The following is a 56,785-nucleotide window of genomic DNA, read 5'->3' as shown; positions in this document are numbered from 1 at the left end:
GACGGACCCGTGCCTGACCCACGTCGACCCCGTATCTTGCGCCAGAGCGCTCCCGCCTTGCGGCTCCAGACCGACGGGGCTGCCAGGGCGACAGGCACCACCACCAGGGTGAGGAGGGTGGAGAAGCCCAGGCCGAAGATGATCGCGGTGGACAGCTGGATCCACCAGATCGACGTGATCCCGCCGACCGCAACGGTCCGGTTGAAGAAGTCCAGGTTGACCTCGGTCGCCATCGGAATGAGGCCGGCGATCGTCGTGATCGTCGTCAGCAGGATGGGGCGCAGCCGCTGGGCGGCCGTCTTCAGAACCGCGATCAGCGGATCGCTCACGTCCTCCCGCATCCGGTTGTAGGTGTCGATCAGGACGATGGCATTGTTCACGACGATGCCGGCGAGCGCCACCACGCCGGTCCCGGTCATGATGATGGAGAACTTCTGCCCGGTGATCGTCATGCCGATCAGCACCCCGAGCACCGACAGGATGACCGTCGAGAGCGTGATGGCGGTCTGGTAGAACGAGTTGTACTGGGTGACCAGGATGATGAACATCAGGAACAGGGAGCCCAGCATCGCCTTCATCAGGAAGGCGCCGGATTCCTGCTGGTCCTCGTCGGCGCCCCGGAACTTGAAGGAGATGCCGGACGGCCAGTCCTGGGTCGAGAGCCACTCCTGCAGCTCCGCGATCTTGGCGTTCGGATCGTAGCCTTCGCTCTGGATGACGTCGGCCTTCACCGACATGGCGTAGGACCCGTCCTTGCGCGTGATCGAGGACACCCGCTGCGACGGTGTGACGTCCACGAAGTTGGCGATCGGAACCTGGCCGTTGGGCGTTTTCAGCCGCAGGCTTTCGAACTGGTCGAGCGTCCGCTGGTCCTCGGGGAAGCGGACCCGGATGTCGATCTCGTCGTCGGAATCGTCCGGCCGGTAGGTGCCGATCAGAACGCCGGTGGTCACGAGCTGGATCATCGAGCCGACGGGGGCGATCGAGGCGTTGTAGCGGCCGGCCTCCTCGCGATCGATGTCGAGCTGCCATTCGATGCCGGGGAGGGGACGTCCGTCCTCGATGTCGCGCAGGCCGGGAACCGTGTCGAAGTGCTCCCGCAGGCGGCCGGTGACGGTCTCCACCTGGTCGTAGTTGTTGCCCTTGACCTCGAGCTGGATGTCCTTGCCGGTCGGCGGCCCGCCTTCGATCTTGCGGACTTCCGTCTTGATGCCGGGGATCGGAGCGGTGCGCTCCCGGATTTCCGCGAAGATCTCGGCCGCCGTGCGCCGGCAGCAGAAGTCGTCCAGTTCGAGCTGCAGTTCGCCGATCACGTCTGCCGGCTTGTCGTTGACGCCGGCGACCTGGAATCCTTCGCCGGATGAGCCGCCGCTCGGGTAGGCGTTCATGACGACGTTGTCGACCCCTTCGATCGCCAGAACTTCATTCTCGACCTGGCCGACTAGGGCCCTGGCTTCCGTGGCCGACATGTTGCCACGCGCGGAGACCAGCACGACCGCCACGTCCGGCTCTTCGTCGACGAAGAACTCGACGCCCTGGGCGTTTTGCGCGAAGGCCCCGATAATGACCACGGAGACGCCGACCACAGCAGCCAGCGTCACCAGATTCCCGGTGACGGTCCCGGCAAGCCAGTGCAGGGCGCGTACGTAGACGCCCGTCAGGCCGGGAATGGAATCCGGATTGAGATCCTCCGATGCGCTCAGGCGCTTGGCTGCGGCCTGCTCTTCCGCCGAGGCCGGTCCGCGCCCGAAGATGCCGCCGGCCACGGGAAGGAAAATCATGGCGGTGACCAGAGCGGCGGTCAGCACGATGATCACCATGATCGGCAGATAGCTCATGAACTCGCCGGCGACGCCGGGCCAAAGCAGCATCGGCAGGAAGGCGGCCAGCGTCGTCGCCGTGGACGAGGTGATCGGCCAGAACATGAGCCGGGCCGCACGGATATAGGCTTCGCGGCGCGGCATGCCTTCTACGATCTTCCGGTCGGCGTACTCTACGATCACGATCGCCCCGTCGACCAGCATGCCGACGGTGAGCACCAGACCGAACATGACCATCATGTTCACGGTCATGCCGAGCGCGGTGAGGATCAGGAAGCCGAGCAGGAAAGAGGTCGGAATCGCCAGGCCGACCAGGAGAGCCGACCTCAGGCCGAGTGCCGCGACCACGATGATCATCACCAGGCAGATTGCCGTGATGATCGAGGATTCCAGCGAGCCGAGCACCTCGTAGATGAAGCCGGACTGGTCGAGCAGATAATCGACCCGGATCGATTCGGGCCAGTCGGCCGTCGTTGCGGCGACCACGTCGCGCACCGACTGATTGTTCTCGATGATGTTGGTGCCGAGCCGCTTCACCACGTCGATGGCGATCGCCGGCTTGCCGTTCACGTAGGTGAAGGCGGACGGATCCTTGAACGTCCGGCGGACGTCGGCGATGTCGTCGAGGGTGACCACGCCTTCCGCGTTCTGCTTGATGGGCAGCGAGAACACGTCCTCGCGGTTTTCCACCAGCCCTGGGACCTTGACCTGAAAGCGGCCCTGGCCGGTGTCCAGAAAGCCTGCCGGCACCAACTGGTTGTTGTTGGTCAGAGCCCGGATCAGTTCGTCCTGGGTGACGTCGTAGGATTCCAGGGCCGTCCGGTCGATGACGACTTCCAGAAGCTCCTCGCGGTGGCCCTTGAGATTGGCCTCGCGCACCGTCTCGATCGCCTCGATCTCGTCCTTGAGCTGGCGCGCATGGCGGTAGAGCGTGCGCTCCGGCACGTCGCCGGACAGGGCGACCGTGATCGTCGGCACGAGCGAGAAGTTGGTCTCGTTGATCGTCGGCTCGTCGGCCTCGTCGGGGAGTTCGGCCTTCGCCTGATCGACCTTGTCGCGGACGTCCGCGAGAGCGGTGTCCTTGTCGAAGTCGGCCTCGAACTCCAGGATGATGCCGGCATGGCCTTCCGAGGCGATCGCGGTCAGTTCCTTGAGGCCGTCGAGGCTCCTGAGGTCCGTTTCCATCGGACGGACGAGCAGGCGCTCGGCGTCTTCGGGCGAGACACCCTGCTGGGTGATGGACACATAGAAGACCGGGACGTCGATGTCCGGGTTCGCCTCCTTCGGGATCGCCAGATAGGCGAAGATGCCGGCGGCGATGCTGACGACCATGATCGTCAGCACCGTCCGGCGGTGCCGGATGATCTGCTCGAGGGCGTCGATCACGAGCGGGTCCCCCGGGCCAGCGCGCCGGAGTTCACGGGCTCGACCGTTTCGCCTTCAACCACGTAATCCTGGCCGACCGAGATCACCGTCACGGCGTCGGGGAGGCCTTCGACCCAGATCCCGTCCTTGCCATGGCCCAGGATCGAGACCGGGTGGAAGACAACCTTGTCGTCCGACGTGACGGCGCGTACGCCGACGTCGCCGGCATCCGAGAGCGTGAGAATTCCGGGCGACAGGCGGTGGGCCCTCACCGGGGGAAGCGGAATGGTGGCCAGCGCGGTCACACCGTCGCGCAGCTCGCCATCGGGGTTGGGAACCTCGATCTCGACGGTGAACGTCCGGGTGGCTGGATCGGCGGTCTTGGAGATGAAGCTGATCTTGCCGGTGACTGTCTCGCCGGTGACCAGCGAGACGTCCGCCTCCATGCCCGATTTCAGCTTGCCGATATCGCGCTCGGAAATCTGGCCGGTGATCTTCATCGGGTCGGTGTCGACCAGGGTTGCGCACACGTCGCCGATCGACAGCATCTCGCCGGTTTCGGTCATCGGCTGTTCGACGGTCCCGGCGACCGGCGCCTTGATCGTGGTCCGGTCCAGCTCGAGCTGCGCTTCCGCCACGGTCGCCCGGGCGGCATCCAGAGCCGCCTTCGTCGCGGCGACGCGCGTGTCGGATTCGAACTGGCGTTCGCGGAGTTTGCTCGCGGCGTCATAGTCGAGCTCGGCCTTGGCGGCCTCGGCCTTCGCCCGCAGGAGCTGGGCCTCGCGCACGCCCTTGTCGAGCTGGCACAGCACGTCGCCCTCGGCCACTTCGTCACCGGCAGAGATCCTCCGCTCCGCGACCCGGCCGCGCGTCTCCGCGCGCACCGGCACTGTCGCATCCGCCTCGGTGCGGCCGCGCATCTGAAGGGTCGTGCGCCGGTCCTCCGCCTGAATGGTCGTCACTTCGACGCGAAACGGTGCGGCATCGCCTTCGGCCGTGCGTTCGGCCGGGGGCGGCACCGCGTTCGGTGAATCGGCCTGTCCGCCGATGACGACGTCGCCGGTGCTCATCCAGCCGGCGATGGCCGCAGTGATGACGACAGCGGCGGCAATCGAGCCTCTGATCCTGAAGCGCATGATCGATCCCCCTATCGAACCGCCGCGCGTGCGGCAGGCTGCGCTGTGTCTTCGGCTTCCCCGCTGGCCATGGCTTCAAGCTCGGCGCGGTTGGCCTCGAGAAAATCCAGTGACGCTTTCATGCAGTTCTGGCCGTACCGGCAGATCCAGTGGGCGCCGGCATGATCCGTCCCTGCGGCGATCGAAGCGAGATGATCGAGTTCCCCGCGGATTTCCGCGATCCGGGCCTCGATCACCCTCACGAGTTGCCCGCGCGACAAAAGCTCTGCGTTCATCGCGACGAGCAGGAACGGCGATCGGAACACGTCGGGCTCCGGATCGTCGGTCAATTCCCTGATGAGCGCTTCCCGCCCGGCGTCAGTGATCGAATAGACCTTCCTGGCCGGTTTTCCCGATTGGGCCTCTTCCCGGACCGTGACGAGGCCGTCAGCCTCGAGCCGGGCGAGCGCCGGATAGATCGAGCCGAAACTCGCATCCACGAAATAGCTGTATTTCCCTTCCACAGACATCTTTTTGATGTCGTAGCCGGTGGTGTCGCCAGCCTGAAGAATGGCGAGACAGAGTGTTCTGACGTTCATGTGGTGCTCGCATAACCGCTCCGGACGGCGCCGGGGCGGACCCTTGCATATATAGGCTCGATATATCTACGTCCTTTATATGACGACGAGATATACGCGCGACAACCCCTCGTGGATCGATGATCCCGAAAAGAATGCGTGGTTGGTGATTTCGCGTGGGCCCGGGATGCGACGGCGCGCCGCGAATTCGGGTCTACTCCCGGGGGCCCGGGTGCCCTACTTTCACGGCGTCCAACATTGATGGGAGCCGGTCATGAACCGCGACCGCGAGCTTGTTCTTTTTCTGGTCCGTCATTGGCTCGTCGGGGCCGCGGCGACCGTGGTGGTGGTCGCCGCGCTGTTTGCCACCGATCTCGCCGGCATCCGGGGCCTCGTCATGGAGTCCCCGAACCCGGTCCTTCCGACCGTGATGCTTCTGTTCGGGTTCCTTGTAACGCTGACCAGCGCCTCGATGGGAGCGGCGATTATGAGCCTTGGCGACACCGATCGCCATCCGCCGCAGCGGCCGCACCGGGCCCCGAGCGGGGCGATCCCGGCGCTTGTACCCGTCGTCGTCAGGCCGCGTCGCTGAAGTTCTTCCGGCTGAACTCGATATCGGCGACGGTCGGCAGGCTGTCCTCGTTGCCGAGATGCTGGACCGCGTGGGCGGAAGCGGCGCGCGCGAACGCGAAGTGCTCTTCCCAGGATTCCTCCGGGCGCGCCATGGCGGAATACATGTAGGCGCCATGGAACACGTCGCCGGCGCCGTTGGTGTCGATCACCTTGTCCGACGGCACCGACAGGGCGGGCATCCAGCGCGGGGCCTCGTCGCCCTCGTACCAGACCAGGCCCCGTTCGCCGAGCGTCACGCCGCCGACCTTGCAGCCCTTGGCCCTCAGCAGTTCCAGCATTCCGGTCTGCGACACGCGCATCTGCTCGCACATGCGTTCCGACACCACGGCAACGTCGATGAATTCCAGAAGCTCGTCGGTGTTGGAGCGGACCGCGCCACCATCCAGCGACGTCAGAATTCCGGATTCCCGGCAGATCTTCGCGTAGTGAAGGGCCGCATCGGCCATGTGGCCGTCGAGATGCAGACCGCGGCAGCCGTCCAGGTTCAGGTTCGGGAAGGGGTGGAGGTAGTCGTCGTCGCGGCAGCGGACGATCGCGCGCTTGCCGTCGTTCGGCATGATGAAGGAGAGGGACGCCTCCTTTACCTTCCGGCTGTGGATCGTGATGCCGTAGCGATAGGCCATTTCTCGCAGCATCCGGGACAGCCAGTCGTCGGCCATCTGGCAGATGATGTCCGGCGACAGACCGAGCTTGCTGCAGGCGAAGGCGGCCGTGACCGCGTTGCCGCCGAAGGAGACGGAATAGTCGTCGGCGATCGTCTTTTCGTCACCCATCGGGATCCGATCGGTGAGAAAGGTGATGTCGATATAGGCCTGCCCGATGAAGAGGGCCTCCATGCGTCAATCTCCATGACTTGGGTGCGGTTCGGGACGCGGCCGGCAAGGGACGCATCCGGCCATCATTCGGCTTGAATTTGTCCCGCTAAAAATTGGCGTTTACCGTATCGAGGGAAAGTCGTATCTCGTCAACGCAGAGAACGAAAGCAGAGGAGCGGTCATGCGGATTCTCATTGTTCCAGTCATTCTCGGACTGATGGTTGGTGCCTGCACGGAAACTCAGACTCAGCGCGGCGCGACCGGTGCGCTCATCGGTGGCGGTCTCGGCGCCGCGACGGGCGCGATCATCGGCGGCGGCGATGTCGGCTCCGCGGTTGCCGGCGGTCTGATCGGCGCGGCTGCCGGCGGTGCGGCCGGCGTGGCGACGGCGCCGAAGGAAGATTGCTACGTCCGCAATCAGTACGGTGAGCTCGTCCGCGTCTCCTGCTGATCGGCAAGGAGAGAAGACGGCCTTGAGGGCGCCCACGGGCGCCCTTTTTCTTGCAGCCGTCCGCGATGGAGACGGCGACATCGGCCGGTAACCGCTCTGCCATAGGATTGGTTCGTGTCCCGGCCGCGTTGGCCGGTCATCGTTGAGGAAGTCCCATGACCCGTATTTCACTTGCGATCCTTGGCGCCGCAACGGCGCTCGTTCTGTCCGGTCCGGCCGGGGCCCAGAGCTTTGACTGCGCCAATGCCTCGAAGCCGGACGAAAAAGCGATCTGCGACAGCCGCCAACTCGCGAACCTCGACGTGAAGAACGCGACCCTCTACGAGGTCGCCCGCAATCTCGTCGCCATGGGTCAGCGAGGCGACCTGCAGGACGGCGAACAGGCCTTCCTGAAGAAGCGCGCCGCGTGCGGGTCGAGCGTCTCCTGCATTGCCTCCGCCTATCAAGCCAACATCGCCTCGATCCAGTCGGTCCTCGACCGCATCTACAAGAACGGGCCGTACTGACAGTTTCGGGACAGCCAGCAAACGAAAACGGGTGGAATCCGGTTCCGCCCATGCGTCTTCTGCGGACCGGGACAGCGGACGAGGGGTAAGATGGCAAGGCACGAGACGGGATCCATACGCGTCGGGATCGGCGGCTGGACCTACGAGCCCTGGCGGGAGACCTTCTATCCCCCAAAGCTTCCCAAGGCGCGCGAACTGGAGCATGCCAGCCGGCATCTGACCTCGATCGAGGTCAACGGCACCTTCTACCGCAGCCAGAAGCCGGAGACCTTCGCCAAGTGGCGCGACGAGACACCGGACGATTTCGTCTTCGCGCTGAAGGCCCCGCGCTTCGCAACGAACCGGCGCGTGCTGGCCGAGGCGGGCGATTCCGTTGCCCGCTTCTTCGACAGCGGCGTCGGCGAGCTGGGCCCCAAGCTCGGCCCGATCAACTGGCAGTTCGCGGCGACGAAAGCCTTTGATGCCAATGACTTCGAGGCGTTTCTGAATCTTCTTCCGAAAGAGGTGGACGGGCGGCCGCTCCGTCACGTCGTCGAGGTTCGGCACGACAGCTTCCGTGTGCCGGCGTTCGTCGATCTTCTCCGGCGCTACGGCGTGGCCGTCGTGATCGCCTGCGACAGCGCCTATCCGCAGATTGCCGACGTCACCGCGTCGTTCGTCTATGTCCGGGCGATGGGAACGGTGGAGACCGAGCCGGCAGGCTATGCGGCTGACGATCTCGATCGCTGGGCGCAGCGGGCGAGGGCGTGGGCGGCGGGCGGCGCGCCGGACGATCTGGAGACGGTCGCGGACGCCGCCGGGAAAACGCCGCGCGATGTGTTCGTCTATTTCATCTCCGGCCACAAGGCGTTGAACCCGGCGGCTGCGATGGCGATGATCGAACGGCTCGGCTGAGCCCCGCCACAGGCGCGGTCACTTGATCCCGACGCGCAGGAACGCCTGGACGAACTGGCGCTGGAAGATCAGGAAGGCCAGCAGCAGCGGCAGGATCGACATGATCGTGCCGGCGCTGATCACGGAGATGTCGACCCCGCTCTCCGGTGCCCCAAACAGGGAGAGCCCGACTGTGAGCGGTCGCGTGTCGACCGAGTTGGTGACCACCAGCGGCCACAGGAAGTTGTTCCAGTGGGTGGCGACCGAGACCAGGGCGTAAGCGAGGTAGGTCGGCCGCGCGGCCGGAATGTAGACCCGCCACAGCACGCCCGCCCAGGAGCAGCCCTCGACCCGGGCGGCTTCCTCCAGTTCCTTCGGAACCTGCTTGAAGGCCTGGCGCAGCAGGAAGATGCCGAACGCGCTCGCCATGTAGGGAAGGCCGACGCCGACGATGGTGTCGAACAGGCCGAGCCGGGCGATCATGGCGTAGTTCTCCACGATCAGCACTTCCGGCAGAATGAACAGCTGCAGCAGCACCAGCACGAACACCACGTCGCGCCCGGGAAACGGGAAGCGGGCGAAGGCGAAGCCGGCGAGCGTGCAGAGAACGAGCTGCCCGGCCAGCGTGATCGTCACCAGGATGGTCGTGTTCAGGAAGTAGCGCGGCCAGGGCGCGGCCGCCCAGGCGGTGCGGAAACTGTCGAGGGTCCACGGCGCGGACAGGTCGAACGAGATCGCGCCTGACGCGTCATGGAAGGCGGCCCAGACGGCAAACAGCAGCGGCGAGATCCAGACCACGGCGAGCACGATGGCGCCGACGGCGTCGAGATCGAGGCGGGGCAGGGCGCGCGGGGTGGCAGGGCTGGTGACTTCGGTCATCGGTAGTGGGCTCGCCGGTCGATGAGGCGGAACTGCACGGCCGCGACGATGCCGAGGACGGCCAGCACGAAGACGGTCATGGCGGCCGCATGAGGCCTGTCGAAATAGGCGAACGCCATCTCCCAGATCCAGTAGAGGATCAGCTTGGAGGCGTTGTTCGGTCCGCCCTTGGTCAGGATGAAGAGGTGGTCGATCAGCTTGACGGAGTTAATCAGGGCGTTGATCAGCACGAACAGGGTGGTCGGCATCAGGAGCGGCAGCAGGACGCGCCGCGTGTAGGTCCAGCGCGACGCGCCCTCTATGGTCGCGGCCTCGCGCAGTTCCGGCGGGATCGTCTGCAATGCGGCCAGATAGAAGATCATGAAGAAGCCGGCTTCCTTCCAGACCGTGACCGCGATCACGGCCCAGAGCGCGGTGTCCGGTTGGCCGAGCCAGTTGACCGGGCCGAAGCCGAACAGGCCGGTGATCTGGTCAATGACGCCGATGCCGGGCGTGTAGAAGAACAGCCAGAGGTTCGCCGCTGCAATCATCGGCAGCATGGTCGGCGTGAAATAGGCGGTGCGCACGAAGCCGCGGGCCGGGATGCGCGCGTTGGCCCACAGCGCCATCCCGAGGGCGATGCCGATCGACAGCGGGATGGAGACGCCGGCATAGAGCAGGTTGTTGGTCACCACCTTCCAGAACACCGGATCGCTGGTGAGGTGGGCGTAGGTGTCGAGCCCGGCGAATTCCGACGGCCGGCGTGAGGTGCCTCGGGTGAACAGGCTCGCCCAGACCGTCGCCCCGGTCGGGATGAAGGCGAACAGGGACAGAAGCACCAGCGACGGAAACAGCAGCATCCAGCCGTAGAGGGCGTGCCGCCGCTGCGTGATGGTGGCGCTCGTGCTCATCGGGGTCGGACTGTCCTGCGCGCGGAGAGGAGCCGGGGACGGCTCTGCCGCCCCCGGTTGGGTCACTCGGTCAGCGATAGGGCTGAAGCAGCCGGTCGGCCTGGGACTGGGCATCCGCCAGTGCGTCGGCCGGGCTCTGGGAGCCGGTGAGCGCCGCCTGGATGGCGTTGTTGAGCGCTTCGCGGACCCGGGCGGTCTCGTAGGTCGAGAACTCCGGAATGGCCACTTCGAGCTGGTCGCGGGCGACCAGGGCCGGCGGGAACTCCTCGGTGTAGGTTTCGAGCGCCTCGGTCTCGTAGGCTTCCGGGCTGATGCCGACATAACCGGTGGCGATCGACCATTCGGCGGCCTGCTCAGGGGCGGTCATGAAGCGGATGAGCTTCACGGCGGCGTCCTGCTGCTCGTCGCTGGAGCCCTTGAACAGGTAGAAGTTGCCGCCGCCGGTGGGCGAACCCGGGCGCTCGTGCTTCGGCAGCATGGCCACGCCGAAGTCGAAGTCCGCAGCGTCTTTCACGGCCGTCAGGTTACCGGTGGAGTGCCACATCATGCCGGTCTGGCCTTCGAGGAAAGCCTGCCGCAGCGTGCCCCACTCGATCGTGCCTTCCGGCATGATCTTCGAGTCCGTCGCCATCGAGCGCCAGAATTCCAGCGCCTCGACCACCTTCGGATCGGTGAAGTAGGTCTCGGTGCCGTCGGAGCTCATCAGCTCCTTGCCGTTCTGGATCGCGAAGCACTGGAACATCCAGTACGGGTAGCCGGTCGACGGGACCATCAGACCCCAGCGGCCGTCACCGGCGAGCGCCTTGCCGGCTTCGACCATCTCGTCCCAGGTCTGAGGCGGAGACTCCGGATCAAGGCCCGCTTCGCGGAACATGTCCTTGTTGTAGTACATGACGATGGTGGAGCGCTGGAACGGGATGCCCCAGGTCTTGCCGTCGATCTGGCCGTTTTTCATCAGCGCCGGGTAGAAGCTGTCGAGCCAGGCCTTGCCGTCCTCGCCCTTCACCACGTCGTCGAACGGGACGATCAGGTCCTGCTCGATCAGGTCGTAGGCATCGATGGAGAACAGCACGGAGAGCTGCGCCGGTTCGCCGCTGCGGATCGCCGACAGCGCCCGCACGCGGGTGTCGTCGTAGTTGCCGGCATAGATCGCCTCGACGCTGATGTCCGGATTGTCGGCTTCGAACCGGTCGATCATGCCGTCGATCACCTCGGTCAGCGGTCCGCCGACGGCGATCGGGTAGTACATGGTCAGATTGACGTCGGCGAAGGCGGGCGTGGCCATCACCGACATCCCGACCGCGGCGAGCGCCGCGCGCGAGAAGAAGTTCGTCATGGAGTGGATCCTTGCTGCTTCGGGAGAGGGGTCCCCGTGACGGGGGGCAGATCGCCGGCGGGGCACTTGGCCCGGCGCGCGGCGAAGGCGGAGGGACCTGGAAGGCGTGTGCCGTCCGGGCCGCTGAAGAGGTGCAGATCCGCCCAGTCCCAGGAGAGGCCGAGCGATGCGCCTTCCGTGAGGTGCAGGTCGCCGGGCACCCGGGCGGTGAGGGCATTGCCGTCGGCGAGCGCGGCGGTGACGAAAGTCTCCGCGCCCAGGAACTCCGCCTCGCGCACGACGCCGTCGACGATGCCGGAGCCCGACCGGACGGCCGCCACGCTTTCCGCCCGCAGGCCGACGGTGGCGACACCCGTTGCGGTCAGCTCGGCCGGCAGCGGCAGCGCGGTCGCCGGGATCAGCGCCATCGGCGGACTGCCGATGAAGCTCGCCGCGAACGCCGTCGCCGGCTGGCGGTAGAGCTCGGCCGGTGGGCCCTGCTGTTCGATCCGGCCATCCTTCAGGAGCACGACCCGGTCGGCCATGCTCATGGCCTCGGTCTGGTCGTGGGTGACGTAGACGACCGTCATGCCCAGGCGGCGTTGCAGGGCGCGGATCTCCTGGCGCACCGAATGGCGGAGCTTGGCGTCCAGGTTCGAGAGCGGCTCGTCCATCAGGCAGAGCGGATGGTCGGCGACCACGGCGCGGGCGAGCGCCACGCGCTGGCGCTGGCCGCCGGACAGCTCGCCCGGCTTGCGCCGCTCCTGGCCGGAAAGCCCGGTGAGCGAGAGCGCGCGCGCGAGCCGCTCACTGCGCTCGTTGCGCGAAACACCGCGCACCTTGAGCCCGAAGGTCACGTTCTCCGCGACGCTCAGATGCGGAAAGAGGGCGTAGGACTGGAACACCATCGACAGGGAGCGCTCGGCCGGCGTCGCGCCGGTCACGTCGCACCCACCGATCAGGACACTGCCGGAATCCGGGCCTTCCAATCCGGCGATCAGCCGCAGTGTGGTGGACTTTCCGCAGCCGGAGGGACCGAGCAGCACCGTGAAGGTGCCTTCGGGAATGGCGAGCGAGAGATCGCGCACCCCGACGCTGTCGCCCCAGCTTTTGCTGACGGCTTCCAGCCGGACGAAATCGGTCGCGCTCATGGCCGGTCCCGCCCCGGATAGCCGAACGCAACGTCCGCCTCGGTCAGGAGCGTCGCGAAGGCGCCCTGGGGTTCGGCGTCGGTGACGAGAAGGTCGGCGTCACCCACCCGTCCGCCGCGGGCGGCGGCCCTTCGGCCGAACTTGGTGAGGTCGGCGACCAGGATCGATGTGTGGCTGCTTTCGCGGATCGCCTCGCGGGCCTGGATCTCGGCATGGTCGAAGTCGAGCAGGCTGCCATCCGGGTCGATCCCGCCGACGCCGAAGATGCCGAAGTCGGCCCGGTAGGAGCGGAAGAACGCCTCCACCTCGCCGCCGAGAAAGTCGCGGTCGGGCAGGCGCAGCATGCCGCCGGGCACGAAGATCCGGTTGGAGCGGGTGCCGGCCAGCGCCATGGCGACGTTGAGATTGTTCGTCACCACCGTCAGGTCTTCGTGGTCCCGCAGCGCCTGGGCGACGATTTCCGGCGTGGTGCCGATCCCGATCATGACCGAGGCGTGGTTCGGAATGCGCCGTGCGACCTCGGCGGCGATCCGCCGTTTCGCCTCGGCCCGCGTGACCCGGCGGGACTCGTAGGAGGCGTTGACGGACGGATCGAGGAGTTCCGCGCCGCCATGGCGCCGGCGCAGAAGGTTCGCGTCGCAGAGCGTGTTGATGTCGCGGCGGATCGTCTGCGGAGTGACGCCGAACAGCTCCGCCAGCGTCTCGACGGTAACGAAGCCGGCGTCGCGGACGTGGCCGACGATCTCTTCCTGCCGCAGGGAAATGTTCATATGCGCCCGTCTGCCCGTTCATTCGAAATCGAACGGACGCTTAGAGGCGCGAGATTGCAGTTCCGAAACGGTTTCGTGACGTTCGGATGAACTTTTGGGGGTGGGCGGTAGCGGGCGGGGCCGTTAGTCGCGCAAGGCGTCGATCAGGAGCCGGCGGAGCGCGAGCTGACGTCGGTTCTGGTCGAGCCGGTCGCCGAGGGCGCGTGGACGATCGGCGGCGCGCCGCAATCCGTTGCAGCCCATGTCGAGGCGACGGCGGGCGGACCTCCTCGGCCGCGCCGGTCTTAGGCGTCGTCGAGGCCACTCCGGAGCCGCGATTGGCGGCTCCGTCTCCTAGCCATAGCACACCCGATCCGGATCGCCAGAGGGGGTTCCGCCGTCGCCGGGCGCACCTGCGGTCTCCCAGCCGCCTTCAGGATCGACGTCGAAGGGGTTTCGAAGGGGGCAGGACGCGCGAGAAGCGCCGACCGGCGTGATTGCCTGTTCAATAGCGGCGTCGGCCATTGTCGGGCTTCTGTGTCGGTCGGTACCATCGTACATCGAGACCTGGGAGATGAAGCATGCCAGAAAAGCAGGATCCACTCGCCAGCCCGATTGAAGCAGCGGTCGAAGCGACTCCGACCGGTGTTAAAGCAATAGTCCGGAGCCGGATTGTCTCTGCCCTTGATTTTCTTGGAGCTGGCAAGCTCCAGCGGCGAGCTCTGTCGGATGTTGAGGCGATTGCAGAATTCGAGCGCGAGCAAGAAAGAGAAGAGGTCCTTTCGCAGGCCTACACAAACGCACTTGCAAAACAGGTTGAATCTTCCCCGCAGCTCGTCGGTCGCATGCTTGCCAGGCGATATCAGAAGGAGGTTCGACAGCAAGAAAACCTGGAGGCGGTGCTGTTCGAGGCCATCGAGGACCTCCGAAGCCGCCCACCAACGGAAGAACAGGTCTCAGCCGGAAACGATAGTCCGGACCCGAATTTTCTCGGGCGTATCGAGACACATGCCGAACGGGCCTCTACCGATGAACTCCGAAAGAAGTGGGCCGCCGTGCTGGCTGCCGAGATTCGGGAACCGGGCACCTTTAGCCCTGCCGCTTTGCGGATCGTCGACGAAATTGATCCGGATATTGCCCGTGAGTTCAATATGTTTGCGAGCAATCGCATACGAAACGGAGTTCCCTACTGCCTTGTCGAAAATAACCAACAGTTGTTGGCCGATTTTGGCGCAGCGGGCCTCATTCAATCAACGGGATTTGCTCAGACGGCCCTGTTCCTAAATACGAAGGATTCCACGGGGACCAGTGTTGTTGTTTTCGGATGCGCCGAAGGGTTTTTCGGAGTTCAGTTGGAGGCACTCCGAATGATCAAACCGGAAGACAGGAGGAGCCTTGGCCTCCATGTTGATGAAGAAGGTCAACGTGACCAGGTGTCGTTTTCAGTCCATCTGTTCACCCGGCCGGGCGAGGCAATATCTAAGCTCGTTGGCGACGTCGACCTGAGCAACACTGCCGTTTTTGCTCAAATGCTGAGGGACGTAATTGGGCACGACCAGGTCCAGACATACCGGTTGATTCCTGGAACCGTTGAACTGGCTCCTGCCGACCTGACCCCTGAGGTTCGCAAGCTCGATGTGTGGCCGCCGAAGGATAGCTGACCACACGCCCGTTCCTCACGGCTCGATGTGCTGGAGATCCATCACTAGCTGTTCGTGCGTTTCTGGCGCTTGGGTGACGTTCCGGTGCGCCCGCTGCATTAGGCCGTGAGCTGCCGGATGATCGCTGGCGTGGATCATATGGAACATGACCCTGCCCTTTCCTTTGTCGCGCTCCCAGATCGGATAGGGCTTGACGAACCGGTAGCCGAGTTCGTCGCGGAATCGCTGGCACATCCTGATCGCAACTTTGTCGCCATTGACCCCGATCAGGTTCTGCCACCCTTCGTCGCCCCACCAGAGCGCCGGGCGATCCAAGTTCCGTTTTTGCGCATCCAGTGTTCGTCCTAGCCAGCCCGTCGCGAGAAAGTAGAACAGCTCGATCTTGCGTTCGCCGGCTGGCTTATAGTCGGCGAGGGCCTGGAGCGTGCTCCAGTGGCACTCGATCGAAAACTGGTCGATCAGGCAGAACGTTGCCGTCTTCGGCCGTATCAGACCGGATCCAAGTATGTCGTGGACGCGGACGTTGAAGTCGCCCTGCAGCACCTCATAGTGCCGTTTCTCCCGGTCGGGCTGCTCGGCGATCATTTCATCAATCAGGGCCGCGCGCTTCGGCTTGAGCTCGCAGAAGAACAGCTCGCGCAAACGCCGAGGCTCGGTCTCGGCAACAGCCTTCGCCGCCCAACTTCCCGCCGAAAGGTCCTCCTTCGGCGCCGCGAAACCGTCGATGTAAGCGCCGTGCCGGGTGATTATCGTGAAAAGGTAGATGTACTTCGCGATAAGGACCGCCTTGTGTTGTGTCCATACGCGGCCGAGCCCGTATTCCAGGATGGGTTGCGGGGTGAGCTGGACCGGCAGCTCACCAAACAGGTTCTCGTCGTCAGCCATAGGGAAATAGTACGGCCCGGCCGCAACCGCAGGTCAAGCGGCCGATGTCTTCGGCTGCACAGGAAATTGACGAACGATGGTGCCGTCGACGAGCCCGCCGCCTTTTCCATAAGGATCCAGGCGCTGCAATTCGGACTTTGGAAGGTTACAGGTTCCGGTCAGCGGATTGTTCTCGAACTGGCCCCACTGCTTGAAGAAGGGAGCAATGCCGCGCCGGCGGCAGTCTTCCAGGGCGTTCTCGACCCATTCGGCCTTCATCGGCCGGGCGTTGGCGCCACTCTCGCCTCCGATGATGAGCCAATCGGGTGCGGGGTCGTCATCGGCGATCCGGAGCGCGCCGATCGCCGGCTCGTAGGATACGAACCATACGGCGGTTGGGATCGAGGCGATGAACCGCTTCCGCTGATCGAACCGCATCTGGTCCTCTGCCGTGAATCCCAGCCAAACGTTCGGCCAACCACGCGCCCCCCAGTCCGACGGCAGCATCTTCGCAATGTTCTGCGGCCGCTTCGTGAGAAGCTGCCAGTCCAGATCCGGCGTGTTCCGGATCAGTTCGAAGAGATCGAGGCGCCACGCCGGATTGACCTGGTTGTCGAACACGTCCGCAAGCGAGGCGCAGAACACGCGTGGCCGCCGGCCGTGGGTCGAGATGAACTCCGGCGCGGCCTTCTGCCAGGCCAGCGGGGCCCGCCAGTAAGCCTCTGTTGTCCGCTTCCTTGGGTGGTTGCCCCAGCGCACATGGCCAGACCGTTTCGACCAAGCTTCCGCATAGCAATTGTCGCAGCCGGGGCTGATCTTGGTGCAGCCGGTCCACGGATTAAACGTCCGATCCGTCCATTCGATTTTGGTCTGGTCCGCCATCGTTGATCTCCCTCGTTGGGAGGATTCTCCTAAATCAAAGAGGTGACCACAACGTTGAATTCCAGACCGATCGCCGGATCTTCGGGGTCGGCATCGTGTGGGAGTGTGTGCACCGAAGCTATGCGTTGCAGGTCGCAGGTTCGAATCCTGCCCGAAACGCAGAACGGCCGGGCGTTTCCGCCCGGCCGTTCGTTTTCAGTCTCGAAAGCCCCTGATCAGCTGCAGCCGCTCGTCGAGCCGCAGGTGTCGCACTTCAGGCAGGTGCCGTTGCGCACCATGGTGAAGTTGCCGCACTCGCCGCAGGCCTCGCCCTCGTAGCCCTGGAGACGGGCGAGGGCGACCTTGCTGGCCTCCGCCGCCTTCTTCTCCTTGGCGGTCTGGCCGGCGGTGATGCCTTCGGCTGCAGCCGGGGTGAGGGCGGTCTCGTCGTCCTCGACGATCTCCTCTTCGACATCCCGGCTGAAGGCGGTGTGCACGTCGGCACGGAGCGCGGTCACCGTCGCCGTGGCGTGGGCCGTCGATCCGCCGGAGGCGGAGCCGCGCGGCTCGCCCTTGACCACCTGGAAGCGCTGGGTCTGGCCGCGGACGAGGCCGTGGGAGACCGGCGCCAGGTTGTGCGGCTTGTCGCCCTCCACGCCGCGCCCGATCGTGGTCGAGCCGCCGTCGTCCGGCTGGACGTGGGCGAGGTCGTGGCGGCTCAGATAGGAGACCGCCAGCTCGCGGAACACGTAGTCGAGGATCGAGGTCGCGTTCTTGATCGCCTCGTTGCCCTGGACCATGCCGGCCGGCTCGAACCGGGTGAAGGTGAACGCGTCGACGAACTCCTCCAGCGGCACGCCGTACTGCAGGCCGAGCGAGATGGCGATGGCGAAGTTGTTCATCATCGCCCGGAAGGCGGCGCCTTCCTTGTGCATGTCGATGAAGATCTCGCCGAGGCGGCCGTCATCGTATTCGCCGGTGCGCAGATAGACCTTGTGGCCGCCGACGATGGCCTTCTGGGTGTAGCCTTTGCGCCGGTTCGGCATCGGATCGCGCTCGCGCACGGCCCGTTCCACGATGCGCTCGACGATCCGCTCCGCCGCGACCTGGGCACGGGCCTGGGCCGGCTGGGTGGCGGCCATCGCCTCGGCCTCTTCCTCCGCCTCGTCCTCGTCGTCGGAGAGAAGCTGCGAGTTCAGCGGCTGCGACAGCTTGGAGCCGTCCCGGTAGAGCGCGTTGGCCTTCAGCGCCAGCCGCCAGGAGGTCATGTAGGCCTCCTTGCAGTCGTCGACGGAGGCGTCGTTCGGCATGTTGATCGTCTTGGAGATCGCGCCGGAGATGAAGGGCTGCGCCGCCGCCATCATGTGGATGTGGCTCCCGACCGACAGGTAGCGCTTGCCGATCCGGCCGCACGGGTTGGCGCAGTCGAACACGGCCAGGTGCTCGTCCTTCAGGTGCGGGGCGCCTTCCACCGTCATGGCGCCGCAGACAAAAAGGTTCGCCGCCTCGATCTCGGCCTTGGAGAAGCCGAGCTCACCGAGAAGGTCGAACTCCGGATCGTCCAGCTTGTCGGCCGCGATCCCCAGCGTCCCGGTCAGGAACTCCTCGCCGAGCGACCACTTGGTGAAGGCGAAGCGGATGTCGAAGGCCGCCTTCAGGCCGCCCTCCAGGATGGCGATCTTCTCGTCGGTAAAGCCCTTCGCCTTGAGGGCGTCGTGGCCGAGCGCCGGGGAGCCGGCCAGCGTGCCGTTGCCGACGGCGTAGGTGGTGATGTGGGCGATCTCGCTCTCGGAATAGCCGAGCGCCGTCAGCGCCTGGGGCACGGCCTGGTTGATGATCTTGAAGTAGCCGCCGCCGGCCAGCTTCTTGAACTTCACCAGCGCGAAGTCGGGCTCGATGCCGGTGGTGTCGCAGTCCATGACCAGACCGATCGTGCCGGTCGGCGCGATCACGGTCGACTGGGCGTTGCGGTAGCCGTAGCGCTCGCCGAGGTCGAGCGCCCGGTCCCAGGCGGCGCGGGCGTGCGCCACCAGTTTCTCGTCCGGGCACGAGGCGTGGTCGAGCGGCACCGGATTGGTGCGCAGGAGCTCGTAGCCGTCGCTCTCGCCATGGGCGGCGCGGCGGTGGTTGCGGATGACGCGGAGCATCGCGGCCCGGTTCTTGGCGTATTCCGGGAACGGTCCGAGATCGCGGGCGATCTCCGCCGACGTCGCGTAGGACGTGCCGGTCATCACCGCGGTGATGGCGCCGCAGATCGCGCGGCCCTCATCGGAATCGTAGGGGATGCCCGAGGTCATCAAGAGGCCGCCGATGTTGGCGTAGCCGAGGCCCAGCGTGCGGTAGTCGTAGGAGAGCCGGGCGATCTCGGGCGAGGGGAACTGCGCCATCATCACCGAGACTTCCAGCACGACCGTCCACAGCCGCACCGCGTGCTCGAAGGCTTCGACGTCGAAGCTGCCGTCCTCGGCCCGGAACTGCAGCAGGTTCGCCGAGGCGAGATTGCAGGCCGTGTCGTCCAGGAACATGTACTCCGAGCACGGATTGGAGGCGCGGATGTCGCCGCCGGCCGGGCAGGTGTGCCAGTCGTTGATGGTGGTGTGGAACTGGATGCCGGGATCGGCCGAGGCCCACGCGGCGTGGCCGATCTTCTCCCACAGATCCTTCGCCTTGACGGTCCGGGCGACCTTGCCGTCGGTGCGGCGGATCAGGTTCCAGTCGCCGTCGGCCTCGACCGCGTTCAGGAAGTCGTCGGTGACGCGGACGGAGTTGTTGGAGTTCTGGCCGGCGACCGTCAGATAGGCTTCGGAATCCCAGTCGGTGTCGAAGGTCGGGAACTCGATCTCGGTGTAGCCCTGGCGCGCGAACTGGATGACGCGGCGGATGTAGTTCTCCGACACCATCGCCTTCTTGGCGGCACGGACTTCGCGCTTCAGGGCCGGGTTCTTCTCCGGCAGATAGCAGTCCTCGCCGGGGCCCTCGCAGTTCACGCAGGCCTTCATGATCGCCTGGAGGTGCTTCTTGACCGTCTTGGAGCCGGTCACAAGGGCGGCGACCTTCTGCTCCTCGCGCACCTTCCAGTCCACATAGGCTTCGATGTCGGGATGGTCGGCGTCGACCACGACCATCTTGGCGGCGCGGCGGGTGGTGCCGCCGGACTTGATGGCGCCGGCGGCGCGGTCGCCGATCCGGAGGAAGCTCATCAGGCCCGACGAGCGGCCGCCGCCCGACAGCGGCTCGCCTTCACCGCGCAGCTCGGAGAAGTTGGAGCCGGTGCCCGAGCCGTACTTGAACAGGCGGGCCTCGCGGACCCAGAGGTCCATGATGCCGGAATCGTTCACCAGATCGTCGTGGACGGACTGGATGAAGCAGGCGTGCGGCTGCGGGTGCTCGTAGGCGGTCTTGGAGCGGGTCAGTTCGCCGGTTTCATGGTCGACATAGAAGTGACCCTGGCTCGGTCCGTCGATGCCGTAGGCCCAGTGCAGGCCGGTGTTGAACCACTGCGGCGAGTTCGGCGCGACCTTCTGGGTGGCGAGCATGTAGGCCAGCTCGTCGAAGAAGGCGCGTGCGTCGTCCTCTCCGTCGAAATAGCCGCCCTTCCAGCCCCAGTAGGTCCAGGTGCCGGCGAGCCGGTCGAAGACCTGGCGGGCGTCCATCTCCGGACCGGTGCGCTCGTCTTCCGGAAGGGCCTCGAGCGCGGCCTCGTCGGCGGTGGAGCGCCACAGCCAGCTCGGAACGCTGTTTTCCTCAACGCGCTTCAGGACGGCCGGAACGCCGGCCTTGCGGAAATATTTCTGGGCCAGCACGTCGGTGGCCACCTGGCTCCACGCCGCCGGCACCTGGATGTCGGCGAGGCGGAACACGATCGATCCGTCCGGGTTGCGGATCTCGCTGGTTGCCTTGCGGAACTCCAGTCCCTCATAGGCCGACTGTCCCACCTTGGTGTAGCGCCGTTCGATCCGCATCTGTCTATCGTCCTTGCTTGCGCCGACGTTTGCACGTCGTTCCGGTTCGGCATTCGACGCGCTCGAAGGGGGACCTCCGAGCGGGCGCCAATCGCGTATCTAGTCGGGCACTATACCCGAAAACACTAAATATGGGGTTACTAAGGGGCTTTCGCCGGCAATCGTCGATCAAATCTCATCGGCACGCACCTGTCCCGCCCGTCGGCACGCTGCGCGCCGGCGCCTGTTAAAAAACTGTGCGGTTCCTGGGGTTCCTATGAAGACGACCGGTCGACGCCGTTCGATGATTTTGAAGGTATGGCGAGTCGACGAAGCGGTCAACGGGTAGTGTGTCGGACCCTTGTCCGACCCCATATATATTGTGCTGCCTGTGAATTGTGGGGATGACGCACGCGATGCGTCCTTGGGGCCGCGGCGGAACTCCGCGCGTTGCCTGACGTTTCGTGACAATCAAGCGAAATAAGGGGGCGACCGTGCGCTGCTTCGTCGTCGTGAATCCGAGGGCGGGCGCCAGTCTCGACATCCCGAATTTCGGGCAGCATGTGCGCGGACTTTTCGAGGCCGCCGCGATCCAGGCGGACTTTGCCGACCCGGACATCGAACTGGACCGGCAGATCGAGGCCGCGATGGCCAGCGATGCCCCGATCATCGCCGTCGCAGGCGGTGATGGAACGGTCATGGCGGTCGTCCAGGCGATGATGGGAACCCCAAAGAAGCTTGCGATTCTCCCGGCGGGAACCATGAACGTTTTGGCCCACGAGGTCGGTCTGCCGATGGATCTTTCGAAGGCGGTTCGGCTGGTGGAGGAGGGCGGATCCCGCCTGATCGATGTCGGCGAGGTAAACGGCCACTATTTTCTCGGAAACTCGATGCTTGGGGCGCCGTCCCGGCTCGCAAAACGTCGCGAAGGCTTCCGCGGGCGCTCCAGCGGTCGTGGCTATCTGGATCTCGTCCGTGCCGGCATCCGGGCGCTCCGGCGCTATCCGGCGATGGGGCTTGTGGTCGAAACCGGAGGGGATCGCCGCCCGGTGGAGACGCGGGCGCTGGTGGTCGCCGTCAACGACTACGAGGAAGGCGTCGGCAAGGTGATGACCCGTGCGTCGCTCGATGCCGGCGAATTGGTGGTCTACGCCCTGAAGCCCGTGACGCCGCTCCGGGTCCTCGGGCTGATGCTCGCCGTCCTGCTCGGTCGCTGGCGCCACGACCAGCGTCTGTTGCGTCTGGAGGTGGAGGACACGGTGCGAATCACGGCACGGCGCAAACGGGTCCGTGTGATGAATGACGGAGAGACGCTCTTGCTGACGCCGCCGCTGACCTATCGCCTCCATCCGGGCGCCCTGGAGGTGATCGTGCCCAAAATGGAGCCGGCGGTTGAGCCTTCAGACCCGTCCGCGACCGTTGCATCGGTGGGCTCATGACGGTTCTTGCCCACATCTCCGACCTGCATTTCGGCCGGATCGACGAACGCGCAGCCGCAAGTCTTGCTCAGGACCTGAAGGCCCACGGGCCGGATCTGGTCGTCGTGTCCGGCGATCTGACCCAGGGAGCGCATCGCTCGGAGTTCAGGGCCGCACGTGACTATCTCGACGGGCTCGATCTCCCCTGGTTCGCCGTGCCGGGCAATCACGATGTTTCGCCTTACCGGCTGATCGAACGTTTCCTCGATCCTTTCCGCAGTTACCGCGCCTTCATCGCGGAGGAGACCGAGCCGGTCTTCGTCGACGATCAGGTCGTGATCGCCGGCGTGAACACCGCCCGGCGCATGGGCTTCCACTGGAACTGGGCTCACGGTCGAATCAACAAGCCGCAGATTCGCAAGGCGATCGGCGCCTTTGCGGAGGCGCCCGACGATCGGGTGCGCATCGTGGTCGCCCACCATCCCTTCCAGCCGCCTAAGGACGATCCAGACGCCCGGCTCGTGGGGCGTGCGGACCTGGCGCTCAGGGCCTTCGGACGCGCCCATGTCCGGCTGATCCTTTCCGGGCACCTGCATCGGGGCTATATCCGGGTCGTCACGCCTTCGGACGTGACAAAAACTGGCGAGCTCAAGGTGGTTCAGGCGGGGTCGGCAATTTCGACCCGGCTGCGCGGCGAGCCGAACGCCTACAACCTGATTACCCTGACCGGTGAGCGTCTCGACATCCGTTCGCGGATATTCGAGGGTGACGGCTGGCGGGACTCGAAAGTCGGCTGACAGGCGCCGGCCGGCGGTGGGACGGACCGATGCCGGCCTTCGGGCGCGGACCAGCTCGAGTTCCGTCCGCAGACCCGCCATCGGACACAATGTGCAAGGATCGATCCTTATGGACCAAGCGCTTGCGAGCAAAGCCGCTCCGGGCTCGCTCGAGGCCGAAATCGCGAACCGGCGGACCTTCGCGATCATCTCGCATCCCGACGCCGGCAAGACCACGCTGACGGAGAAGCTGCTCTATTTCGGCGGCGCGATCCGGCTGGCGGGTCAGGTGCGTGCCCGCGGCGAGCGCCGCCGGACCCAGTCGGACTGGATGGCGATCGAGCAGCAGCGCGGCATCTCCGTGACCAGTTCGGTGATGACGTTCCAGCGCGACGGGGTGACGTTCAACCTGCTCGACACGCCGGGCCATGAGGACTTTTCCGAGGACACCTACCGGACGCTCACCGCGGTCGATTCGGCGGTCATGGTCATCGACGCGGCCAAGGGCATCGAGTCCCAGACCCTGAAACTGTTCGAGGTCTGCCGCCTGCGCGACGTGCCGATCATCACCTACATCAACAAGGTGGATCGGGAAGGGCGGGATCCGTTCGAGCTGATGGACGAGATCTCCGAGAAACTTGCGCTCGACGTCGCGCCCGTCACATGGCCGATCGGCATGGGGACCCAGTTCAAGGGCTGCTACAACCTGCGGGACAATGTGGTCCTGAAGCCGAAGAAGGATGGCGCCGGCGCCTTCGATGCCGAGGAGCGGGTCAACGGGATCATGGATCCCAAGCTGGACGATCTGGTCGGCGATCCCGCGCTGATGGAGCAGTTCCGCTCCGAGGCCGATCTGGCATCCACCGCGTTGTCGCCGGTCGATCCGGTCGCCTACCGGGAAGGCCATCTGACCCCGGTCTATTTCGGATCTGCCCTGCGCGACTTCTGCGTGGGCGACCTGCTCGACGGGCTCGGCGCCTGGGCGCCGCCGCCGCGCGTCCAGCCGGCCGAGCCGGCGCCGGTCGATCCGACCGAGGACAAGGTCACGGCGTTCGTCTTCAAGGTCCAGGCGAACATGGACCCGAACCATCGGGATCGTATCGCCTTTACAAGGATTTGCTCCGGTCGCTTCAAGCGAGGCATGAAGCTGAACCAGGTCGGCACCGGCAAGTCGATGGCGGTTCAGGCGCCGATCTTCTTCTTCGCCCAGGACCGCGATATCGCAGAAGAGGCCTTTCCCGGCGATATTCTCGGCATCCCGAACCACGGCACGCTCCGCGTGGGCGATACACTCAGCGAACGGACCGACGTGAAGGTGACCGGACTGCCGCGCTTCGCGCCGGAAATCCTGCGCCGTGTGCGCACCGGCGATCCGATGAAGGTGAAACAGGTCCGCCGCGCGCTGCACGATCTGTCGGAGGAGGGGCTGGCGCAGGTCTTCAAGACCCGGCTCGGCGCGGACTGGATCGTCGGCGTCGTCGGCGCGCTGCAGCTGGACGTGATGATCGACCGCATCAAGGCGGAGTACAAGGTCGAGATCGGCTTCGAGGGCTCGCCTTACGCGGCCGCGCGCTGGATCCACGGGCCGCGCGACAAGGTGGAGGAGTTCATCTCGAAAAACTCCTCCCAGATCGCCGAAGATAACGACGAGAGCCCCGTCTATATGGCCAAGAGCGCCTGGGAGCTGAATTACACGGCCGAGCGCTGGCCGGACCTGACATTCGGCGTCACCAAGGAACTGGTCTGAGCCGGGAGGCGGATCTCCTGACGGGAAGCCCGCATTTTTCGCCGGTTCCGCTTGGGCGACTGCCGCGCAGTCGCCCAATAAGGCGCCGTCAGGCCGTGGGGCGGCGTCATTTTATTTATTCCAAAGTCTGATCAATTTATCCGATTTTAGGTTGTTGTCGGATTAATCCCGCACGCGGATACTTTCCCTTCTGCGCATTTGCCGCGCAGGCCTGCAGTTTGTGCAGTGGGGAGGGGCGCCGATGACACGACCTGAATCCGATATCGACCTGTTCGACATCCGGGTCATGGAAAATCCGTATCCGGCCTACCGGGAGCTGCGCGATTGCGGCCCGGCGGTCTGGCTCACGGCTCACGACGTCTGGTGCATTCCGCGATACGCGGACGTCCGGCGCGTGCTGCGCGACCACACCACGTTCACCACGGCCAAGGGCGTGGCGATGGACCCGGCCGTCAACGAGGCGACATCGGGTCCGGGACGGGCAAATTCGCTGACCAGCGATCCGCCGCTCCATGAGCAGATCCGCCGGGTGACCGCCGCGCCGCTGCTGCCCAAGGCGCTCAAGGAGATCAAGGACGAAATCGAGGACCGCGCCCGCGCGCTGGTCGACGATATCTGCGCGCGCGGGCAGGTCGACGGCATGTCCGACGTGGCGGAAGTCCTGCCGATGACGGTGGTCTCCGAACTGGTCGGTCTGCCCGACAACGGCAAGGAATCCATGCGGCGCTGGGCGGCGGCGACCTTCGATGCGATGGGGCCGATGAACGAGCGCGGCAAGGCGGCGATCCCACAGATCCGCGAACTCCACGAATTCTGCCGGACGGAAGCAGTGCCGGGTCGTCTCAAGCCGGGGCGCTGGGCCGACCGGCTGTTCGCGGCGGCGGAGCGCGGCGAGGTCCCCGTCGATCAGTGCCCAGGCCTGATGCGGGAATATATCGGGCCGAGCCTGGACACGACGATTTTCGGCACCGGCCATCTGCTGCGGCTTCTCGGCGAGCACCCCGAGCAGTGGCAGCTTCTGAAGCAGGACCGATCGCTCGTTCCCGGCGCAATCAACGAGGCACTGCGAATGGAGGCGCCGATCCGCCTGTTCAGCCGCTACGTCCGGGAGGACGCGGATTTCGACGGCGTCACCGTCCCGGCCGGGGACAGGTTGCTGGTGCTCTACGGCTCGGCGAATCGCGACGAGCGCAAGTGGGACGATCCGGACACGTTCGACATCACCCGGAAGGCGGGCGACCAGCTCGCGTTCGGGGTCGGCATCCACACCTGCTCCGGGCTGCATCTGGCCAAGATGGAGATGAGCGCCCTCCTGACCGCGCTGCTCGATCGTCTCGACGGTTTCGAGGTCGGGGAGCCGGAATGGGCCTGGAACAACACGCTTCGGGGGTATGCCCGGCTGCCCATGACGGTTCGTCCGTCGGCGGCGCCTTCGGCCTGAGGGCCGCGGTCGCAGTCCGGCCCAGGCGCCCACACGTCCGGCGGCATCGGTATAAGGGCCGCTCGGACTGCCGGCTGGACAGGGGCGGCCTTGGTGGCCATAGTCCGCCAGCGAATTTCTTGCCTCGACCGCGCTCGGCCTCTATGTCGGTGCGGACGAGGCGCGGGCCGTCAGGCCCTGCGGTAGCGACCGTGCGACAGAGGCTTCAGCCGTGTGGAAACGCCTGTTTTTCGATGCTTTCACCTGGTGGAACTCGGCGACCCTTGGGACCCGGGTGCATACCTATTTTAAGGGCGAGTATGTCGGCGAGGACGAGTTCGGCAATCGCTACTACCGCACGAAGGGCGGCAAGATCGATCCGACCCTCGGCTTCCAGCGCCGCTGGGTGATCTTCAACGGCGCCGCCGAGGCGAGCAAGATCCCGACCGGATGGCACGGCTGGATGCATCACAAGGACGTGCCGGCGCCGAGCGAGACGACGTACACTGCGCGGTCCTGGGAAAAGCCGTTCCAGCCGAACATGACCGGCACGCCGGCCGCCTATCGCCCGAAGGGCTCGATCGTCCACGAGGATCCCCACCGGCCGCACGCCACCGGCGACTACGACGCCTGGTCGCCCGGCCAGTAGACCCGGCCGTCCGTCGGGCAGATGATGGCGCGCCCGGCAAAGGCGCGTGCGCGCCAATCTATCCCCTGAACACGAAGCCGGCTCCGATCGCGATCAGGGCGAACCCGATCGCGTGGTTCCAGGTCAGTGATTCCTTGAGATAGGTCACCGAGAAAACGGCGAAAACCGTGAGGGTGACAACCTCCTGGATTGTCTTCAGTTCGGCCGCTGACCAGTAGCGGTGCCCGATCCGGTTGGCGGGGACCGCCAGACAATACTCGAAGAAGGCGATGCCCCAGGCGATCAGGATCACCAGCAGCAGTGGTGCCGCCTTGAAGCGCAGGTGACCGTACCAGGCGAACGTCATGAAGACGTTCGACAGGCACAGCAGAAGAACCGGAAGCCATTTGATCGCAAACGGAGAGAGCGTCATTGGTGTTTTCCGGCCGGACCGGGGCGTGTCCGGACTGTCCTAGTCCCGGTCCAGCCGGGCGATAAGGCTGGACGTGTCCCAGCGCTTGCCGCCCATCGCCTGCACGTCGGCGTAGAACTGATCGACCAGCGCGGTAACGGGGAGCTGGGCGCCGTTGCGGTTGGCTTCCGCCAGGCAGATCGCCAGATCCTTGCGCATCCAGTCGACGGCGAAGCCGAAATCGAACTCGCCCTTCGTCATCGTCTGCCAGCGGTTCTCCATCTGCCACGACTGGGCGGCGCCCTTGGAGATGACGTCGATGACGGCCGCGACGTCCAGGTCCGCCTTTTGGGCGAAGTTGATCGCTTCGGAGAGGCCCTGGACCAGGCCCGCGATGCAGATCTGGTTGACCATCTTGGTAAGCTGGCCGGCGCCGGCCTCGCCCATGTGGCCGACCATCTTGGCGTAGCAGTCGATTACCGGCTTCGCCTTCGCGAACACGTCCGCCGCGCCGCCGACCATCACCGTGAGCTGGCCGTTCTCCGCGCCGGCCTGGCCGCCGGAAACGGGCGCATCGAGGAAGGCGCAGCCGCGCTGGTCCGCTGCGCTGGCGAGCTCGCGCGCGATCTCGGCCGATGCGGTGGTGTTGTCGATGAAGACGGTTCCGGCCTTCATGCCGTGGAAGGCGCCGTCGTCGCCGAGTGTCACCTCGCGCAGATCATCGTCGTTGCCGACGCAGCAGAACACGAACTCCGCCGCCTCCGCCGCTTCGAGCGGGGTGGGGGCTGCCGTGCCGCCGAACTCTGAGGCCCATTTCTCGGCCTTGGCGGAGGTCCGGTTGTAGACCGTGACGTCGTGACCGCCACGGGTCCGCAGGTGACCGGCCATCGGATAGCCCATGACTCCCAGTCCGATGAAGGCGACCTTGGCCATTCTCGCGTCTCCCCTTGTGCGTCGAGTGTTCCAGTCTTCTTGTCTCAGTGCCGGCCCGCTCAGGCAAGCGGCGCCAGCGCCTGCTCCAGATCCTCCAGCAGGTCCTGCACGTTCTCGATCCCGACGGACAGCCGCAGCAGGCCCTCAGGCACGCCGGACATCGGATCTTCGACCGACTTGCGGTGTTCGATCAGGCTTTCCACGCCGCCGAGCGAGGTGGCGCGGACGATGTGCTCGAGCCGGCCTGCGACAGCCAGGGCCGCCTCCGCGCCGCCGACCACATCGAACGACAGGAGGCTGCCGTACCCCCCGGGCATCTGGCGCCGGGCGATGGCGTGACCGGGATGGTCGATGAGGCCCGGATAGCGCACCACCTCCACTCCCTTGTGTCCGGCGAGATAGCCGGCGATCGCCCCTGCATTGGCCGACGCCGTCTTGACCCGGACCCCGAGCGTGCGCATGCCGCGGATCAGCAGCCAGGCTTCGAAGGCGCCCAGAACCGCGCCGGCATCGTGGCGCTCGCGGCAGATGGCTTCCCACATGGCCTCGTCCGTGTTCCCGGCGACGATCACGCCGGCCAGAACGTCGGAATGGCCATTCAGGGATTTGGTTGCCGAATGGACGACGAAGTCCGCACCGAGTGTGAGGGGCGTCGACAGGATCGGGGTGGCGGCCGTCGAATCGACGGCGACCTTTGCGCCGTGGCGATGGGCGATGTTGGCCGCCTCGGTGATGTCGACGACGGTCAGCCAGGGATTGGACGGGGTTTCGAGAAAGACCAGCTTGACCGCCTCGTCGGCCAGTGCGTCGGCGAGGCTGGCGAGGTCGCTTCCGTCGAACCAGCGGATCTCGACGCCGTGGGCGGCCAGGGTGCGCGTCGCGAAGATCTGGGTCCCGTAATAGATACCCTTCTGCACGGCGATCGGGCCGGTGGCTCCGGCGCGCAGCAGGGCGGCGATGGCGGCCATGCCGGACGCGAACATGCGCGCCGCGACGCCGTGTTCCATGGCGGCGATGATATCTTCGGCCTCGCGCACGGTCGGACCGTCGTCGCGCGCATAGACGTGGCCGGGCCGGACCAGGCTGTAGTCGGGCTCGCGGGCGAAGGTGGTGGCCGGCTGCAGCGGAGGCACGACGCCGCCTGTCGCCGGATCGATCCGGCCGAGCGCCTGGGCGGCGATGGTTTCGGGATGGAGCGGTCCGCGATCACGGGCCTTGGACATGGGGCGTTCCTGTGCTTGGCGCCGGAGCCCCGATCGGGTCCCGGTGGCTGCCGGGTGGTGTCTCTGTTCGGTTCAGTCTGTCGCGTCCGGCCGCCCCGCGGAGGTTTCGACAGCTTCGCTGCGGGCCTGAGTGGGACGGTCGAGATGACGGGTAAGGCGGCGCTCCAGCCGCGTCCAGATCCGCCCGAGCGTTTCCACCAGCACGAGATAGAGAAGGGCCGCCCAGACATAGGCCTGGAAGTCGAAGGAGCGCGAGAAGGCGCGCCGGGTCTCTCCCATCAGGTCGTAGACCGTGATGATGGAGGCGATGGCCGAGCCCTTGATCATCAGAATGATCTCGTTGCCGTAAGGGCGCAGTGCGATGATCAGGGCCTGGGGCATCACCACGCGCAGGAAGATTGCGTGCCGCGGCAGGCCGAGGGCCTTGGCGCCCTCGATCTGCCCCCGCGGCACGTTCTGGATCGCGCCGCGCAGGATCTCCGCCTGATAGGCGGCGGTGTTGAGGGCGAAGACGAAGACGGCGCAGGTGAAGGCGTCGCGGAAGATCCACCACGCGCCGATCGCCTTGAGCTCCTGATTGAAGTTGCCGGCCCCGTAATAGAACAGGAAGGCTTGGGCGATGAGCGGCGTGCCCCGGAAGAAATAGACGTAGGCGTAGGCGATCCCGCCAATGATCCAGTTCCTGGACATCCGCGCGAAGGCGATCGGGATCGACAGGGCGGCGCCGAGCAGGACCGACAGTCCGACCAACTGGATCGTGACCTGGAAGCCCGACAGGAGTTTCTCACCGTAGCGGCCGAGGAAATCGAGCCCCGACGCATTGACCAGATAGTAGACCGTGGCGATGCCGGACAGAATCCACACGGCCATGAGCACATGGCCGAGAACGCGGGTTGCGGTCCAGGGCCGCGAGGGCGGGGTAACCGGACGGATCAGCGAGGCAAGGGCCATCAGCGAACGGCCCCCTTGTTCGCCCAGCGTTCGATGCGCGCGATCCCGATCGACGAGATGATGGAGAAGATCAGGTAAAGGAGGCAGGCGACGCCGAAGAAGAGGAATGCTTCCTTGGTGACCCGCGCGGCGACGCCCGCCTGGCGCAGAATGTCCTCGATGCCGATCACGGAGACGAGGGCAGTGTCCTTGAGCAGCACCAGCCACAGATTGGAAAGGCCCGGCAGGGCGATCCTGATGAGCTGCGGCACGATCACCAGCCGCATCGTCTGGAGCCGCGACAGACCGAGCGCCTCGGCCCCTTCGTACTGGCCCTTCGGGATGCCCCGGAAAGCGGAAAGAAAGACCTCGCTCGCATAGGCGGAAAAGACCACGCCGAGCGCGATCATGCCGGCAATGAAGCTGTTGATCTCGATGCGCTGGTCGCTGAACAGCGCCAGAATCTTCTGCAGCAGGATCTGAACGCCGAAATAGATCAGGAAAAGCGTCAGGAGCTCGGGCAGCCCGCGGAAGACGGTGGTGTAGATGCTGGCAGCCGTGCGCAGGGTCGGCTCGGTCGAGTTTTTGGCGAGTGCGGCGAGAAAGCCGAGGGCAAGTCCGAACGGAAGCGTCGACACCGCGAGCGCCACGGTGACGAGGGCGCCTCGCGCGATCTGGTCGCCCCACCCGTCGGGGCCGAAGGAAAGCAGGGATAGCCAGTCGGGCATCGGGACGCCGGGCGTTGGGTGACCGGCTGCTCAGTCGAGCGAGCCGCGGGCCGGAACTCTCCGCGGGCCCGATGCACGGGACGAAGTGGTTGTCCGTGCCGGTCGGAGCGCGCCGGGTGCGTGGGCAGGGACTGAACGGGGACCCGCGTCTCGGGCGGGCCCCCGATACGTCGGATGGTGTCAGTCGCCGTAGACGTCGAACTCGAAGTACTTGTCGTTGATGGCCTTGTAGGTGCCATCCTCGCGGATTTCGGCGATTGCCTTGTTGAACATCTCAACAAGGTCCTGATCTTCCTTGCGGATCGCGATGCCGATGCCCTCGCCATAGATGGACGCATCGATCGGCAGCGTGTTGACGATCTCGCAGCAGGTGCCGGAGTCCTTCACCCACTCGTCGATGACGATCACGTCGTCCACGGCACCGTCGAGGCGGCCGTTCTCCAGGTCGAGCTTGTATTCCTCGGCCGTCGGATAGAGCTTTACGTCCGCGTCGGGGAACAGCTTTTCGGCGTACTCGGCATGGGTGGTGGACGCCTGCGCGCCGATGGTCTTGCCCGACAGCGCCTCGGCGGTCGCCTCAGTGATGTCGGAACCCTTCGGGACGACCAGCGCCGGCGGCGTGTTGTAGTATTTGTTGGTGAAGGCGACGCGCTCCTTGCGCTCGTCGGTGATCGACATGGAGGCGATGATCGCGTCGTACTTGCCGGCTTCCAGCGCGGTGATGATGCCTTCCCAGTCCTGGGTCACGAACTCGCACTTCACCTCCATCTTCTCGCAAAGCGCGTTCGCGATATCGATGTCGAAGCCTTCCAGCTCGCCGCTGGAGGTCAGCGTGTTGAAGGGCGGGTAGGCACCCTCGGTGCCGATCCGGACGGTTTCCCAGTCTTTTGCGGCTGCAGGGGCGGCGACAACGGCCATCGCGATGGCGGCCGAAGCGAGTAGACGGACGAACGTCATGGATCACTCCACATCTCTGGAAGGGGTGGCCGGGTATGTTGACCCGGTTCGTGTCTTCTGGGCCGAGCGGCGCGCGGATGTGCCCCGCGTTTCACCGGCAACCGCCTGAGTGTCGTCGAGATGTCCGATCGATGCAACGGTCTGCGAAACGCCCGCCAGGGTGGCGCCCGGGTACTGGCGGCCGCCTCAATCGGCCGATGGCTGGGCGGGGATCGCCTTGAGATAGGCCGCGACGGCTTCCCGATCCTCCGCTGGAACATTGGCCCAGTTCACCTGGACCGCCGCCATGGCGCCGCCCACCACGTCGTAGTCCGGGGTGAACCCGGATTCGAGATAGTAGGCGATGTCCTCTGCGCTCCAGCTCCCGATGCCTCCGGGCGATGGGGTGATGTCGGGCACGCGGCCGTCACCTTCGAGCGAGGCTGCTCCGGCGAGCCAGCGGCTCTGGTCCATCCCCATCAAAAGGGTACGCGGCGTGTGGCACTCGCCGCAGTGACCGGGCCCGCGCACCAGATAGGCACCGCGATTCTCCTGGGCGCTTAAATCCGGATTGTCCTCAAAACCCGGCGAATTCGCGTAGAGGCGCTTCCACAGGCCGATCCCGCGGCGAACGGAGAAGGGGAAGGGGAGCGCGGTGGGGGCGACCTTGTTGTCGACTGCGGGCAGGGTGTCCATGAACGCCTTCAGGTCGATCAGGTCTTCCAGGGCGATGTGCTGGTAGGAGGCGTAGGGGAAGGACGGATAGTAATGCCGACCTTGCGGCGAGACGCCGAAACGCAGCGTGTTCACGAAATCGGCCGTCGACCAGCCGCCGATACCGGTCTCGGGATCGGGCGATATGTTCGGCACATGGAACGAACCGAGCGGAGACTCCAGCTCCGCGCCTCCGCCGAGACGGGTCAGGTCGTCGCCGCTTGCCCCCGGTGCCGCATGGCAGGACGCGCATCCGCCGGCCCAGAACAGGGTCTCTCCATTCTGAAGGTCCGGATCATGGTCGGGCAGATCTGCCTCAGCCAGGGAGCGCGGTGCGGTAAGGAACCAGAAGCCCGCGGCGCCGGCGATCAGGAGCACCATAAGAACGAGAAGCGCGCGACGCATGTCGGATCCCGATTGGGCGATGGAGACTGGCAGGATGGCCAACTGGCCGCCTGAGCCGGACTCGGTGATCCGGCGCCCAGGTCCGGCCGGCCGGCACGATCCGCAGCCGCGGGCGGATCGGCGGGGCGGGATGCCGGGCTAGTTGCTCTCGCGGAAATCCTCGTGGCAGGTGCGGCAGTTGCGGGCAGCCGCTCCGAACGCCGGCTGAAATGCCTCAAGACCATTCGCCGCTGCCGCCTTGGCCGCCTCAGCATCCTCGGCGAGCGATGCTGAGATCTGCTCGAATTCGGCGAAGTTGTCCCAGATCGCGGCCTTCGCTTCGGTGTCGTGCCCAGTCTTGGAATCTTCCGGGAACAGAGAGGGAAACCGCGTGCCGGCCTCGATCAGCGTCTGCATGGCTTCCTCGGCCTTGGCCTGATCCCAGGGCTGGGCGCCTTTGACCATGTCGCCGGCGGCTTTGGTGGCCCGGCCGACCGATTTCATCAGATCCTGACGCTCTGCGATCGCGTCGGTTCCGGTCGGTTCGTCTGCCGCGGCGGGGGCCAGTGGGAGCAGACAGCCGATGCCCATCGCCATGGCCAGTCCAAAGGCGAGCGTTTTCATGCGTGATCCCTCCGATTGCGCATCTGGAATACGACAAATCCCAAACAGGCTGGATGAAATGCCCATGGCATTGCAACGGAGAAGACGAGCGAAACCTACGCCGCCCATCACGTTTGCGAGAAGGGGTGGCCGACCAGTGGGTTGTGTTCGGCCCTTTCTCGGTGGGCCGAGCCGCGCTAGAAGCGGATCGAATATCGATATTCCGGAAGCTGACCGGGCGGGACGCCACCATCGATCCGGCCCAAAGAAGGAGCGGCAAGAATGCGCACGATCGGGCACTTTATCGGCGGCAAGACGGTGGACGGCGGCTCCGGCCGAACGGCACCCGTCTACAATCCCTCGACGGGCGAGGTTCAGGCCGAGGTTGCCTTGGCCACCAAAGCGGAAGTCGAGGCCGCGATCGCGAACGCGGCCGAGGCTCAGCCGGCCTGGGCGGCCACAAACCCGCAGCGGCGCGCTCGGGTGATGATGAAGTTCGTCGACCTGCTCAATCAGAACATGGACGAGCTGGCCAATCTGTTGTCGTCGGAACACGGCAAGACGGTGCCGGACGCCAAGGGCGACATTCAGCGCGGCCTGGAGGTGGCCGAGTTCGCCATCGGCGTGCCCCATCTGATGAAGGGCGAATTCACCGACGGGGCGGGCCCGGGCATCGACATGTACTCCATGCGCCAGGCGCTGGGCGTCGTCGCGGGCATCACGCCGTTCAACTTCCCGGCGATGATCCCGATGTGGAAGTTCGCGCCCGCCATCGCCTGCGGCAATGCGTTCATCCTGAAGCCGTCTGAGCGCGACCCCTCCGTTCCCATGCGTCTCGCGGAGCTGATGATGGAGGCGGGCCTGCCGGCCGGCATCCTCAACGTCGTCAATGGCGACAAGGAAGCCGTCGATACCGTCCTGACCGATCGGCGGATCCAGGCGGTCGGCTTCGTCGGATCTTCCGACATCGCCCAGTATGTCTATGCGACGGCAGCCGCCCACGGAAAGCGGGCCCAGTGTTTCGGCGGCGCCAAGAACCACATGATCGTCATGCCGGACGCCGACATGGAACAGGCCGCCAACGCGCTGATCGGTGCCGGTTACGGGTCGGCCGGCGAACGCTGCATGGCGGTTTCCGTGGCCGTGCCTGTGGGCGAGGCGACCGCCGACAAGCTGATGGAAACGCTCGTCCCGAAGGTCCAGGCGCTGAAGGTCGGCCTGTCCAGCGATCCGGATGCCGATTTCGGTCCGCTGGTCACAAAGGCCGCACTCGACAAGGTGAAGGCCTATGTCGATACCGGCGTTCAGGAAGGCGCCGAGCTCGTCGTGGACGGCCGGGACTTTACCATGCAGGGCTACGAGAACGGGTTCTTCATGGGCGGCTGCCTGTTCGATCGGGTCACTTCCGACATGCGGATCTACAAGGAAGAGATCTTCGGTCCGGTTCTGTCCGTGGTCCGCGCCAAGGACTACGAGGACGCCGTGCGCCTGCCGAACGACCACGAGTACGGGAACGGCGTTGCCATCTTTACCCGTGACGGCGATGCGGCCCGCGACTTCACCAGCCGCATCAATGTCGGAATGGTGGGCGTGAATGTGCCGATCCCGGTGCCGCTGGCCTACCACACCTTCGGCGGCTGGAAGCGATCGGGCTTTGGCGATATGAACCAGCATGGACCCGACTCTGTGCGCTTCTATACCAAGACCAAGACGGTGACTTCTCGTTGGCCGTCCGGCATCAAGGACAACGCGGAATTCGTCATTCCGACGATGGGCTGACCCGTCGCTCGGTCCCTCGTGGCTCGTCCGAGACCACGGTCGGGACCGCCGATTGGAGACACGGCGCCGTGCGGCTATGCCGCACGGCGCCTTTTTGTTGTCCGGGACGCAGGTCAGTCTGCGAACCGGTTGCTGAGAACGGGCGAAAAAAGTCAGCAGAAGCGCTTAGCCGGCCTTGTTTTTCGTGGCCTGGCGTCAGGGTTCCACGCAAGGGTGTGAAGTAGTATCATTGGTTGTATGGGGCTGCAGGCCTTCGGCAAGCTTCAGGCCATCCTAAGGGCCTATCCGATCGCATCCCGAAGCTGCATCGGGAGACAGACTCTGCCGTCGGCAAATATGGGCAATCGCAAGCGTGATTTTCGCGACATGGAAAATTGTTTCGAATTGAGCTGGAAGGAAGCGGCCGCCTGGCCGCTTCTTCGGTGCGGTCTTCATTTTTTCTACGCAATTGACCTTCCGCAACTTCTGTACGCGGCATTGCCGATCGATGCATGCTGCAGCAGACGTTCGGGTGAGGCGTAGAGCCGATGCGGCCAATCTATGCTTTAATCGTCGGTTTGGTTCTTGCCGCGCAGATAGTCGTTATTCAGTTCGATTTTTTCGAAATGTTTTATGAATATTCTCGGGCGCACGAGGAATATCAGCTGGACGAGATACTCTCGGTGCTTCTTGTTGGAAGTGTCGGGCTGATCGTCGCAATGCTCGTTATGAACCGGGACTATCGACGGGAGATCGCGCGGCGGGAGGCTGCTGAAAGCGAGGCGGAGCGAATAGCGCGCCGCGATCCGCTAACCGGCCTCCCCAATCGGCGCGTGTTCCTTGAGATGTTCGAGAGACAGGTCTTTGAGGCGCGCGTATCGGGAAGTCGGCTCGCCGTCCTGCTTCTCGATCTGGACAATTTCAAGAGCGTGAACGGCGTCTACGGCAGCGACAGTGCCGACCGCGTGCTGCAGGAGGTCAGCCAGCGCATTTCGGCCGTGCTAGGATCTGCCGGTTTTCTCGCCCGGCTTACAGGCGACGATTTCGCTATCCTGATTGAGGGTGCCGACCAGCCCGAGACCCTCTTTCGCACCGCTCGTCGCATCCTGAAGGAAGTCTCGGCACCTTTTGATTCCGAAGGGCTGCCGACAACCGTGACGGGCTCGATCGGGATCGCCGTGTTTCCGACCGACGGCGAGACCCCCGCTGGTATTCTGCAGAAGGCGAATGTCGCCCTCGGTCAGGCGAAGGTCGCCGGCCGGAACACCTATGTTCTTTTCGATCAGGCACTTGATCGGCTGCTTCAGAACCGGAAGGCGCTGGAGGCGGCGTTGCGGGATGCGATCGAAGGCGATGGGATCGTGCCGAACTTCCAGCCGATCTACAATCTCACGACCATGCAGCCCGTGGCCGTGGAAGCCTATTTGCGCTGGGACCATCCGCAGAAGGGTCTCCTGGGCGCCGACGAGTTTCTGAGCATTGCCGAGGACGCGCAACTGACCGACTGTCTGTTCTTCGTGCTCCTGGACAAGGTCTGCACCGAAATGCGTCGATGGCCGCGGTCCGTCTCGGCCTCGCTGAACGTTTCCAGCCAGCAGTTTGCCGACCCCGATCTGGCCGGGAAGATCCTGGCGGCCTTGGAGAAGAACGCGCTTCCGGCAACGGCTCTCAGCATCGAGGTCCCCGAGGCAGCCATCGTGACGGAGATGAAGCGGACCATGAACACGCTTCAGCAGCTGCACGAGGCCGGCGTCGGGATTGCGCTCGATCAGTTCGGCACCGGGTTTTCGTCGCTGCGCCAGCTTCGGGATATTCCGCTCGACACGGTGAAGATCGACAGCTCGTTCGTGAAACGGGTGAACACCGACGTCGAGGCCCGGCGCGTCGTCTCGTCCATCATCGATCTCGGCCGCGCGTTGGGGTTCAAGACGAGCGCGTCAGGCATCGAGCAGGCGGCGCAGGCGGTCTGGATTCGGGAGCGGGGCTGCGAGTTGGGGCAGGGCAACCTCTTCTGCGAACCGCTGGAAGCCGATGCGATGGCCGCGCTTCTGGCGGAGGCCGGCGGACTGGGCGTCCGGTAGGACGATCGGTCAAATTTCACACCGTACCGAATTCCTGTATGGACCGCATCGAACAGGCCGTGCGGACCAGGGAGCAGAACGTGGTGACATCATCGGCAGCATTCGAGACGGCCGGCCGCAGCCAGACGGGTGCACAACAGGCAGTGTCGCCGGCCCGTCTGGCGTTTCAGAGCGTCGGTCATTCCTATGGCGGCGCGGCTGTCCTGACTGACGTCACGCTTTCGGTCGCCCCAGGCGAGATCCTCTGCCTGCTGGGGCCGTCCGGCTGCGGGAAGACCACCTTGCTCCGCCTCGCGGCCGGGGTCGAAGCCCAGACCGAGGGTGTGATCCTGCTCGACGGGCACGAGGTCGCGGGGCCGCAGGGCTTCGTTCCTGCTGAAGAACGCGGCCTGGGCCTGGTGTTCCAGGACTATGCGCTCTTCCCCCATCTGACGGTTCTCGACAACGTCCTCTTCGGAATCAGGCGAGGAAACCGGCCGGCGGCCATGGACCTTGCGCAGCGGACGCTGGAGCGGATGGGCCTCACCAGATACGCGGACGCCTATCCGAACGCGCTCTCCGGCGGAGAGCAACAGCGGGTCGCGCTTGTCCGAGCACTGATGCCGCGGCCTCGCGTCCTGCTGATGGACGAGCCGTTTTCCGGTCTCGACCGGACACTGCGGCACCATGTCCGCCGGGATGCGCTGGCGCTCCTGCGCGAAACCGCATCGACGGCCGTGGTCGTCACTCACGACCCGGAAGAAGCCATGCAGATAGGTGACCGTATCGCGCTGATGCGCGCCGGGCGCGTTGTTCAGGAGGGGGACCCCGCGTCTCTCTATGCCCGCCCGGTCGATCTGGAGGCCGCACGCTTCTTCAGCGAAGTGAATGAATTCGAGACAACGATTCGCGACGGATGCGCGATGACACCATTGGGCCAGATTTCCGTGCCGGATATGAAGGATGGGGCGCACGTTGTTGTCGTGGCCAGGCCGGATGCGCTTCTACCCGCGGCCGATGGCCGCGGCTGTCCCGGGCGCGTAGTCGACCGCCGGTTCCTCGGCGAAATCGAACGCATCGAGGTGGAGGTGGAGGGCTTCCCGCAGCTTCTTGTCGTGCGGCGACCGGTCCGCTGCGGCGGGTTGGCCGGAGACACCGTAACGCTGGCATTGGATCCGGAAGCGACGCTGGTATTTCCGTCGGATCCCGACCGAGCCGGAGGCGCTACCGGCGATTAAGCTGTGGTGCGGCGCAGCGACCTCATTGCGGGCGCCCGCGCTTTTTGAAATAGTGCCGGACAAGCGAGACCGCTTGGATCGGTCCGACACATGGGAACAGTGTTAAATGGGTATCAGTTTCTGGCAAATTCTCATCATTGCCGTGATCGTCGTGCTGCTGTTCGGACGCGGTAAGATTTCGGAGCTGATGGGGGACGTCGCGAAGGGCGTTAAAAGCTTCCGCAAGGGCCTCGCCGACGATGATGACGAGGATCAGAAGGGCACCTCGGACGCGTCCGGCAAGACGATCGAGCATACCCCTTCGGAGACCGTCAAGCAGACCTCAGAGGATCGGTCCAAGGCTGGTTGAGCCGGGAACGCGAGCGAAGGCGTCGTAGCCCGATCCGAGGCGCAGGCTAATGTTTGACATCGGCTGGACCGAGCTGTTGGTCGTCGCAGCGATTGCGATTCTGGTGGTCGGCCCGAAAGAGCTGCCGTCCATGCTGATGACGTTCGGCCGCACGGTCGGGCGCATGCGTCGTATGGCCAACGAATTCCAGTCCCAGTTCAACGATGTGTTGAAGGAAGCCGAGCGTCAGGCCAACGTCGACGACGTCCGCAAGGATATCGAAAAGGCGGGCTCCGTGACCGATCCGTTCAAGTCGGTTCGCCACATGATCGACCCCAACGCCGGCGCCAAGCAGCCCGGCCAGTCCGACAGTGCCAAATCGCCCGCGAGCGCCGCGTCCGCGGACAACCAAGCGGAGACCGGCCAGTCGGCTGCCACAGAAACAACCGAGACACCTTCTTCCGAAGCAGCCGACACGCCGCCGCCCCAGCCCGTGTCCACTGAGACCGAGGCGACGCTGCCGGCCACGGAGCCCCAGCGGGATGCAGGCGTCGGAGGCACGCAGCGCTCATGACGCAGGATGACATCGACGCCTCGAAGGCCCCGCTGATCGACCATCTGATCGAGTTGCGCGGGCGGTTGATCAAGTCGCTGATCGCCATCGCGATCGCGTTCGTTGTCTGCTTCTACTTCGCCTCCGACATCTTCAATATTCTGGTGGTCCCCTATGAGCGGGCTGCCGGCGAAACCCGGTCGATCGAGCTGATCTACACCGCGCCCCAGGAATATTTCTTCACCCAGCTCAAGCTGGCGCTGTTCGGGGCGCTGTTCCTGGCGTTTCCGGTGCTGGCGTCTCAGATCTACATGTTCGTGGCGCCCGGCCTCTACAAGAACGAGCGCGGCGCCTTCCTGCCGTTCCTGGTCGCGACCCCGATCCTGTTCCTGATCGGCGCCTGCCTCGTCTATTTCGTGGTGATGCCGCTGGCCATGAACTTCTTCCTGGCCATGGAGCAGGAGGGCGGTGCCGGCCAGGCCAGCATCCAGCTCCTGCCGAGGGTCAGCGAGTATCTCGGCCTGATCATGGTTCTGATCTTCGCCTTCGGGATCGTGTTCCAGCTGCCGGTGGTCCTCACGCTGCTCGCCCGAGCGGGGATGACGAACGCGGCCGATCTCAAGCGGAAACGCAAGTATGCGGTGGTGATCGCCTTCATCATGGCTGCGGTGCTGACGCCGCCCGATCCGATCAGCCAGATCAGCCTTGCGGTGCCCGCGCTGCTCCTCTACGAGATCTCCATCATCGCCGTCCGCTATGTCGAGCGGTCGAAAGCCGCGGCCGAGACGGACGAGGCGAGCTGACGGCGGGCCCGCCGCCGTTCACGAGATTTCCGGAGCTTTCCGATGTTGGACATCCGCTGGATCCGCGACAATCCGGAGGCGTTCGACCGTGCGCTTTCCGCCCGCGGCATGGATCCTCTTTCCGACACGCTGACCAAACTCGACGATGCCCGCAGGGCCGCCGTTCAGGCGCTCCAGGAAGCCCAGGCGCGCCGCAACACGGCGTCAAAGGCGATCGGGAAGGCCAAGGGGTCCGGCGATGAGGAAGAGGCCCAGCGGCTGATGGCCGAGGTGGCCTCGCTCAAGGCGCAGATCCAGGCGGGCGAGGAGGCGGAGCGGGCCGCGGAAGCGGAGCTGGAGGCTCTCCTCGCAGCCACGCCGAACGTGCCGCTGGACGACGTTCCGGTCGGGGCCGATGAGGCCGCAAACGTCGAGCTGCGCCGGAGCGGCGAACAGGCGCAGCTGAGCTTCGCAGCGAAGGAACACTACGAGCTCGGCGAAGCGCTGGGACTCATGAGTTTCGAGGCCGCAGCCCGGATCGCCGGGTCGCGGTTTGTCGTTCTGAAGGGAGCGCTCGCCCGCCTGGAGCGCGCGCTCGGACAGTTCATGCTCGACATTCACACCCAGGAGCACGGCTACACCGAGGTTCAGCCGCCGCTGCTGGTGCGCGATCAGGCCCTGTTCGGGACCGCTCAGCTTCCGAAATTCGCCGAGGATCAGTTCGCCACGACGGACGCGCGCTGGCTCATCCCGACGGCGGAGGTGCCGCTGACCAACCTGGTTCGCGAGCAGCTTCTCGACGAGGCGGATCTGCCGATCCGGGTGACCGCACTGACGCCGTGTTTCCGGTCCGAGGCGGGATCGGCGGGCCGCGACACCCGCGGTATGCTGCGCCAGCATCAGTTCAACAAGGTCGAGCTCGTGTCGATCACGGCGGCGGAGACGTCGCTGGACGAACACGAACGCATGCTCGCCTGCGCCGAAACCATCCTGCAGCGGCTCGGGCTCCACTACCGGGTTATGACGCTGTCGACCGGAGACATGGGGTTCGCGTCGCGGAAGACCTACGACATCGAGGTCTGGCTGCCGGGGCAGGGGGCCTATCGCGAGATCTCCAGCTGCTCGGTCTGCGGCGATTTCCAGGCGCGCCGGATGGAGGCGCGCTACCGCCCGGCCGAGGGCGGGGGAACGCGGTTCGTGCACACGCTCAACGGGTCGGGCGTTGCGGTCGGGCGCGCGCTGATCGCGGTCATGGAGACGTACCAGCAGGAAGACGGCACCATTGCCGTTCCGGACGCGCTGAAGCCCTATATGGGCGGCATGGACACGATCGGGCGAGGCTGAGGCAGACATGCGGATTCTGGTCACCAACGACGACGGCATCCATGCGCCCGGCCTGTGGGCCCTCGAGGAGATCGCGAAAGCGCTGACCGACGATGTCTGGGTGGTGGCGCCGGAGACGGACCAGTCCGGATCCTCGCATTCCCTGACCATTAACGATCCGCTCCGGCTGCGCGAGGTGGGCGAGCGTCATTTCGCGGTGCGCGGCACGCCGACTGATTGCGTGATCATGGGCATGCGTCAGGTGTTGGATTCGCCGCCGGATCTGGTGCTGTCCGGGATCAACCGAGGTCACAACCTGGCTGACGACCTGACCTATTCGGGCACGGTGGCCGGCGCCATGGAAGGAACCATCCTCGGGGTTCGCTCCATCGCTTTGTCCCAGGCCTTCGATCACGCCATGGGGATCGAGCCTCCTTATGAGACCGCCGTCGCCCATGCCCCGGAGCTGGTGCGCCAGCTGCTGGCGGCCGACCTGCCGAGTGATGTGCTGATCAACATCAACTTTCCTGCTGTGACCAAGGACAAGGTCGCCGGGGTCAAGGTGACCCTGCAGGGGCGCCGGGACCAGGCGATGCTTGGGGTCGACGAGCGGCGCGACGGGCGCGGCAATCCCTATTACTGGATTGCGTTCGAGCGACGTCCCTTCGAACCGGGCGACGGAACCGACCTGCGCGCCGTGCGGGAAGGCTATATCTCCGTCACCCCCTTGCGCCTCGACCTGACCGCGCACAGAGTCCTCGATGATCTCAAGACGGCGTTGGGCTCGAAAGACTGAGCAGATGGCTCCGTCGAGCCGTTGTAAGAAATCGCGATGGGCGCATCCGACGAACCACTTTACGGGGAGCCGACCGAAGCGGACCGGGTTTCACTCGCCGAGCTGATCCTGCAGCTTCGCGCGAACGGAATCCGCGACCGCCGCGTGCTGTCGGCGATCGAGGCCATTCCCCGGCGTCTGTTTCTCGGCTTCCGGCACCAGGATCTGGCCTACGCGGATCGCGCGCTGCCGATCGAATGCGGCCAGACCATCTCCCAGCCGACGATCGTTGCGATGATGACGGAGGCGCTCGACGTCCAGCCGGATCATCGTGTTCTGGAAATCGGAACGGGCTCCGGCTACCAGGCGGCGGTGCTGGCGAAGCTTGCCCGCGAAGTCTACACCGTCGAGCGCTACCGCTCCCTGCTGGAGATGGCGCAGGACCGGTTCAAGGCTTTGAAGCTGGAGAACATCAAGACGCAGGTCGGAGACGGGTTCGACGGCTGGGCGGAAGCGGCGCCGTTTCACCGCATCATCGTGACGGCCGCCAGCGAGGACGTGCCGGAAACCCTGGCCAGCCAGCTGGTGGACCATGGCCTGATGATCATCCCGATCGGGACGCCTGGAGGCGTTCAGGATCTGGTCAAGGTGACGAAGATCGGCAGCCGTCGCGAGCAGACGTCCATCTGCGCTGTCCGTTTCGTTCCCATGGTCCATGGTGTGGCCGAACGGCTATGATCCTCTCCGCGGTGGCCCGACGCCTTCGGCGATTATTCTCGTCCGGGCGGTGCTGACCGCGCGATCCTGACGGAGGTCCGGTCTCTCCCGTCCCGGTTGTCTACCGGCGGACTGGGGACCGGTCGAAAAAGATCGAGTCCCTTAAACCTTCGTCAACGATACCCGTGTCTTCTGTCAGTGGATTTTCACGACTGAAGCAGGGTGGCCATCGATGTTCTCGCACGTGTCGAACGGCAGAGGGAAGGATACGGTCGGCCGGGCGGTTGCAGTTGCCCTTCTGGCCGCATTCACCGCCGGTTGCAGCGCCGATGTCTCGCGCTTCGCGGGCGGGCCGATCTATGCCGGATCCACCCCGAATCAGAAGGCCCTCCTGACCGGCGACGACCAGATGGTGACCGGGTCGCTGCCGGGGGGCGCTTCCTCCTCGTATGGCGGGCAAACCGGCTTCTCCTCGGGCCAGTCCACCTATCCCGGGCCGGCCGGGACCCACAACGGCTGGACGACCGTGGGTGGGACACCCATCGTGGTCCAGTACGAGGACACGGTGACCTCGCTCGCCCAGCGCTACAATGTGCCGCCGGACGTGATCTTGAGGACGAATGGCCTGACGCCGGGAACGCAGCTGGCGCCCGGTACCCGCATCATCATCCCGACCCATGCTTCGAGCCAGCCGACGGTGCAGCAGGCTGCCGTCCAGCCGTCCCAGACGCCGTCTGCCTCGTCGCAGTCCGGCACCTACCGGGTTCAGAGCGGCGACACGGTGTGGTCGATCGCGAGCGCCCACGGCATCAAGCCGGCCCAGCTCCTGTCCGCCAATGGAATGACGTCGGGCGACACGATCAAGGTCGGACAGACCCTCAAGATCCCTGGGGCGGGTGCTTCGGGGCAGCCGGCGGCCGTTGCCACAGCGTCGCAGCCGACCACGCTGAATGAGCAGAAGGAAGCCCTCGAGGCCAAGCCGGAGCCGGCGGCGGAAGCGCCGAAGGAGGAAGTGCAGGTTGCCTCGCTTCCCTCAGAGGCCGGTAAGGCCGGGGCCGCCGTGACGCAGACGGACGCGGCCGAGGACGCGCCGAGCGCGACCCAGGCTCCGCCGACCTCCGACGGTGCGGACGGCTTCCGCTGGCCTGCTCGTGGACGGATCATCGCCGGGTTCGGCAAGCAGTCCGACGGCGCCAACAATGACGGCATCAACCTGGCGGTTCCCGAAGGCACCCCCGTCAAGGCCGCCGAGAAGGGCACCGTGATCTATGCGGGCAACGAACTTCAGGGCTACGGCAACCTTGTCCTGATCCAGCACAAGGACGGCTGGGTTTCGGCCTACGCCCACAACTCGGAACTCCTGGTGAAGCGCGGCGAGACCGTCCAGCGCGGACAGGTGATCGCAAAGGCCGGCGCCACCGGGTCGGTCTCGCAGCCCCAGCTGCATTTCGAACTGCGCAAGGGATCGCAGCCCGTGGATCCGCTGCCGCATCTGTCGGGCGCCTGACCGGCCGATTCCTTGTGAGCTGCACGAGCCGCCCCGAACACCGGGGCGGCTTTTTTGCGTTCTGCGTCCGTCGGCGGCGGACGGTGGTAATGCCCCTGATGCATAGCGATGCCGCCTGCCGAAATCATATCGGGCGCCGAGAATTGAGGTTTCCTGCCGGAAATCCGATCACAATGTGGCGGGAATTTAGCCAGTTCTAGTAGAGATTTAGGCGGGGGGTTGACGTCTGATACTGGTCCGTGCCTGACTAGAGAAAATCAATCTGAACATGCGTGGGAACAGTGGCAACATCTGCACATGAAGTCACAGCCGATGAGGCTGGGGCCACGGTACAGTTTGAAAATGTCCAGAAGAGCTACGATGGCGAAACTCTCGTCGTCAAAGATCTAAATCTCGATATTGCGCGGGGCGAGTTCGTCACGATGCTCGGGCCATCGGGGTCTGGAAAGACCACGAGCCTGATGATGCTTGCGGGCTTCGAACCCGCGACGCATGGGGAGATTTATCTGGACGGTGCCCCCATCAACAACGTGCCGCCCCACAAGCGCGGCATCGGGATGGTCTTCCAGAACTACGCGCTCTTTCCGCATATGACGGTGGCGGAGAACCTGGCCTATCCGCTCAAGGTGCGGGGGATGAGCCGCAGCGAGATCCAGCAGCGTGTCCAGCGCGCTCTGGACATGGTCGAGCTTCCGGCCTTCGGTAGCCGGCGGCCTGCACAGCTGTCGGGCGGCCAGCAGCAGCGTGTCGCCGTGGCGCGCGCGCTGGTGTTTGAGCCCAATCTCGTCCTCATGGACGAACCGCTCGGGGCACTCGACAAGCAGCTGCGCGAGCAGATGCAGTACGAGATCAAGCACATTCAGGAGCGGCTGGGCGTTACGGTCGTCTACGTGACCCATGACCAGACCGAGGCGCTGACGATGTCGGACCGGGTCGCCGTCTTCAACGACGGCGTCATCCAGCAGCTGTCCACGCCGGAGGATCTCTACGAGCATCCGATGAATTCGTTCGTCGCCCAGTTCATCGGCGAGAACAACAAGCTGTCTGGCAAGGTCGTCGAGGTTCGTGGCGACGAGTGCTCGGTGCAGCTGGACAGCGGCGAGACGGTCACGGCGAATGCGGTCAACATCGAAGGTGTCGGCTCCCGCACGACCCTCTCGCTTCGGCCCGAGCGGGTCGACGTCAAGCCGCCTTCGGAGATGGCGAACATCCTGGATGCCGAAATCCGGGAACTGATCTTCCTCGGCGACCATATCCGCGCCCGCCTGTCGGTCGCCGGAAACGACGATTTCATCGTCAAGGTGCCGAACAAGCACGACGAGATCGATCTTCGGGAAGGCGAGAAAACGACGGTTGGGTGGTACGCCTCCGACTGTCGTGCGCTAGATCCCATCGAGGTCGCTTGATTGCGCGGAACATTGGCCGCGCGATCCGGTGCACGGGCTCACAGCCCGATTCTTGAGAAAAACGCGATCCAATGAGAAGGAGAGCTACAGTGAGGACAACAGCAAAGAGCGTTACGCTCGCGATGGCTGCCTCCGTGGTCGCCCTTGCGGCGGCGCATGCCCAGGACGATTCTCTTACCATCGTCTCCTGGGGCGGCGCCTACACGGAATCGCAGGACAAGGCCTATCATCAGCCCTACGCTGAGAAGACCGGCACGGAGATCCTGCAGGAGGACAAGTCCGCTCAGGCCCTGGCCGGTATCCGGTCGCAGGTCGAAGCCGGAAACGTCACCTGGGACGTGGTCGACATGCTCCAGGCCGATGCGCAGCGCGCCTGCGACGAAGGCCTGATCATGGAGATCCCCCACGACGAGTGGCTCGCCGAGGCGCCCGACGGAACGCCGCCGAGCGAGGACTTCATCGAGGGGACCCTGGGCGACTGCTTCATTCCGCAGATTCTGTACGCGACCATGTTCGCCTACAACACCGAAGCGTTCGACGGCGAAGGTCCGCAGACCATCGCGGACATCTGGGACACTGAGAAGTTCCCGGGCACCCGCGCTCTGCAGAACATCCCGCAGAAGAACCTCGAGTGGGCCCTGATCGCCGACGGCGTCTCGCCGGATGAGGTTTACGATGTTCTGGCCACCCAGGAAGGCCAGGATCGGGCGTTCGCGAAGCTCGACGAGATCCGCGACAACATCATCTGGTGGTCGGAAGGCGCTCAGCCGCCGCAGATGCTCGCCGACGGCGAGGCTGCGATCGCCACCGCCTACAACGGCCGCATCTTCAACGCGCAGGTCAACGAAGACCAGCCGTTCGAGATCATGTGGGACGGTCAGATGTTCGAGGTCGACGGCTGGGTTGTTCCCGTCGGCAACGATGATGAGCTCGAGCTGATCAAGGACTATCTCTACTTCGCGACCGACACCCAGCGTCTTGCTGATCAGGCGAAGTACATCTCCTATGCGCCGGCGCGGAAGTCTTCGGTGCCCAAGGTCGGCCAGCACGCCGAGCTCGGCATCGACATGAAGCCGCACATGCCGACCCAGGACGAGAACTTCCAGAACGCGGTGCAGTTCAACACCGACTTCTGGGCCGACTACGGTGACGCGCTCGAAGAGCGCTTCAACGCCTGGCTCGCCCAGTAAGGCGGTCTCTGCGACACGGATCCGGGCGGCGGCGTCGCCCGGATCCTTCTGCCGGCAATCGGGCGCACCTGTCATCCGTGACGCCGCCGGAGCCGGGATTGCGAGTGCATGCGGGCCGAAGCCGCGTTGAGCCTCGCGATCGCTGAACGAATTTCCGAGAGGGGCGGGGAAAGACGAACGATGTCGATGCGTCCGCGCCTTGCTCTCGAATGTCCGCGAAGGAGCAAACGGTGAGCGACAGCAGCGCGGCCAGCCACGGTCAGTCCCCGTCGTCGACGGGCAGCCAGTCCGGAACGGAACAGCTGACGACCGCCGACGGTACGCCGCTGCGCATATCGCTTCGCAAGGCTGAAGCGCGCGCCCGCCGCCGCGCTTTCTTTCTCGTGCTTCCGCTCCTCGCCTTCCTTCTGGTCACCTTCGCGATTCCGATCGTCCAGATGATCTCGCGCTCGGTGCGCAACCCGGAGGTGTCCGAGTATCTTCCGAACACGGCGTCTGCCATCCAGAACTGGAACGGGCAGGAGGTGCCGCCGGAAGAGGTGTTCGCCGCCATGGCAGCCGACATGGAAGTCGGCATGGAGAACCGGACACTCGGGCGCGCGGCCGCGCGTATCAACCGCGAGATTCCCGGTGCCCGTTCCACGGTCCTTGGTACGGCGCGCGCCCTCGACGAGATGTCGCCACCCTACAAGGAAGCGTTCATTGCGGACGACGATGGCTGGACCAATCTGGAGTTCTGGCGCCTGATCAAGCGCGAGACGCGAACCATCACGCCGGTCTATTACCTGCTTGCATTCGACTATGAGTACTCACCGAGCGGTGAGATCGTCGAGAGAGCGGAATACTATCAGGTCTACCGAATGCTGTTCCTCAGAACGGCATGGATGAGCCTGCTTATTACAGCGCTCTGTATCCTGCTTGGCTATCCGGTGGCGCATCTGCTTGCGACATTGCCGCTGAAGACGTCGAACCTGCTGATGATCCTCGTCCTGCTGCCGTTCTGGACATCGCTTCTGGTGCGAACATCGGCCTGGATCGTGCTGTTGCAGCAGCAGGGCGTCGTGAACGACATGCTCGTCTGGCTGGGCGTCATCGACACCGACAACCGAGTCCGGATGATCTACAACCAGATCGGCACGATCGTCGCGATGACGCACATCCTGCTGCCGTTCATGATCCTTCCGCTCTATTCGGTGATGAAAACGATACCGCCATCCTACATGCGGGCGGCGCGCTCGCTGGGCGCGACGCAGCTCAGGGCCTTCGTGACCGTCTATATGCCGCTGACGATCCCGGGTCTGGCAGCGGGTGTGCTTCTCGTGTTCATTCTGGCGATCGGTTATTACATCACCCCGGCCCTGGTCGGTGGCGATACCGGTATCTTCATCTCCAACCTGATCGCCCAGAACATGACCGGCTCGACGGCCCAGCTCCGGCTAGCGGCAGCCCTGGCGACGATCCTGCTGGTCGCGGTCCTGGTCCTCTACTGGGCATTCAACAAGCTCGTCGGCGTCGACCGGCTGAAGTTCGGCTAAGGGGAGGGCAGGACCATGGCACTTCCATCCTATGCGGGGCCGGGCGAGCGGGCCTGGTACTACACCTACCGGGTGATCTGCGGGCTGATCTTCCTGTTCCTGATCTTCCCGATCCTGGTGATCGTGCCGTTGTCGTTCAACGCGCTGCCGTACTTCACCTTCACGCCGGAAATGCTCTCGCTGGATCCGGCGGGCTATTCGCTCAGGTGGTACGAGGCGCTTCTGGGCAGCGAGGAGTGGCTGTTCTCGATCCGGAACTCGTTCATCATCTCGATCTCGTCGACGATCGTTTCGACGACACTGGGTACGCTCGCCGCTCTGGGGCTCAGCCGTCGGCACATGCCGTACCGGGCGGCCATCACGGCGCTGCTGATTTCGCCGATGATCGTTCCGCTGATCATCACGGCGGCGGCGCTGTTCTCCTTCTATGCCCGGGTGAACCTCGCCAATACGTTCTTCTCCATCATCATGGCGCATGTGGTGCTCGGTACCCCGTTCGTGGTGATCACCGTGACGGCGGCGATGTCGAGCTTCGACGAACAGCTGATCCGCGCGTCCCAGAGCCTCGGGGCCAATCAGGTCACCACCTTCTTCAAGGTGATCATGCCTCTGCTCCTGCCGGGCGTGATCGCCGGCGCGCTGTTCGCCTTCATCACCTCGCTGGACGAGGTCGTGGTGGTGATCTTCCTGGCCGGACCGGAGCAAACGCCAATGACCGTGCGGATGTTCTCGGGTCTGCGCGAGGAGATCAGTCCGACCATCCTTGCGCTTGCGTCGATCCTGGTGGCGATGTCCATCGTGCTTCTGACCGCCATGGAGCTGATCCGGCGCCGCGGCGAGAAGCTGCGGGGAATCAAGAACTAGCTCGGTCGAGGCGCGCTGGCGCCCGGCGACAAAGCGATTGGAAACGCAGCAGTGCCGTGGAAGCGAGATCCGCTTCCACGGCATTTTCGTTTGCACGGAGCTCAGAGCGTTGTGACGCGACCGGAGTCCGTTGGATCGATGGACGCTCAAGCGCCGGTTCGTGGCGCGATGCCCATCCGAACGAGACATCCGTCCCGTAGCCGATAGTGATGGTAGAGCGCGGCCGAGACGTGGAGGACGATGAGCCCTATCAAGAGCCGGGCGGCCAGGCCGTGCAGTGCGCGAGGTGGCGCGGAACCGAAATCGGGCAGAAGACCGCCTCCCGCCAGCACCGGGAATGCGTCGGCCAGGGCCAGAATGGTAACGCCACTCGTTGCAAGGCCCAGGGGCAACAGCTGTAAGAGAACGTGGATCGCGGTTGCCAGGGGCGCCGCTGGTCCGTCCAGCTTCTCGGGACGGACATCGGCGGTCCACCACCACAGGAGCCGGGCAAGCGTCAGCACCGCGGCGGTAATCCCGGTCGTCACATGGACCCTGAGCGCGTTGGTTCCGTGCGCTCCCAGGGTGTCTGCCGCAAAGCCCGAGGCGAGGGCGGTGCCGATCAGCGCGGCGATCGACCAGTGGAGCGCAATTGCGACCGAGCCGTAGCGGGTCGATGTGCTTCTGATCCTCATCAGTCCTGCTCCGGTGTTCCGCTTTCATCGCCGCGGACGACGCGGTAGAGCGCCGGATTGATCTTCAGGCCCTCGATCGCGGGAAAGACGCCGGCTTCCCGCATCCGCCGGGTCGCTTCGGCAAAGGCCTCGGCAGAGGTCCACGTCGCCACGTTGATCAGTGCAAACCGGGCGTCCGGCGTGACTGCCTGATGGAGGGTGGTGGTCACGTAGCCGGGCTGCGTCTTCAGGAAGTCGCGCGCTTCTTCCCATGCTGCGATGGCGCGCTGCTCCTGCCCGGCCGGTACTTCGAACACATTGATCAGCGTGACGTCGGCGGCGGCCGGCGATGCCATGGTCAGGGCGGTGGCCGCGATGGCCGAGCGCAGGCGGTTTGTCGGGGTCATGGTCCTCTCCATACGGATTTAATATAGCAAGCTATATATAATTGAATAGCAAGCTATTCAAGTGCGATGAAGGGGGATGACATTCGACAAGTGGGCTTCAGCCGGATACCTGGCCAATCACATGGCGCGCCTGTTCGCGCAGGGACTCCACGCGCGCATCAGGCCGCTCGGTCTCTCTCCCGGCAATTTCCCCGCGCTTCTGGAGTTGTGGGCGGACGACGGGCTGACCCAGAAGGAACTTGCGGCACGTCTCTCGATCGAGCAGGCGACGATGGCCAATACGCTGACGCGGATGGAGCGGGACGGGCTCATTCGGCGCACGCCGCATCCGGCCGATGGCCGGTCTCAGCAGATCTGGCTCACGGAGAAGGCCCGCGCCCTCGAGGCCCCTGCGACGGAGGCTGCGAACGCGCAGAACGCCGTTGCCCTGGCGCACCTGAGCGACGAAGAGCGGACGCGCTTCGTGAGGTTGATGACGACCGTGATCGCATCGATGCGGGCGGCGCAGGATACGCCGCCCGATGGTGAGGGCGCCGGGTGAGGGGGCTTCGCCTCAGAGGACCCGGAGGACCCGAGACGTCGCCAACGGCCGGCTCGCGCACACCCGTTCAACCCGTCCGGTTCAGACCGGACAGGACGTGCTCAAGTCATTAAATTCGGTGTTATCGCCCTGCGCTCGGAGGTTTCCATCCGGACGCCGGCGGCCGACTGCAAAAGTCCCCGACAGGGGAGATCAGCTCGGCTGGAAGAGGGCGGCGCCCTGCTTCAGGACGATCACCTTGGTGCCCACCGGCGCCCGCGAGTAGAGGTCTTCGACGTCCTCGTTGTTCATCCGGATGCAGCCGGACGACACGTTGAGCCCGATCGACCACGGCTCGTTGGTTCCGTGAATCCGGTAGAGCGAGTCGCGGTTACCCTTGTAGAGATAAAGCGCCCGGGCGCCGAGCGGGTTCTCGACGCCGCCCGGCATGCCGTTGATGTACTCCCGGAGGTCGGGGTCGCGCTCGATCATGTCGGGGGTCGGCGTCCAGCTCGGCCACTCGGCTTTGCGGCCGACATGCACCTCGCCCGACCAGCCGAAGCCTTCCTTGCCGACGCCAACGCCGTAGCGGATCGCCTGGAAATTCGGCAGGACATAGAAAAGGTACTTCCGGTCGGTGTCGATGATGATGGTGCCGGGCGGCTCGGATGTACGGAACGGGACCAGCTTTCGCTTGAAGCGCTCCGGCGTCCCGCCGCGGGCCGTGGCGTCGCGTTCGACCTTGTCGGGATCGAACACGATCCATTGCTTGCTGGAGGGATCGTAGACTCGGGAACTCTGCTGGGCGTCGGCGGTAGCCGCCAGGCCGGCGGTGAAGAAGAGGATGCCGATTGCGGCTAGCAGCAGTCGTCGTGCGATCATGGAAACTCGTCCCTCGTAGCCTGTCACCGACGTCGCCGGTCTATTCGCTCAGCCAACGGTCGACCCGATCGGCGTTGCCCTCGATCCATTCAGACGCGAAGCGTTCCGGATCCTTGCGCTCCACGATCAGGGCGTAGGTCATCTCCGAGATCGTGTCGGCCTCCAGGTCCATGTTGGACAGGAGCCGAACCAGGTCCGGCTGATCGTTTTCGAGCCCGGCCCGATAGGCGGGATGGATGAAGGAAACCGCCCAGGCGGTCGATGCTTCGGATTGGTTCAGCCAGTCCGGATCGTCCTCGGGTGTCCGGACCACCCACTTCGTCGGGTTGTAGGGCGGCTCCTCCAGCATCACGAGGTCGTGCAGGGCGAACATGTGATGCGGTTCGTAACAATAGAGCACGTACGGCTCGCCAAGAGAGGCGGCCACGTCGAGACCGGCCATGGCGACCGGTTCGTCCGACTGGATCAGCGTCATCGTCTGGTCGTAGCCGTAACTCTTGGCGCGGATGCGCTCGATGTTGGTCGAGTTCCAGCCCTCCGCGCCGATCCACATCTCGCCCATACCGTCTTCGTCGGTATCGAGGAGTTTCGCGGTCTCGGGGCTCTTGAGGTCATCGATCGACGTGAGGCCGTACTCGTCCGCGGCCTGTCGGGTGGTGCACAGACCCTGCCGGGCCGGCACCCCGCGCGGTACCAGGGTCACGGTCTTGTTCTTGTCCACGTAGGTGCGAACCGCGGAGCGGTAGTTCGGCAGCCAGACTTCGGGCAGAACGTCGACTTCCCCCCGGTCTGCCGCCGCGAACAGGTCCGGCAGCGTGCCCTCACTCAGCTCGACTGTCTGTCCGAGGTCCGTCTCGATGATGGACTTGATGAGGTGCGCGGTGGCAGTCGCCGACGGCCAGTTCGCCACACCGATCACGACATCGGCAGCGCGGGTGGGGGCGGCGAGTAGAAGGCTCGCGGTGACAGCCACGGAAGCCGCCACGGTGCAACGGAAGGCGCGCATGGGCATCCGGTTTCCTCCCTAGTCTCTCCCGGGCGGAAGGACCGCGACATGCGGTAGCCTCGCCGTCCCAAGCCTTTCCCACAGACTAGGGATATCGTCGCGAAGGTCCAGAGCTCGGCGGCCCAATCGCGGGTGAAATCGGCTTCCGGCGTTCAACTGCCCGTGTGCGTGAAACCACAAAAAAGGGCGCGCCGATCCGGCGCGCCCTGGTTTTGGAGCGATCGACGTCGCCCTGTCCGGACTAGATGCGTTCCGGCTTGCGGAAGACCAGGATGCCCCAGGCCAGGTTTCCGGCGTCGGCCGCCGTCACCCAGGCATCGAGCCCCTTCAGCATGCGCTGGAGGTAGTCCTCTGCGGAGAGCTTTACGAGGTTGTCGTAGTCGGCCTTCACCTCCTCGGACACCCGCGAATAGTGGGTGCGCAGGTTGTGGGTGAGCTCAAGGTGCTCGCCCTCGGTGAAGCCGGCTTCGCGCGCCAGACGACGATAGAGGGCGAAGGAGCCCATGTTGTCGAGGTGGAGGCGGTCCAGAACCGGCTGCAGGGAGGCCGGGTCGGAGACGACGTCGGCCTGCATCGGATCGGTGAAGATGAAGCAGCCGCCCGGTTTCAGGACGCGGAAGACCTCCTCGAACACCTTCGGCTTGTTGCCCGAGTGCAGGATGGCGTCCTGGGACCACACGAGATCGAAGCTCTCGTCGGCCTCCGGGATGTCCTCATAGGAGCCGTGCTTGACGGTCACCAGCTTGTCGAGGCCCTGCGCCTTGTTCAGCTCCCGGTCCCGCTCGTTCTGCGTCTCGGAGATGTTGAGCGCGACGACGGGGGCCCCGTATTCCCTGGCAATGACCCGGGCCGAACCGCCGTAGCCGGCGCCGATATCGAGCACCTTGGTGTCCGCGTCGATCCGCCCGGCCTGCTCGCACATGCGCTTGACGGTCAGGTGGCTCGCTTCCTTGATGTCCTTCGTGGTCTCGTAGAGGCCCACGTGGATGTCTTCGCCGCCCCAGATATTGAAGTAGAACTCGTCGGCGGCGCTGTCGTCGTAGTAGGCCTCTGCCGTGTCGGCCGCGGCCTGGGCCGAATCCTGAAGCATCGGGTCTTCGATCACTTCGTTGTCGTCAACGAAGGACTTTTCTGCCACGTGGACGAAGAAGTCCGGATCGTATTCCTGATAGGTCTCCTGGAAGTCGCCATAGGTCCGGATCGTCTGGAAACCGGCTTCCTGGAGCAGCTTGCGCAGGTAATTCTTGCGCAGCGGGAACATGTTCAGGTTGTACTCGGATCCATCCGGGAACGAGTAGCGGAAGCGGGCGAGGCCATCGTCGATATATTCGGGCTCGGCAACGACCTGATCGCCGCAATAGTAGTATTTGTGCTTCGTCGAGAAGCCCTTGTCGAGAATGGCGTCATAGTTCCGCTGGTCGATGATCAGCACGCCATCGTGCTTCAGGCAGGCATAGAACTCGGCCAGTGCACGTCGGCGGTCGTTCTCGTCGAACAGGTGGTTGAACGAGTTGCCGAGGCAGATGATGGCATCGAACTTGCCGTTGACGTCCTTGGACAGCCAGCGCCAGTCCGACTGGACCGTCTTGAGGATGAGCTGACGATCCTTGCCGTTCTCGAAGGCGCGGGCGAGCATCGCGGCGCTGCCGTCACAGGTGGTGACGTCGAAGCCGGCCTCGATCAGGCGGACGGAGTGGAAGCCGGTACCGGCGGCGACGTCGAGCACCGTGTGGGCGCCGCGCGCGCGCAGCACGTCAACGAAGAAGTGGCCCTCGCTTTCGGCGCGGGCGTCCCAGTCGATCAGTTCGTCCCACTTCTCGACGAAGGACTGGACGTACTCGGCGCGGTACTGATCGGTCTCGCGCACCTCGGTCGGGTCGCCATCGTACTCCTGTTCCTGGAGGACGAGTTCGCGATTGAGATCGGCTTTCGTCATATCGGTAATCCTTCAGTTTGCCGGCCTCGCTTGTCGCATCCAGGGGCCTTGCAGATCCCCACCTCCCGAACGACGGCCGGCGACCTACTTGTGCTCAACGGCCTTTCCTTTCGAATAAGCGAAAGGCCGGTCCTAGCAGGCATATGCGCTACGGAACCAAGGAGGTGATCCCGCGCGCGACTGCGGCAAGCCAGTCGCCGCAGCCGATGGCAACGGCCGGGCACGCGTACGCACCCGGCCGGAACGGTTTCTTAGGAGGCGACCTTCACGCCGGCGTCGGCGGCAAGCGCCTCCGCCTTGTCGGTCTTCTCCCAGGAGAAGCTGTCCTCGGTCCGGCCGAAGTGGCCGTTGGCGGCCGTCGGACGGTAGATCGGACGCAGCAGGTCGAGCATCTGCACGATGCCCTTCGGCCGCAGGTCGAAGTGCTCGCGCACCATGGCGGCGATCCGGTCTTCGCCGATCTTGCCGGTCCCGAAGGTGTTGATGTTCACCGACACGGGACGGGCGACGCCGATGGCGTAGGCGATCTGAACCTCGCACGTGTCGGCCAGGCCGGCGGCGACGATGTTCTTGGCGACATAGCGCGCGGCGTACGCGGCCGAACGGTCGACCTTCGTCGGATCCTTGCCGGAGAACGCACCGCCACCGTGACGGCCCATGCCGCCGTAGGTGTCGACGATGATCTTGCGGCCGGTCAGGCCGCAGTCGCCCACCGGACCACCGATCACGAACCGGCCGGTCGGGTTGATGTGGAACTTGATGTCCTTGTTGACGCCGAAGCTCTTCACCTCGGGCATCACGACCTCTTCGATGACCGCGGCCTTGAGGTCCTCGTAGGAGATCTCCTCATCGTGCTGAGTGGAGAGCACGATGGTGTCGACGTGGGTCGGCTTGTCGTTTTCGTAGGAGACGGACACCTGGCTCTTCACGTCGGGACGCAGCCACGGAAGCTTGCCGGACTTGCGGACCTCGGCCTGCTTCGCGGTCAGCCGGTGGGCCAGCTGGATCGGCAGCGGCATCAGCTGCTCGGTCTCCCGGCAGGCGTAGCCGAACATCAGGCCCTGGTCGCCGGCACCCTGTTCGAGATCCAGGCCAGCGCCCTCGTCGACGCCCTGGGCAATGTCCGGAGACTGCTTGTCCATGGCGACCAGGACGGCGCAGGAGTTGCCATCGAAGCCGTAGGCCGGGTTGTCGTAGCCGATGTCCAGGATCGTCTCGCGAACGATGTCCGTATAGTCGATCTGAGCCTTGGTCGTGATCTCGCCGGACAGGACCACCATGCCCGTATTGACCATGGTTTCGCAGGCCACGCGAGAGGCGGGGTCGACCTTGAGGCAGGCGTCGAGGACAGCGTCGGAAATATTGTCGGCGACCTTGTCTGGATGACCGGCGCCAACCGATTCCGACGTGAAAATATAGTTACGAGACATATGGACGTCCTTTTCCTTGGTCAGTCGGCCGCGGACAAGCGGGCATTCTCGCAATTCGCACGTGGGCCTCTGGCCTGTGGTGCGGTCCGTACCGTCCGCGAGTGCGAACCGGCTTGGCCGGACCTGCGAGCCCCGGGTGCTGCCGCGACTTGAGCGTGACATGTGTCATCAGCGCCAGCCGTACGGATCCTCCAAGATCATGTCGGACATGATCCGGCGAGAAAGCCGTGTGACGTCGAGATTGCGAAGCCCGGCCAGCGTCCGCGCCACCATAGGGAAATCTTTCGAATTCTGAACCTATCAATTCGAAAAATATTCTGGTATACTGATTGGCTACTGGATGACCGTGCCGGCGCGTTCGGGCCTCCGCGGACTGCAGCTTTATTGCCGTCGCGCCTGCGTCATCTTCAGTCGATATCGCGGAATAGCCCCTCCCGCCCTTTTTCAGCTTGCAACGTGAAACGCATCAGGCCGGGCAGGGTTCCATCCGGTTCAATTTTTTTCTGAAATTTAGCGGCCGGCCTCTAGCCGGCTCCGGAACCAGTCGATCACGGCGCGCCACAGCTCGTCGCGCAGGACCTGGCCTTCCACGTCGG

General features: G+C 64.9%; 52 protein-coding genes (2 of these 52 cut by a window edge). 25 read left to right on the top strand and 27 right to left on the bottom strand.

Annotated features, from left to right (window positions below):
* The 3 genes in view from J2S73_RS13605 to J2S73_RS13595 are tightly spaced (at most 11 nt apart) and all read right to left on the bottom strand, a layout consistent with a single transcriptional unit that may run on beyond the window.
* Positions 1 to 3,206 carry the 5' portion of an efflux RND transporter permease subunit gene (locus tag J2S73_RS13605; protein WP_306886095.1) on the bottom strand. It extends 46 nt beyond the left edge of the window, so only the first 3,206 of its 3,252 coding nucleotides appear in the window; the start codon lies at positions 3,204 to 3,206; its stop codon lies off the left edge, out of view.
* Complete coding sequence (locus J2S73_RS13600) at positions 3,203 to 4,321, bottom strand: efflux RND transporter periplasmic adaptor subunit (RefSeq protein ID WP_306886094.1); 1,119 nt, start codon at positions 4,319 to 4,321, stop codon at positions 3,203 to 3,205. Before J2S73_RS13600 ends, J2S73_RS13605 begins: the two co-directional genes overlap by 4 nt.
* 11 nt (positions 4,322 to 4,332) lie before the next feature.
* Positions 4,333 to 4,899, bottom strand: a complete 567-nt coding sequence (locus tag J2S73_RS13595) for a PadR family transcriptional regulator (RefSeq protein ID WP_306886093.1) — start codon at positions 4,897 to 4,899, stop codon at positions 4,333 to 4,335.
* A 253-nt stretch (positions 4,900 to 5,152) separates the two neighbouring features.
* Here J2S73_RS13595 and J2S73_RS13590 point away from each other — a divergent pair, with 253 nt between their 5' ends.
* Entirely contained in the window at positions 5,153 to 5,470 is a 318-nt protein-coding gene (locus tag J2S73_RS13590; protein ID WP_306886092.1) for a hypothetical protein, read from the top strand.
* Here the strand turns inward: J2S73_RS13590 and J2S73_RS13585 are convergent.
* Entirely contained in the window at positions 5,454 to 6,347 is an 894-nt protein-coding gene (locus J2S73_RS13585; RefSeq protein WP_306886091.1) for a PfkB family carbohydrate kinase, read from the bottom strand. The genes J2S73_RS13590 and J2S73_RS13585 overlap by 17 nt on opposite strands.
* 160 nt (positions 6,348 to 6,507) lie before the next feature.
* Between J2S73_RS13585 and J2S73_RS13580 the strand changes: the two genes are divergently transcribed.
* The 3 genes from J2S73_RS13580 (at position 6,508) to J2S73_RS13570 (ending at position 8,177) form a co-directional block, all read left to right on the top strand.
* Entirely contained in the window at positions 6,508 to 6,777 is a 270-nt protein-coding gene (locus tag J2S73_RS13580; RefSeq protein ID WP_306886090.1) for a YMGG-like glycine zipper-containing protein, read from the top strand.
* 155 nt (positions 6,778 to 6,932) lie between these two features.
* On the top strand, positions 6,933 to 7,283 hold the full coding sequence (locus tag J2S73_RS13575; RefSeq protein WP_306886089.1) for a lysozyme inhibitor LprI family protein: 351 nt from the start codon (positions 6,933 to 6,935) through the stop codon (positions 7,281 to 7,283).
* Positions 7,284 to 7,373: 90 nt separating this feature from the next.
* Entirely contained in the window at positions 7,374 to 8,177 is an 804-nt protein-coding gene (locus J2S73_RS13570) for a DUF72 domain-containing protein (protein ID WP_306886088.1), read from the top strand.
* A gap of 18 nt (positions 8,178 to 8,195) precedes the next feature.
* Here the strand turns inward: J2S73_RS13570 and J2S73_RS13565 are convergent, their stop codons facing one another.
* The 5 genes from J2S73_RS13565 to J2S73_RS13545 form a co-directional block, all read right to left on the bottom strand.
* Positions 8,196 to 9,035, bottom strand: coding sequence for a carbohydrate ABC transporter permease (locus tag J2S73_RS13565; protein WP_306886087.1), 840 nt, complete (start codon positions 9,033 to 9,035; stop codon positions 8,196 to 8,198).
* A complete protein-coding gene (locus J2S73_RS13560; protein ID WP_306886086.1) occupies positions 9,032 to 9,925 on the bottom strand; it encodes a carbohydrate ABC transporter permease in 894 nt (297 codons plus the stop codon). The genes J2S73_RS13565 and J2S73_RS13560 overlap by 4 nt, the downstream gene beginning before the upstream one ends.
* A gap of 70 nt (positions 9,926 to 9,995) precedes the next feature.
* Entirely contained in the window at positions 9,996 to 11,261 is a 1,266-nt protein-coding gene (locus tag J2S73_RS13555) for an ABC transporter substrate-binding protein (protein WP_306886085.1), read from the bottom strand.
* A complete protein-coding gene (locus tag J2S73_RS13550; RefSeq protein ID WP_306886084.1) occupies positions 11,258 to 12,391 on the bottom strand; it encodes an ABC transporter ATP-binding protein in 1,134 nt (377 codons plus the stop codon). The genes J2S73_RS13555 and J2S73_RS13550 overlap by 4 nt, the downstream gene beginning before the upstream one ends.
* Positions 12,388 to 13,161, bottom strand: coding sequence for a DeoR/GlpR family DNA-binding transcription regulator (locus tag J2S73_RS13545; protein ID WP_306886083.1), 774 nt, complete (start codon positions 13,159 to 13,161; stop codon positions 12,388 to 12,390). Before J2S73_RS13545 ends, J2S73_RS13550 begins: the two co-directional genes overlap by 4 nt.
* 560 nt (positions 13,162 to 13,721) lie before the next feature.
* On the opposite strand from J2S73_RS13545, the gene J2S73_RS13540 reads away from it, so the two are divergent.
* Positions 13,722 to 14,801 carry a DUF2806 domain-containing protein gene (locus J2S73_RS13540; RefSeq protein ID WP_306886082.1) on the top strand — a complete coding sequence of 360 codons (1,080 nt, stop codon included), beginning with the start codon at positions 13,722 to 13,724 and terminating at the stop codon, positions 14,799 to 14,801.
* A gap of 15 nt (positions 14,802 to 14,816) precedes the next feature.
* Here J2S73_RS13540 and tcmP read toward each other — a convergent pair whose 3' ends face one another.
* The 3 genes from tcmP to J2S73_RS13525 all read right to left on the bottom strand — a co-directional run bounded on the left by tcmP (position 14,817) and on the right by J2S73_RS13525 (position 20,488).
* On the bottom strand, positions 14,817 to 15,686 hold the full coding sequence (gene tcmP / locus J2S73_RS13535; protein WP_306886081.1) for a three-Cys-motif partner protein TcmP: 870 nt from the start codon (positions 15,684 to 15,686) through the stop codon (positions 14,817 to 14,819).
* A gap of 33 nt (positions 15,687 to 15,719) precedes the next feature.
* Positions 15,720 to 16,547, bottom strand: coding sequence for a DUF5131 family protein (locus J2S73_RS13530; RefSeq protein WP_306886080.1), 828 nt, complete (start codon positions 16,545 to 16,547; stop codon positions 15,720 to 15,722).
* Positions 16,548 to 16,762: 215 nt separating this feature from the next.
* Positions 16,763 to 20,488 (bottom strand): vitamin B12-dependent ribonucleotide reductase, encoded by a 3,726-nt coding sequence (locus tag J2S73_RS13525; protein ID WP_306886079.1) that lies wholly within the window; start codon positions 20,486 to 20,488, stop codon positions 16,763 to 16,765.
* A 443-nt stretch (positions 20,489 to 20,931) separates the two neighbouring features.
* On the opposite strand from J2S73_RS13525, the gene J2S73_RS13520 reads away from it, so the two are divergent.
* From J2S73_RS13520 to J2S73_RS13500, 5 genes are all read left to right on the top strand, one after another.
* On the top strand, positions 20,932 to 21,906 hold the full coding sequence (locus tag J2S73_RS13520) for a diacylglycerol/lipid kinase family protein (protein ID WP_306886078.1): 975 nt from the start codon (positions 20,932 to 20,934) through the stop codon (positions 21,904 to 21,906).
* On the top strand, positions 21,903 to 22,682 hold the full coding sequence (locus tag J2S73_RS13515) for a metallophosphoesterase family protein (RefSeq protein WP_306886077.1): 780 nt from the start codon (positions 21,903 to 21,905) through the stop codon (positions 22,680 to 22,682). The genes J2S73_RS13520 and J2S73_RS13515 overlap by 4 nt, the downstream gene beginning before the upstream one ends.
* 109 nt (positions 22,683 to 22,791) lie before the next feature.
* On the top strand, positions 22,792 to 24,408 hold the full coding sequence (locus J2S73_RS13510) for a peptide chain release factor 3 (protein ID WP_306886076.1): 1,617 nt from the start codon (positions 22,792 to 22,794) through the stop codon (positions 24,406 to 24,408).
* A gap of 241 nt (positions 24,409 to 24,649) precedes the next feature.
* Positions 24,650 to 25,849, top strand: a complete 1,200-nt coding sequence (locus tag J2S73_RS13505) for a cytochrome P450 (protein ID WP_306886075.1) — start codon at positions 24,650 to 24,652, stop codon at positions 25,847 to 25,849.
* A gap of 211 nt (positions 25,850 to 26,060) precedes the next feature.
* A complete protein-coding gene (locus J2S73_RS13500; RefSeq protein ID WP_306886074.1) occupies positions 26,061 to 26,477 on the top strand; it encodes an NADH:ubiquinone oxidoreductase subunit NDUFA12 in 417 nt (138 codons plus the stop codon).
* A gap of 58 nt (positions 26,478 to 26,535) precedes the next feature.
* On the opposite strand, the gene J2S73_RS13495 is transcribed toward J2S73_RS13500, so the two are convergent.
* The 8 genes from J2S73_RS13495 to J2S73_RS13460 form a co-directional block, all read right to left on the bottom strand.
* Entirely contained in the window at positions 26,536 to 26,889 is a 354-nt protein-coding gene (locus tag J2S73_RS13495) for a DMT family protein (protein WP_306886073.1), read from the bottom strand.
* 39 nt (positions 26,890 to 26,928) lie between these two features.
* A complete protein-coding gene (locus J2S73_RS13490; protein ID WP_306886072.1) occupies positions 26,929 to 27,801 on the bottom strand; it encodes an NAD(P)-dependent oxidoreductase in 873 nt (290 codons plus the stop codon).
* Positions 27,802 to 27,860: 59 nt separating this feature from the next.
* A complete protein-coding gene (locus tag J2S73_RS13485) occupies positions 27,861 to 29,024 on the bottom strand; it encodes a trans-sulfuration enzyme family protein (protein WP_306886071.1) in 1,164 nt (387 codons plus the stop codon).
* A gap of 72 nt (positions 29,025 to 29,096) precedes the next feature.
* Positions 29,097 to 29,975 (bottom strand): ABC transporter permease, encoded by an 879-nt coding sequence (locus tag J2S73_RS13480; RefSeq protein WP_306886070.1) that lies wholly within the window; start codon positions 29,973 to 29,975, stop codon positions 29,097 to 29,099.
* On the bottom strand, positions 29,975 to 30,682 hold the full coding sequence (locus J2S73_RS13475) for an ABC transporter permease (RefSeq protein WP_306886069.1): 708 nt from the start codon (positions 30,680 to 30,682) through the stop codon (positions 29,975 to 29,977). The genes J2S73_RS13480 and J2S73_RS13475 overlap by 1 nt, the downstream gene beginning before the upstream one ends.
* 180 nt (positions 30,683 to 30,862) lie before the next feature.
* Positions 30,863 to 31,639, bottom strand: coding sequence for an ABC transporter substrate-binding protein (locus tag J2S73_RS13470; protein ID WP_306886068.1), 777 nt, complete (start codon positions 31,637 to 31,639; stop codon positions 30,863 to 30,865).
* 186 nt (positions 31,640 to 31,825) lie between these two features.
* Positions 31,826 to 32,737 carry a c-type cytochrome gene (locus J2S73_RS13465; protein ID WP_306886067.1) on the bottom strand — a complete coding sequence of 304 codons (912 nt, stop codon included), beginning with the start codon at positions 32,735 to 32,737 and terminating at the stop codon, positions 31,826 to 31,828.
* A 138-nt stretch (positions 32,738 to 32,875) separates the two neighbouring features.
* A complete protein-coding gene (locus tag J2S73_RS13460; protein ID WP_306886066.1) occupies positions 32,876 to 33,406 on the bottom strand; it encodes a c-type cytochrome in 531 nt (176 codons plus the stop codon).
* A gap of 195 nt (positions 33,407 to 33,601) precedes the next feature.
* Between J2S73_RS13460 and J2S73_RS13455 the strand changes: the two genes are divergently transcribed.
* From J2S73_RS13455 to J2S73_RS13390, 14 genes are all read left to right on the top strand, one after another.
* Positions 33,602 to 35,098 carry a CoA-acylating methylmalonate-semialdehyde dehydrogenase gene (locus J2S73_RS13455; protein ID WP_306886065.1) on the top strand — a complete coding sequence of 499 codons (1,497 nt, stop codon included), beginning with the start codon at positions 33,602 to 33,604 and terminating at the stop codon, positions 35,096 to 35,098.
* Positions 35,099 to 35,703: 605 nt separating this feature from the next.
* Positions 35,704 to 37,158, top strand: a complete 1,455-nt coding sequence (locus J2S73_RS13450; RefSeq protein WP_306886064.1) for a putative bifunctional diguanylate cyclase/phosphodiesterase — start codon at positions 35,704 to 35,706, stop codon at positions 37,156 to 37,158.
* 38 nt (positions 37,159 to 37,196) lie between these two features.
* Positions 37,197 to 38,375, top strand: a complete 1,179-nt coding sequence (locus J2S73_RS13445; RefSeq protein WP_306886063.1) for an ABC transporter ATP-binding protein — start codon at positions 37,197 to 37,199, stop codon at positions 38,373 to 38,375.
* A gap of 106 nt (positions 38,376 to 38,481) precedes the next feature.
* Positions 38,482 to 38,724, top strand: a complete 243-nt coding sequence (locus J2S73_RS13440; RefSeq protein WP_306886062.1) for a twin-arginine translocase TatA/TatE family subunit — start codon at positions 38,482 to 38,484, stop codon at positions 38,722 to 38,724.
* A 49-nt stretch (positions 38,725 to 38,773) separates the two neighbouring features.
* Positions 38,774 to 39,277 (top strand): Sec-independent protein translocase protein TatB, encoded by a 504-nt coding sequence (tatB, locus tag J2S73_RS13435; RefSeq protein WP_306886061.1) that lies wholly within the window; start codon positions 38,774 to 38,776, stop codon positions 39,275 to 39,277.
* Positions 39,274 to 40,059 carry a twin-arginine translocase subunit TatC gene (gene tatC / locus J2S73_RS13430; protein ID WP_306886060.1) on the top strand — a complete coding sequence of 262 codons (786 nt, stop codon included), beginning with the start codon at positions 39,274 to 39,276 and terminating at the stop codon, positions 40,057 to 40,059. Before tatB ends, tatC begins: the two co-directional genes overlap by 4 nt.
* Before the next feature lie 42 nt (positions 40,060 to 40,101).
* On the top strand, positions 40,102 to 41,382 hold the full coding sequence (serS, locus tag J2S73_RS13425; protein ID WP_306886059.1) for a serine--tRNA ligase: 1,281 nt from the start codon (positions 40,102 to 40,104) through the stop codon (positions 41,380 to 41,382).
* A 7-nt stretch (positions 41,383 to 41,389) separates the two neighbouring features.
* Entirely contained in the window at positions 41,390 to 42,157 is a 768-nt protein-coding gene (surE, locus tag J2S73_RS13420; RefSeq protein WP_306886057.1) for a 5'/3'-nucleotidase SurE, read from the top strand.
* Between the two features lie 36 nt (positions 42,158 to 42,193).
* Positions 42,194 to 42,874 carry a protein-L-isoaspartate(D-aspartate) O-methyltransferase gene (locus J2S73_RS13415; protein ID WP_306886056.1) on the top strand — a complete coding sequence of 227 codons (681 nt, stop codon included), beginning with the start codon at positions 42,194 to 42,196 and terminating at the stop codon, positions 42,872 to 42,874.
* Between the two features lie 211 nt (positions 42,875 to 43,085).
* Positions 43,086 to 44,360, top strand: a complete 1,275-nt coding sequence (locus J2S73_RS13410) for a peptidoglycan DD-metalloendopeptidase family protein (RefSeq protein ID WP_306886055.1) — start codon at positions 43,086 to 43,088, stop codon at positions 44,358 to 44,360.
* 281 nt (positions 44,361 to 44,641) lie between these two features.
* A complete protein-coding gene (locus tag J2S73_RS13405) occupies positions 44,642 to 45,766 on the top strand; it encodes an ABC transporter ATP-binding protein (RefSeq protein ID WP_306886054.1) in 1,125 nt (374 codons plus the stop codon).
* 89 nt (positions 45,767 to 45,855) lie between these two features.
* Positions 45,856 to 46,956 (top strand): ABC transporter substrate-binding protein, encoded by a 1,101-nt coding sequence (locus J2S73_RS13400; protein WP_306886053.1) that lies wholly within the window; start codon positions 45,856 to 45,858, stop codon positions 46,954 to 46,956.
* Between the two features lie 230 nt (positions 46,957 to 47,186).
* On the top strand, positions 47,187 to 48,491 hold the full coding sequence (locus J2S73_RS13395; RefSeq protein WP_306886052.1) for an ABC transporter permease: 1,305 nt from the start codon (positions 47,187 to 47,189) through the stop codon (positions 48,489 to 48,491).
* A gap of 15 nt (positions 48,492 to 48,506) precedes the next feature.
* Positions 48,507 to 49,355 carry an ABC transporter permease gene (locus J2S73_RS13390; protein WP_306886051.1) on the top strand — a complete coding sequence of 283 codons (849 nt, stop codon included), beginning with the start codon at positions 48,507 to 48,509 and terminating at the stop codon, positions 49,353 to 49,355.
* A gap of 146 nt (positions 49,356 to 49,501) precedes the next feature.
* Here the strand turns inward: J2S73_RS13390 and J2S73_RS13385 are convergent, their stop codons facing one another.
* Complete coding sequence (locus J2S73_RS13385) at positions 49,502 to 50,029, bottom strand: cytochrome b (protein ID WP_306886049.1); 528 nt, start codon at positions 50,027 to 50,029, stop codon at positions 49,502 to 49,504.
* Positions 50,029 to 50,415, bottom strand: a complete 387-nt coding sequence (locus J2S73_RS13380) for an antibiotic biosynthesis monooxygenase family protein (RefSeq protein ID WP_306886048.1) — start codon at positions 50,413 to 50,415, stop codon at positions 50,029 to 50,031. Before J2S73_RS13380 ends, J2S73_RS13385 begins: the two co-directional genes overlap by 1 nt.
* Positions 50,416 to 50,491: 76 nt before the next feature.
* Between J2S73_RS13380 and J2S73_RS13375 the strand changes: the two genes are divergently transcribed.
* A complete protein-coding gene (locus J2S73_RS13375) occupies positions 50,492 to 50,956 on the top strand; it encodes a MarR family winged helix-turn-helix transcriptional regulator (protein WP_306886047.1) in 465 nt (154 codons plus the stop codon).
* Positions 50,957 to 51,148: 192 nt separating this feature from the next.
* On the opposite strand, the gene J2S73_RS13370 is transcribed toward J2S73_RS13375, so the two are convergent.
* The 5 genes from J2S73_RS13370 to J2S73_RS13350 form a co-directional block, all read right to left on the bottom strand.
* Positions 51,149 to 51,817 (bottom strand): L,D-transpeptidase, encoded by a 669-nt coding sequence (locus tag J2S73_RS13370; protein WP_306886046.1) that lies wholly within the window; start codon positions 51,815 to 51,817, stop codon positions 51,149 to 51,151.
* Between the two features lie 40 nt (positions 51,818 to 51,857).
* On the bottom strand, positions 51,858 to 52,823 hold the full coding sequence (locus J2S73_RS13365; protein ID WP_306886045.1) for an ABC transporter substrate-binding protein: 966 nt from the start codon (positions 52,821 to 52,823) through the stop codon (positions 51,858 to 51,860).
* Between the two features lie 241 nt (positions 52,824 to 53,064).
* Positions 53,065 to 54,759, bottom strand: a complete 1,695-nt coding sequence (locus J2S73_RS13360) for a glycine/sarcosine N-methyltransferase (protein ID WP_306886044.1) — start codon at positions 54,757 to 54,759, stop codon at positions 53,065 to 53,067.
* A 251-nt stretch (positions 54,760 to 55,010) separates the two neighbouring features.
* On the bottom strand, positions 55,011 to 56,189 hold the full coding sequence (gene metK, locus J2S73_RS13355) for a methionine adenosyltransferase (protein WP_306886043.1): 1,179 nt from the start codon (positions 56,187 to 56,189) through the stop codon (positions 55,011 to 55,013).
* A gap of 510 nt (positions 56,190 to 56,699) precedes the next feature.
* Positions 56,700 to 56,785, bottom strand: partial view of a RimK family ATP-grasp domain-containing protein gene (locus J2S73_RS13350; protein ID WP_306886042.1) — the 3' portion only. 1,381 nt of this gene lie beyond the right edge of the window; only the last 86 of its 1,467 coding nucleotides appear in the window; the start codon falls outside the window, past its right edge; its stop codon occupies positions 56,700 to 56,702.

The sequence above is a fragment of the Amorphus orientalis genome (genome assembly GCF_030814015.1).
GTDB lineage: Bacteria > Pseudomonadota > Alphaproteobacteria > Rhizobiales > Amorphaceae > Amorphus > Amorphus orientalis.
This window is presented reverse-complemented; position numbering and strand designations above follow the sequence as displayed.

Coding starts and splice junctions, on each gene's coding strand:
- J2S73_RS13600 (WP_306886094.1), bottom strand. CDS start 4,321: ATGCGCTTCAGGATCAGAGGCTCGATTGCCGCCGCTGTCGTCATCACT.
- J2S73_RS13595 (WP_306886093.1), bottom strand. CDS start 4,899: ATGAACGTCAGAACACTCTGTCTCGCCATTCTTCAGGCTGGCGACACC.
- J2S73_RS13590 (WP_306886092.1), top strand. CDS start 5,153: ATGAACCGCGACCGCGAGCTTGTTCTTTTTCTGGTCCGTCATTGGCTC.
- J2S73_RS13585 (WP_306886091.1), bottom strand. CDS start 6,347: ATGGAGGCCCTCTTCATCGGGCAGGCCTATATCGACATCACCTTTCTC.
- J2S73_RS13580 (WP_306886090.1), top strand. CDS start 6,508: ATGCGGATTCTCATTGTTCCAGTCATTCTCGGACTGATGGTTGGTGCC.
- J2S73_RS13575 (WP_306886089.1), top strand. CDS start 6,933: ATGACCCGTATTTCACTTGCGATCCTTGGCGCCGCAACGGCGCTCGTT.
- J2S73_RS13570 (WP_306886088.1), top strand. CDS start 7,374: ATGGCAAGGCACGAGACGGGATCCATACGCGTCGGGATCGGCGGCTGG.
- J2S73_RS13565 (WP_306886087.1), bottom strand. CDS start 9,035: ATGACCGAAGTCACCAGCCCTGCCACCCCGCGCGCCCTGCCCCGCCTC.
- J2S73_RS13560 (WP_306886086.1), bottom strand. CDS start 9,925: ATGAGCACGAGCGCCACCATCACGCAGCGGCGGCACGCCCTCTACGGC.
- J2S73_RS13555 (WP_306886085.1), bottom strand. CDS start 11,261: ATGACGAACTTCTTCTCGCGCGCGGCGCTCGCCGCGGTCGGGATGTCG.
- J2S73_RS13550 (WP_306886084.1), bottom strand. CDS start 12,391: ATGAGCGCGACCGATTTCGTCCGGCTGGAAGCCGTCAGCAAAAGCTGG.
- J2S73_RS13545 (WP_306886083.1), bottom strand. CDS start 13,161: ATGAACATTTCCCTGCGGCAGGAAGAGATCGTCGGCCACGTCCGCGAC.
- J2S73_RS13540 (WP_306886082.1), top strand. CDS start 13,722: ATGCCAGAAAAGCAGGATCCACTCGCCAGCCCGATTGAAGCAGCGGTC.
- tcmP (WP_306886081.1), bottom strand. CDS start 15,686: ATGGCTGACGACGAGAACCTGTTTGGTGAGCTGCCGGTCCAGCTCACC.
- J2S73_RS13530 (WP_306886080.1), bottom strand. CDS start 16,547: ATGGCGGACCAGACCAAAATCGAATGGACGGATCGGACGTTTAATCCG.
- J2S73_RS13525 (WP_306886079.1), bottom strand. CDS start 20,488: ATGCGGATCGAACGGCGCTACACCAAGGTGGGACAGTCGGCCTATGAG.
- J2S73_RS13515 (WP_306886077.1), top strand. CDS start 21,903: ATGACGGTTCTTGCCCACATCTCCGACCTGCATTTCGGCCGGATCGAC.
- J2S73_RS13510 (WP_306886076.1), top strand. CDS start 22,792: ATGGACCAAGCGCTTGCGAGCAAAGCCGCTCCGGGCTCGCTCGAGGCC.
- J2S73_RS13505 (WP_306886075.1), top strand. CDS start 24,650: ATGACACGACCTGAATCCGATATCGACCTGTTCGACATCCGGGTCATG.
- J2S73_RS13495 (WP_306886073.1), bottom strand. CDS start 26,889: ATGACGCTCTCTCCGTTTGCGATCAAATGGCTTCCGGTTCTTCTGCTG.
- J2S73_RS13490 (WP_306886072.1), bottom strand. CDS start 27,801: ATGGCCAAGGTCGCCTTCATCGGACTGGGAGTCATGGGCTATCCGATG.
- J2S73_RS13485 (WP_306886071.1), bottom strand. CDS start 29,024: ATGTCCAAGGCCCGTGATCGCGGACCGCTCCATCCCGAAACCATCGCC.
- J2S73_RS13480 (WP_306886070.1), bottom strand. CDS start 29,975: ATGGCCCTTGCCTCGCTGATCCGTCCGGTTACCCCGCCCTCGCGGCCC.
- J2S73_RS13475 (WP_306886069.1), bottom strand. CDS start 30,682: ATGCCCGACTGGCTATCCCTGCTTTCCTTCGGCCCCGACGGGTGGGGC.
- J2S73_RS13470 (WP_306886068.1), bottom strand. CDS start 31,639: ATGACGTTCGTCCGTCTACTCGCTTCGGCCGCCATCGCGATGGCCGTT.
- J2S73_RS13465 (WP_306886067.1), bottom strand. CDS start 32,737: ATGCGTCGCGCGCTTCTCGTTCTTATGGTGCTCCTGATCGCCGGCGCC.
- J2S73_RS13460 (WP_306886066.1), bottom strand. CDS start 33,406: ATGGGCATTTCATCCAGCCTGTTTGGGATTTGTCGTATTCCAGATGCG.
- J2S73_RS13455 (WP_306886065.1), top strand. CDS start 33,602: ATGCGCACGATCGGGCACTTTATCGGCGGCAAGACGGTGGACGGCGGC.
- J2S73_RS13450 (WP_306886064.1), top strand. CDS start 35,704: ATGTTTTATGAATATTCTCGGGCGCACGAGGAATATCAGCTGGACGAG.
- J2S73_RS13445 (WP_306886063.1), top strand. CDS start 37,197: ATGGACCGCATCGAACAGGCCGTGCGGACCAGGGAGCAGAACGTGGTG.
- J2S73_RS13440 (WP_306886062.1), top strand. CDS start 38,482: ATGGGTATCAGTTTCTGGCAAATTCTCATCATTGCCGTGATCGTCGTG.
- tatB (WP_306886061.1), top strand. CDS start 38,774: ATGTTTGACATCGGCTGGACCGAGCTGTTGGTCGTCGCAGCGATTGCG.
- tatC (WP_306886060.1), top strand. CDS start 39,274: ATGACGCAGGATGACATCGACGCCTCGAAGGCCCCGCTGATCGACCAT.
- serS (WP_306886059.1), top strand. CDS start 40,102: ATGTTGGACATCCGCTGGATCCGCGACAATCCGGAGGCGTTCGACCGT.
- surE (WP_306886057.1), top strand. CDS start 41,390: ATGCGGATTCTGGTCACCAACGACGACGGCATCCATGCGCCCGGCCTG.
- J2S73_RS13415 (WP_306886056.1), top strand. CDS start 42,194: ATGGGCGCATCCGACGAACCACTTTACGGGGAGCCGACCGAAGCGGAC.
- J2S73_RS13410 (WP_306886055.1), top strand. CDS start 43,086: ATGTTCTCGCACGTGTCGAACGGCAGAGGGAAGGATACGGTCGGCCGG.
- J2S73_RS13390 (WP_306886051.1), top strand. CDS start 48,507: ATGGCACTTCCATCCTATGCGGGGCCGGGCGAGCGGGCCTGGTACTAC.
- J2S73_RS13385 (WP_306886049.1), bottom strand. CDS start 50,029: ATGAGGATCAGAAGCACATCGACCCGCTACGGCTCGGTCGCAATTGCG.
- J2S73_RS13380 (WP_306886048.1), bottom strand. CDS start 50,415: ATGACCCCGACAAACCGCCTGCGCTCGGCCATCGCGGCCACCGCCCTG.
- J2S73_RS13375 (WP_306886047.1), top strand. CDS start 50,492: ATGACATTCGACAAGTGGGCTTCAGCCGGATACCTGGCCAATCACATG.
- J2S73_RS13370 (WP_306886046.1), bottom strand. CDS start 51,817: ATGATCGCACGACGACTGCTGCTAGCCGCAATCGGCATCCTCTTCTTC.
- J2S73_RS13365 (WP_306886045.1), bottom strand. CDS start 52,823: ATGCGCGCCTTCCGTTGCACCGTGGCGGCTTCCGTGGCTGTCACCGCG.
- J2S73_RS13360 (WP_306886044.1), bottom strand. CDS start 54,759: ATGACGAAAGCCGATCTCAATCGCGAACTCGTCCTCCAGGAACAGGAG.
- metK (WP_306886043.1), bottom strand. CDS start 56,189: ATGTCTCGTAACTATATTTTCACGTCGGAATCGGTTGGCGCCGGTCAT.